General features: G+C 60.8%; 55 protein-coding genes (2 of these 55 only partly in view). 54 read left to right on the top strand and 1 reads right to left on the bottom strand.

Annotated elements, in window-relative coordinates:
- The 45 genes from CAF79_RS19155 to flhB form a co-directional block, all read left to right on the top strand.
- Nucleotides 1-1,456, top strand: the end of a protein-coding gene (locus tag CAF79_RS19155; protein ID WP_085699508.1) for a glycosyltransferase. Its footprint begins 2,138 nt before the window's first position; the window shows 1,456 of its 3,594 coding nt (coding positions 2,139-3,594); its start codon lies off the left edge, out of view; the stop codon is at nt 1,454-1,456.
- 220 nt (nt 1,457-1,676) lie between these two features.
- Complete coding sequence (locus CAF79_RS19150; protein WP_085699507.1) at nt 1,677-3,488, top strand: calcium-binding protein; 1,812 nt, start codon at nt 1,677-1,679, stop codon at nt 3,486-3,488.
- 244 nt (nt 3,489-3,732) lie between these two features.
- Entirely contained in the window at nt 3,733-4,506 is a 774-nt protein-coding gene (gene rfbF, locus CAF79_RS19145; protein ID WP_085699505.1) for a glucose-1-phosphate cytidylyltransferase, read from the top strand.
- Nucleotides 4,488-5,570 (top strand): CDP-glucose 4,6-dehydratase, encoded by a 1,083-nt coding sequence (gene rfbG / locus CAF79_RS19140; RefSeq protein WP_085699503.1) that lies wholly within the window; start codon nt 4,488-4,490, stop codon nt 5,568-5,570. The genes rfbF and rfbG overlap by 19 nt, the downstream gene beginning before the upstream one ends.
- Complete coding sequence (rfbC, locus tag CAF79_RS19135; RefSeq protein WP_085699501.1) at nt 5,567-6,127, top strand: dTDP-4-dehydrorhamnose 3,5-epimerase; 561 nt, start codon at nt 5,567-5,569, stop codon at nt 6,125-6,127. The genes rfbG and rfbC overlap by 4 nt, the downstream gene beginning before the upstream one ends.
- Nucleotides 6,124-7,350 (top strand): class I SAM-dependent methyltransferase, encoded by a 1,227-nt coding sequence (locus CAF79_RS19130; RefSeq protein WP_085699499.1) that lies wholly within the window; start codon nt 6,124-6,126, stop codon nt 7,348-7,350. The genes rfbC and CAF79_RS19130 overlap by 4 nt, the downstream gene beginning before the upstream one ends.
- The gene (locus CAF79_RS19125) at nt 7,347-8,198 is read left to right on the top strand and encodes an NAD(P)-dependent oxidoreductase (protein WP_085699497.1); all 852 of its coding nucleotides are present in this window, start codon (nt 7,347-7,349) and stop codon (nt 8,196-8,198) included. The genes CAF79_RS19130 and CAF79_RS19125 overlap by 4 nt, the downstream gene beginning before the upstream one ends.
- Entirely contained in the window at nt 8,195-9,268 is a 1,074-nt protein-coding gene (locus tag CAF79_RS19120; RefSeq protein ID WP_085699495.1) for a class I SAM-dependent methyltransferase, read from the top strand. The genes CAF79_RS19125 and CAF79_RS19120 overlap by 4 nt, the downstream gene beginning before the upstream one ends.
- 17 nt (nt 9,269-9,285) lie before the next feature.
- Nucleotides 9,286-10,023: a cephalosporin hydroxylase family protein gene (locus CAF79_RS19115; RefSeq protein ID WP_007958324.1), complete on the top strand. Its 738-nt coding sequence runs from the start codon at nt 9,286-9,288 to the stop codon at nt 10,021-10,023.
- 55 nt (nt 10,024-10,078) lie between these two features.
- Nucleotides 10,079-12,994 carry a TIGR00180 family glycosyltransferase gene (locus CAF79_RS19110; protein ID WP_085699493.1) on the top strand — a complete coding sequence of 972 codons (2,916 nt, stop codon included), beginning with the start codon at nt 10,079-10,081 and terminating at the stop codon, nt 12,992-12,994.
- A gap of 25 nt (nt 12,995-13,019) precedes the next feature.
- A complete protein-coding gene (pseB, locus tag CAF79_RS19105) occupies nt 13,020-14,021 on the top strand; it encodes a UDP-N-acetylglucosamine 4,6-dehydratase (inverting) (RefSeq protein ID WP_085699491.1) in 1,002 nt (333 codons plus the stop codon).
- Nucleotides 14,018-15,175 carry a UDP-4-amino-4,6-dideoxy-N-acetyl-beta-L-altrosamine transaminase gene (pseC, locus tag CAF79_RS19100; RefSeq protein WP_085699489.1) on the top strand — a complete coding sequence of 386 codons (1,158 nt, stop codon included), beginning with the start codon at nt 14,018-14,020 and terminating at the stop codon, nt 15,173-15,175. Before pseB ends, pseC begins: the two co-directional genes overlap by 4 nt.
- 31 nt (nt 15,176-15,206) lie before the next feature.
- Complete coding sequence (locus CAF79_RS19095; protein ID WP_085699487.1) at nt 15,207-15,827, top strand: pseudaminic acid biosynthesis-associated methylase; 621 nt, start codon at nt 15,207-15,209, stop codon at nt 15,825-15,827.
- Entirely contained in the window at nt 15,824-16,519 is a 696-nt protein-coding gene (pseF, locus tag CAF79_RS19090; RefSeq protein ID WP_085699485.1) for a pseudaminic acid cytidylyltransferase, read from the top strand. Before CAF79_RS19095 ends, pseF begins: the two co-directional genes overlap by 4 nt.
- Nucleotides 16,516-18,018, top strand: a complete 1,503-nt coding sequence (pseG, locus tag CAF79_RS19085; protein WP_085699483.1) for a UDP-2,4-diacetamido-2,4,6-trideoxy-beta-L-altropyranose hydrolase — start codon at nt 16,516-16,518, stop codon at nt 18,016-18,018. Before pseF ends, pseG begins: the two co-directional genes overlap by 4 nt.
- Nucleotides 18,015-19,067 carry a pseudaminic acid synthase gene (gene pseI, locus CAF79_RS19080; protein WP_085699481.1) on the top strand — a complete coding sequence of 351 codons (1,053 nt, stop codon included), beginning with the start codon at nt 18,015-18,017 and terminating at the stop codon, nt 19,065-19,067. Before pseG ends, pseI begins: the two co-directional genes overlap by 4 nt.
- 225 nt (nt 19,068-19,292) lie before the next feature.
- Entirely contained in the window at nt 19,293-20,219 is a 927-nt protein-coding gene (locus CAF79_RS19075) for a ketoacyl-ACP synthase III (protein ID WP_039765565.1), read from the top strand.
- 86 nt (nt 20,220-20,305) lie between these two features.
- A complete protein-coding gene (locus CAF79_RS19070) occupies nt 20,306-21,598 on the top strand; it encodes a motility associated factor glycosyltransferase family protein (RefSeq protein WP_085699479.1) in 1,293 nt (430 codons plus the stop codon).
- On the top strand, nt 21,595-21,861 hold the full coding sequence (locus CAF79_RS19065) for a hypothetical protein (protein WP_085699477.1): 267 nt from the start codon (nt 21,595-21,597) through the stop codon (nt 21,859-21,861). Before CAF79_RS19070 ends, CAF79_RS19065 begins: the two co-directional genes overlap by 4 nt.
- Nucleotides 21,862-22,104: 243 nt before the next feature.
- Nucleotides 22,105-22,965, top strand: a complete 861-nt coding sequence (locus tag CAF79_RS19060) for a flagellin domain-containing protein (RefSeq protein ID WP_085699475.1) — start codon at nt 22,105-22,107, stop codon at nt 22,963-22,965.
- 71 nt (nt 22,966-23,036) lie between these two features.
- Entirely contained in the window at nt 23,037-23,393 is a 357-nt protein-coding gene (locus tag CAF79_RS19055; protein ID WP_085683005.1) for a flagellar protein FlaG, read from the top strand.
- 81 nt (nt 23,394-23,474) lie between these two features.
- Nucleotides 23,475-24,938: a flagellar filament capping protein FliD gene (gene fliD, locus CAF79_RS19050; RefSeq protein WP_085699472.1), complete on the top strand. Its 1,464-nt coding sequence runs from the start codon at nt 23,475-23,477 to the stop codon at nt 24,936-24,938.
- A gap of 129 nt (nt 24,939-25,067) precedes the next feature.
- A complete protein-coding gene (gene fliS / locus CAF79_RS19045) occupies nt 25,068-25,466 on the top strand; it encodes a flagellar export chaperone FliS (protein ID WP_085699470.1) in 399 nt (132 codons plus the stop codon).
- A 10-nt stretch (nt 25,467-25,476) separates the two neighbouring features.
- On the top strand, nt 25,477-25,773 hold the full coding sequence (locus tag CAF79_RS19040; protein ID WP_085683003.1) for a flagellar protein FliT: 297 nt from the start codon (nt 25,477-25,479) through the stop codon (nt 25,771-25,773).
- A 172-nt stretch (nt 25,774-25,945) separates the two neighbouring features.
- Nucleotides 25,946-27,421, top strand: a complete 1,476-nt coding sequence (locus CAF79_RS19035; RefSeq protein ID WP_003222863.1) for a sigma-54 dependent transcriptional regulator — start codon at nt 25,946-25,948, stop codon at nt 27,419-27,421.
- A gap of 110 nt (nt 27,422-27,531) precedes the next feature.
- Nucleotides 27,532-28,743, top strand: a complete 1,212-nt coding sequence (locus CAF79_RS19030; RefSeq protein ID WP_085699468.1) for an ATP-binding protein — start codon at nt 27,532-27,534, stop codon at nt 28,741-28,743.
- A gap of 5 nt (nt 28,744-28,748) precedes the next feature.
- Entirely contained in the window at nt 28,749-30,140 is a 1,392-nt protein-coding gene (locus CAF79_RS19025) for a sigma-54 dependent transcriptional regulator (protein ID WP_085699466.1), read from the top strand.
- A gap of 128 nt (nt 30,141-30,268) precedes the next feature.
- Nucleotides 30,269-30,598 (top strand): flagellar hook-basal body complex protein FliE, encoded by a 330-nt coding sequence (gene fliE / locus CAF79_RS19020; protein ID WP_011333048.1) that lies wholly within the window; start codon nt 30,269-30,271, stop codon nt 30,596-30,598.
- Nucleotides 30,599-30,613: 15 nt separating this feature from the next.
- A complete protein-coding gene (gene fliF, locus CAF79_RS19015; RefSeq protein ID WP_085699463.1) occupies nt 30,614-32,401 on the top strand; it encodes a flagellar basal-body MS-ring/collar protein FliF in 1,788 nt (595 codons plus the stop codon).
- Nucleotides 32,394-33,413, top strand: coding sequence for a flagellar motor switch protein FliG (gene fliG / locus CAF79_RS19010; protein ID WP_007958288.1), 1,020 nt, complete (start codon nt 32,394-32,396; stop codon nt 33,411-33,413). The genes fliF and fliG overlap by 8 nt, the downstream gene beginning before the upstream one ends.
- A gap of 4 nt (nt 33,414-33,417) precedes the next feature.
- Nucleotides 33,418-34,224 carry a flagellar assembly protein FliH gene (gene fliH, locus CAF79_RS19005; RefSeq protein WP_085699461.1) on the top strand — a complete coding sequence of 269 codons (807 nt, stop codon included), beginning with the start codon at nt 33,418-33,420 and terminating at the stop codon, nt 34,222-34,224.
- The gene (gene fliI / locus CAF79_RS19000) at nt 34,214-35,572 is read left to right on the top strand and encodes a flagellar protein export ATPase FliI (protein ID WP_085699459.1); all 1,359 of its coding nucleotides are present in this window, start codon (nt 34,214-34,216) and stop codon (nt 35,570-35,572) included. The genes fliH and fliI overlap by 11 nt, the downstream gene beginning before the upstream one ends.
- Before the next feature lie 6 nt (nt 35,573-35,578).
- Entirely contained in the window at nt 35,579-36,028 is a 450-nt protein-coding gene (fliJ, locus tag CAF79_RS18995) for a flagellar export protein FliJ (RefSeq protein WP_085699457.1), read from the top strand.
- 101 nt (nt 36,029-36,129) lie between these two features.
- Nucleotides 36,130-36,429, top strand: a complete 300-nt coding sequence (locus tag CAF79_RS18990; protein WP_011333053.1) for an STAS domain-containing protein — start codon at nt 36,130-36,132, stop codon at nt 36,427-36,429.
- Between the two features lie 5 nt (nt 36,430-36,434).
- Nucleotides 36,435-38,138, top strand: coding sequence for a fused response regulator/phosphatase (locus CAF79_RS18985; RefSeq protein ID WP_085699455.1), 1,704 nt, complete (start codon nt 36,435-36,437; stop codon nt 38,136-38,138).
- A 30-nt stretch (nt 38,139-38,168) separates the two neighbouring features.
- Nucleotides 38,169-38,516, top strand: coding sequence for an Hpt domain-containing protein (locus CAF79_RS18980; protein ID WP_085699453.1), 348 nt, complete (start codon nt 38,169-38,171; stop codon nt 38,514-38,516).
- Nucleotides 38,517-38,621: 105 nt separating this feature from the next.
- Nucleotides 38,622-39,983 carry a flagellar hook-length control protein FliK gene (locus CAF79_RS18975; RefSeq protein ID WP_085699451.1) on the top strand — a complete coding sequence of 454 codons (1,362 nt, stop codon included), beginning with the start codon at nt 38,622-38,624 and terminating at the stop codon, nt 39,981-39,983.
- 212 nt (nt 39,984-40,195) lie between these two features.
- On the top strand, nt 40,196-40,699 hold the full coding sequence (fliL, locus tag CAF79_RS18970; RefSeq protein ID WP_085699449.1) for a flagellar basal body-associated protein FliL: 504 nt from the start codon (nt 40,196-40,198) through the stop codon (nt 40,697-40,699).
- Between the two features lie 9 nt (nt 40,700-40,708).
- Complete coding sequence (gene fliM / locus CAF79_RS18965) at nt 40,709-41,677, top strand: flagellar motor switch protein FliM (RefSeq protein WP_003222890.1); 969 nt, start codon at nt 40,709-40,711, stop codon at nt 41,675-41,677.
- A gap of 57 nt (nt 41,678-41,734) precedes the next feature.
- Nucleotides 41,735-42,193, top strand: a complete 459-nt coding sequence (gene fliN / locus CAF79_RS18960) for a flagellar motor switch protein FliN (protein ID WP_085699447.1) — start codon at nt 41,735-41,737, stop codon at nt 42,191-42,193.
- Entirely contained in the window at nt 42,194-42,658 is a 465-nt protein-coding gene (gene fliO, locus CAF79_RS18955) for a flagellar biosynthetic protein FliO (protein WP_085699445.1), read from the top strand.
- Nucleotides 42,658-43,416, top strand: a complete 759-nt coding sequence (gene fliP / locus CAF79_RS18950; protein ID WP_039765605.1) for a flagellar type III secretion system pore protein FliP — start codon at nt 42,658-42,660, stop codon at nt 43,414-43,416. Before fliO ends, fliP begins: the two co-directional genes overlap by 1 nt.
- Nucleotides 43,413-43,682 (top strand): flagellar biosynthesis protein FliQ, encoded by a 270-nt coding sequence (gene fliQ, locus CAF79_RS18945; RefSeq protein ID WP_007951951.1) that lies wholly within the window; start codon nt 43,413-43,415, stop codon nt 43,680-43,682. The genes fliP and fliQ overlap by 4 nt, the downstream gene beginning before the upstream one ends.
- Before the next feature lie 3 nt (nt 43,683-43,685).
- Complete coding sequence (gene fliR, locus CAF79_RS18940; protein ID WP_085699443.1) at nt 43,686-44,471, top strand: flagellar biosynthetic protein FliR; 786 nt, start codon at nt 43,686-43,688, stop codon at nt 44,469-44,471.
- Nucleotides 44,472-44,474: 3 nt separating this feature from the next.
- Nucleotides 44,475-45,614: a flagellar biosynthesis protein FlhB gene (gene flhB, locus CAF79_RS18935; RefSeq protein WP_085699441.1), complete on the top strand. Its 1,140-nt coding sequence runs from the start codon at nt 44,475-44,477 to the stop codon at nt 45,612-45,614.
- 223 nt (nt 45,615-45,837) lie between these two features.
- Here the strand turns inward: flhB and CAF79_RS18930 are convergent, their stop codons facing one another.
- Nucleotides 45,838-46,212: a DUF6124 family protein gene (locus CAF79_RS18930; protein ID WP_085699439.1), complete on the bottom strand. Its 375-nt coding sequence runs from the start codon at nt 46,210-46,212 to the stop codon at nt 45,838-45,840.
- A 553-nt stretch (nt 46,213-46,765) separates the two neighbouring features.
- Here CAF79_RS18930 and CAF79_RS18925 point away from each other — a divergent pair.
- The 9 genes from CAF79_RS18925 to CAF79_RS18885 all read left to right on the top strand — a co-directional run.
- Nucleotides 46,766-47,497 carry a hypothetical protein gene (locus tag CAF79_RS18925; RefSeq protein ID WP_227234845.1) on the top strand — a complete coding sequence of 244 codons (732 nt, stop codon included), beginning with the start codon at nt 46,766-46,768 and terminating at the stop codon, nt 47,495-47,497.
- Between the two features lie 197 nt (nt 47,498-47,694).
- Nucleotides 47,695-49,824 carry a flagellar biosynthesis protein FlhA gene (flhA, locus tag CAF79_RS18920; protein ID WP_085699437.1) on the top strand — a complete coding sequence of 710 codons (2,130 nt, stop codon included), beginning with the start codon at nt 47,695-47,697 and terminating at the stop codon, nt 49,822-49,824.
- Between the two features lie 11 nt (nt 49,825-49,835).
- The gene (gene flhF, locus CAF79_RS18915; protein WP_064594406.1) at nt 49,836-51,176 is read left to right on the top strand and encodes a flagellar biosynthesis protein FlhF; all 1,341 of its coding nucleotides are present in this window, start codon (nt 49,836-49,838) and stop codon (nt 51,174-51,176) included.
- Nucleotides 51,177-51,289: 113 nt separating this feature from the next.
- The gene (gene fleN / locus CAF79_RS18910) at nt 51,290-52,120 is read left to right on the top strand and encodes a flagellar synthesis regulator FleN (RefSeq protein ID WP_003222917.1); all 831 of its coding nucleotides are present in this window, start codon (nt 51,290-51,292) and stop codon (nt 52,118-52,120) included.
- Nucleotides 52,117-52,857, top strand: coding sequence for an RNA polymerase sigma factor FliA (gene fliA, locus CAF79_RS18905; protein WP_085682981.1), 741 nt, complete (start codon nt 52,117-52,119; stop codon nt 52,855-52,857). Before fleN ends, fliA begins: the two co-directional genes overlap by 4 nt.
- Nucleotides 52,858-53,024: 167 nt before the next feature.
- Entirely contained in the window at nt 53,025-53,396 is a 372-nt protein-coding gene (locus tag CAF79_RS18900; protein WP_003183998.1) for a chemotaxis response regulator CheY, read from the top strand.
- Between the two features lie 18 nt (nt 53,397-53,414).
- A complete protein-coding gene (locus CAF79_RS18895) occupies nt 53,415-54,203 on the top strand; it encodes a protein phosphatase CheZ (protein ID WP_007951961.1) in 789 nt (262 codons plus the stop codon).
- A 54-nt stretch (nt 54,204-54,257) separates the two neighbouring features.
- On the top strand, nt 54,258-56,537 hold the full coding sequence (locus tag CAF79_RS18890) for a chemotaxis protein CheA (protein ID WP_085699435.1): 2,280 nt from the start codon (nt 54,258-54,260) through the stop codon (nt 56,535-56,537).
- A 49-nt stretch (nt 56,538-56,586) separates the two neighbouring features.
- A protein-coding gene (locus tag CAF79_RS18885; RefSeq protein ID WP_085699432.1) for a chemotaxis response regulator protein-glutamate methylesterase crosses the window boundary here: on the top strand, nt 56,587-57,671 show its 5' portion. The gene runs 52 nt beyond the window's last position; only the first 1,085 of its 1,137 coding nucleotides appear in the window; it begins with the start codon at nt 56,587-56,589; its stop codon lies beyond the right edge, outside the window.

Below are 57,671 nucleotides of genomic sequence, written 5' to 3'. Positions count from 1 at the left end.
GGGCATGCAGGGTGCCGTGGGATTGCCCTTTTATGGTCAAACGTTGCAGGCAGACGGGTACATGTTCCGCTTGCAGGCGGTGCATGACCTGAGTGCTGTCGGCGGTGATTGCCTGATGATTCGCAAGGCCGTTTTCGAGGCTGCCGACGGGCTCGACGAGCAGGACCTGGCGCAGGCCCTCAATGTGGCGGATCTTTGTCTGCGTGTGGGGCGGGAAGGTTATCTGGTGGTCTGGACGCCTTACGCCAAGCTGGCGCTGGGTGCGCGGCCAACGATCGAGGCTACGGCAGAAGAGCAGCAACAGCAGTTTCAGGAGCACGAGACGTTCTACAAGCGCTGGTTGCCGCTCATCGCGCGCGATCCTGCGTTCAACGTCAATCTGGCGGTGCAAGGTGTTGGCGCTTCCAGCTTCAGTCTGGAGCCGGGCCTGCGTACCGGTTGGAGCCCGTTTTTGCGCACGCAGTTGCCAAACGTACTGGCGGTACCGATCAACGCTTCCGCCATCGGTCACTACCGCATCAGTCAGCCGATGATCGAGCTTGAGGCGGCCAATCGTGCCGAAGGACGGATCTGCTACGGCTTGCCTTCGATCATCGATATCGAGCGCCAGTCGCCCGACGTGATCGTATTGCAAGGGCGCTACTCGGAAGGTGCCATCGAGGAAATTCCACCGTTGAAAAACTTTTTCAACGCCCGGCGGATCTACGAGCTCGATGACTATGTCATCGATGTCCCTCATCGCAACGCGCATATCCGCAACATGCCGAACAAGCACGAAATGGAGCGGTTGGTGCGGCGGGCAATCGGTCTTTGCGATCGTGTGGTGGTGTCTACCCAGCCGCTGGCCAATGTCCTGTCGAACATGCACCACGACATCCGGGTCGTACCGAACATGTTGTCGCAGCATTTGTGGACCGACCTGCGCAGCCAGCGTCGCACCTCGAAAAAGCCGCGCGTTGGCTGGGGTGGCGGCACCAGTCACCACGGTGATCTGGCGGTCATTGCCGATGTGGTTCGCGAACTGGCGAACGAGGTCGACTGGGTGTTTTTCGGCATGTGTCCGGACGACTTGCGTCCGTACATGCACGAGTTCCACGGCGTGATCCCGCTGGATGTGTATCCGGCGAAACTGGCCAGCCTCAACCTTGACCTGGCCCTGGCACCGCTGGAGTTCCACATCTTCAACGACTGCAAGAGCAACCTGCGTCTGCTGGAGTACGGCGCATGCGGCTACCCGGTGGTCTGCACCGATACCGAGGCCTATCAGGGTTACCTGCCGTGCACCCGGGTCAAGACCAATTCCACCGAGGAGTGGCTGCAAGCGATCCGTATGCACCTGGCCGATCCGGATGCCAGTTACCGCATGGGGGATCAACTACGTGAAGTCGTACTGCGCGACTACGTGCTGCGCGGCGACAACCTGCGGTATTGGGAAAACGGCTGGCTGGCGGACTGACCGGCACTGCTGGAAAAGAGGCGACTATCGAGTCGCCTTTTTTGCGTCTTCAGCATTCCATTGGTATCGGTATCGATACTTTTTCACCGCAGAGCCTCAAGCACTGGGATTTCCCTGTCGATACTTCTCTATTCGCTGACCTCGGACGGTGGCTGCTGGCGTGATCGGCTTGTGCCCGCGAGGCAGGTTCCGGTTCAACAACAACGCAAGGAAGACGCAAATGTCAGTAGTGAATGGAACGAGTGATGCCGATGTCCTGTTGGGCACCGACGGTGATGACCAACTTCATGGACTGGAGTCGGATGATGTGTTGCTGGCAAGTGCCGGTAATGATCTGCTGGATGGCGGGGATGGATTTGATACGGCGAGCTATTACGCCTTGTCCTCGGGGGTGAGCGTCGAGTTCAACGATGCTTCGACGACAGTCGCTGCGGGTGAGCTGCGCACTCACCTCAACACCATGAAGATGGACCCGTTCATCGAGAAACTTACCTTCACCGGTACCGGCGATTTCAAGGGTTACGGCAATGCCGGTGACAACGAGATCATCGGCGGTGCCGGCAACGACTGGTTCTGGGGTGGCGCCGGCGCGGATCACTTCGTGGGTGGCGAAGGCTTCGATACTGTCAGCTATTCCGACAGCCTTGAAGGTGTGAGAGTCCAGGACTTCGAGAACTACGACGCATTGACCATCGCTGCTGGCGACACCTTTACCGGCATCGAGGCGATTCAGGGATCGAATTTCGATGACATGGTGTATCTGCTCGATAACGCGATGATCGTGGATGGCGCCGATGGCTACGACACCGTGAGCTACCGCCACTCCTTTGATGGCGTCAGTATCGGCATTGGTCAGCAAGCGGGTCCGGATGTCACGTTGCTGAACGTCGAGAAAGTCATCGGGACGTCGTTCACTGACCGATTCACCGCCAACGTCGCGGGCGTGACGCTGGAAGGTGGAAGGGGCGACGATGTGTACATCATCAACAGCGCCGGTGTGAGTATTGTCGAGACGGACCTCTTCGGTGGTACCGACCACGTGTACACCAGCCTGTCGTCGATGCACATGGATCCGTTCATTGAAAACATGACCTACACCGGCACGGCAGACTTCACTGGCTACGGCAATGACGGGGACAACGTCATCGTTTCGGGCGCCGGCAATGACGTCCTTCTGGGTGGCGCGGGCGGTGATCGCTTTGAAGGCGGGGCCGGTATCGACATCGTCAGCTATGACGACAGCAGCGAAGGGTTGAGTGCTTCTCTTGACTGGGGGCCGCAAAGCGGCATCGCGCTTTACGACACCTACATTGATATCGAAGGCCTGCGCGGCAGCAAGTACAACGATTCGCTGCAAGGCAATTCGGACGACAACATCCTTGAAGGCGGCACCGGCGATGACCAGCTTACCGGTGGCGAAGGCAACGATCACCTTTATGGCGGACTGAAGTCCGGTCTCGACGGCGATGTTGCGCAAGCCGACACGCTGTCTGGCGGTTCGGGTGATGACGTCATCGTCAGTGCCGTGAATGACCTGGGTACAGTGGCCCATGGAGACCAGGGCGATGACACCGTCACGGTCAACAGCGGCAGTGCCTTCGGTGATGACGGCAATGACGTGCTGACCGGCACAGGCAGCAATTATCTGTTGTCCGGTGGCAGCGGTAATGACGTGCTGGTTCTCAACCTGGCGGGTCAGTCCGGTACTGGCGGCGTCGCGCTCGGTGGTATGGGGGATGACACCTATATCGTGAACATCACCGGGCTGGTGACGATCCAGGACGAAGGCTGGGACCTCAATGACACGCTGATCCTGAACACCGTCGCCAATCTCGACCAGTTGAACGTCACTCGCATCGGTGATGACGCCTATCTGCACGGCGCCAACGACGGCAGCACCGGCGTTCCCGACAGCGGCGTGAAGCTGCAGGGCTGGTACGCCGGGTACAACAACATCGAGCATCTGCAGACCGCTGACGGCCAGGTCTACGACCTGCCGGCCACGATCGATGGATTCGCGATGTTTGGCTGATCCGTTCGATGCAGTGAAGTAGCTTGATGAGAGGGATGATTCCGGCAACGGACTCATCCCTTTTTCATGCCCGGATGTCCCGCCGTCGCAGGGCTGGCGGAGCTGGCGCGTTTCCTGCAAGTCCCCCTCAAATCGCCATAAAACGAGCGCTCGCGGTCATTGACCTGCGCCCGGACTGGCAAGGTTCAGCCGCAAAGGCCTGCAACAGCGAGGCCGAGCCCTGTGACGTAGAAGAGGGGAGACGATGAAGGCAGTTATTTTGGCGGGTGGCCTCGGCACGCGCATCAGTGAAGAGTCGCACCTCAAGCCCAAGCCAATGATCGAGATCGGCGGCAAGCCAATTCTCTGGCACATCATGAAGCAGTATTCCGCCCACGGAATCCACGACTTCGTGATCTGCCTCGGCTACAAGGGCTACGCGATCAAGGACTTCTTCGCCAATTACTTCCTGCACACCTCTGACGTCACGTTCGACATGCGCAACAACCGCATGGACGTTCACCAGAACTACAGCGAGCCGTGGAGCGTCACCCTGATCGACACCGGCGAGGAAACCATGACCGGTGGCCGTCTGCTGCGTGCCGGCCGTTACCTCAAGGACGAAGAAGCGTTCTGCTTCACCTATGGCGACGGCGTCTCCGACATCAACATTGCTCAACTGGTCGACTATCACAAGAACCACGGCCGTCTGGCGACCGTCACTGCCGTGCAGCCACCGGGCCGCTACGGCGCCCTTGAGAGGCAGGGCGATCAGGTACTCGGCTTCACCGAAAAACCGCGGGGCGACGGTGGCTGGATCAATGGCGGCTTCTTCGTGCTGTCGCCGAAAGTGCTGTCGTACATCGCCGGCGATGAAACCACCTGGGAAGCCGAACCGCTGGCGCAACTGGCCCAGGACGAACAACTGAAAGCCTTCGAGCACGAAGGTTTCTGGCATCCAATGGACACCCTGCGCGACAAGAACCATCTCGAAGCGCTGTGGCAGAGCGGGGAGGCCCCATGGAAGCAATGGGTCTGAGTCCGGAGTTCTGGCGCGGCAAGCGGGTTCTGGTCACCGGTCACACCGGTTTCAAGGGCAGCTGGCTGACCCTGTGGCTGCAAAGCCTCGGCGCGCAAGTCAGCGGTTTTTCCCTGGATCCTTCGACCGAACCGAGCCTGTTCGAACTGGCGCGCGTGAGCGAAGGCATCAACGATCAGCGCGGCGATCTGCGGGACCTCGGCGCCTTGCTCGAGATCATCGCCGACACCGAGCCGGAGATCGTCCTGCACCTGGCGGCCCAGCCGCTGGTGCGCGAAGGCTATCGCGATCCGCTCGGCACTTATTCCAGCAACGTCATGGGCACCCTGAACCTGCTCGAAGCGATTCGTCAGGTCGGTTGCGTGCGGGCCTGTGTGCTGGTGACCACCGACAAGGTCTACGCCAACAAGGAATGGCTGTGGCCGTATCGCGAAGACGAAGCCCTCGGTGGCCACGACCCTTACAGCAGCAGCAAGGCCTGCTGCGAGTTGCTGGCGCAGTCTTATGCGGCATCCTTTTTTCCGGCGGACAAGTACGCCGAACACGGCCTGGCGCTGGCCACCGCCCGCGCCGGCAACGTGCTGGGCGGCGGTGATTTCGCGCCGGAGCGTCTGATTCCCGATGTACTGAAAGCCTGGTCCGCAGATGAGCCGGTGACCCTGCGCTACCCGCAAGCCGTACGTCCCTGGCAACACGCGCTGGAGCCGCTGGCCGGCTACCTGCAACTGGCCGCCGGGCTCTACGAACAAGGCCCGGAATACGCCGGGGCGTGGAACTTCGGTCCGGGTGAAGCGGACATGTGCAGCGTCGGCGAAGTGGTCGAACTGCTCGCCCACCGCTGGCCTCAGGCCCGTGGCCTGCGTATCGAAAAGAGTGACTTGCACGAAGCCGGCCTGCTGCGTCTGGACAGCAGTCGCGCGCGTCAGGTGCTGGGCTGGCAAACGCGCTGGTCGTTGCAGCAATGCCTGACCCAGACCCTCGACTGGCATCTGGCGTGGCAGAACGGCGACGACATGCGCACCGTGACCCTCGGCCAATTGAACCTGTACCGGGGCGCGCTGTGAGCGAGTTTTCCTTGAAACAGTTACCGCTGGCCGGGTTATTCAGCGTCCGGCACAAACGCTTCGAAGATCAGCGCGGGCACTTCGCCCGGCTGTTCTGCGAGGGCAGTCTGAAGGCGTTCGGCAGTGAATTTCACATCCGCCAGATCAACCATTCCTGCACCCGCGAAAAGGGCAGCGTGCGCGGTCTGCATTACCAGAACGCCAACGCGCCGGAAGCCAAACTAATCACCTGCCTGCGCGGCGAAGTGTGGGATGTGGCGGTGGACCTGCGCCCGGATTCCGAGACCTTCCTGCACTGGCACGCCGAGCACCTGAAGGCCGGCGATGGTCGCAGCCTGTTGATCCCCGCCGGTTTCGCCCACGGTTTCCAGACCCTCACCGACGATGCCGAACTGCTTTACCTGCACAGCGCCGATTACGCGCCGGAGCACGAGGGCGGTCTGTCGGTGAATGATCCACGGCTGGCGATCGCCTGGCCGTTGCCTGTCAATAATTTGTCAGCGCGTGATTCCAGCCATCCCGCGCTCGATCAACACTTTGCTGGAGTGCGTCTATGAACTGCCGTGGGTGCGCCGCACCGCTGAGCCTGCCGCTGATCGACCTCGGCACCTCGCCACCGTCCAACGCCTACGTGCACGCCGATAGGCTGGAGCAGGCCGAACAATGGGTGCCGCTGAAGGTTGCCGTGTGCCAGCAATGCTGGGTGGTGCAGACTGAGGATTACACAAGCGCCGACAGCCTGTTCGACGCCGAGTACGCCTACTTCAGTTCGTTCTCCAGCACCTGGCTGGCTCACGCCGAGCGTTATGTGGTCGAGATGGTCGAGCGCTTTGGCCTGACCGCCGACAGCCGCGTGGTGGAAGTCGCGGCCAACGACGGCTACCTGCTGCAATACGTGGCCGGTCGCGGCATTCAGTGCCTGGGCGTCGAGCCGACTCGCAGCACCGCGCAGGCGGCACGGGAAAAAGGCCTGGAGATTCGTGAACTGTTCTTCGGTCGCGACACTGCCGCCCAGCTGAAAAGCGAAGGCTGGGGCGCCGACCTGATGGCCGCCAACAACGTGCTGGCCCACGTGCCGGACATCAACGATTTCCTCGGTGGTTTCGCCACGCTGCTCAAGCCGACCGGCGTCGCCACCTTCGAATTCCCGCAACTGCTGACGCTGATGGCCGGCGCGCAGTTCGACACGCTGTACCACGAACACTATTCCTACCTGTCCCTGACTGCTGTGCAGACGTTGTGCGAGCGCAATGGCCTGGAAGTGTTCGATGTCAGTCAGTTGAGCACCCACGGCGGCTCGCTGCGGGTGTTCGTCCAGCGCAAGGACGGCCAACGCCGCGCCGTGCAGCCGGCCGTGCAACAGCAGTTGCAGGCCGAACTCGACGCCGGGGTGAAAACTGCCGAGTACTACGCAACGCTGGCGCCGGCTGCCGAGCGCATCAAGCATGACCTGTTGCGCTTCCTGTTGCAGGCCAAGGCAGATGGCAAGCGAGTGGTCGGCTACGGCGCCGCCGCCAAGGGCAATACCTTGCTCAATTTCGCCGGGGTCAAACCGGATCTGCTGGCCTGGGTCGCCGACGCCAATCCGCACAAACAGAGCAAGTTTTTGCCGGGCAGCCGCATTCCGATCGTGGCGCCGGCGCAGATCGATATCGAAAAACCGGATTACGTGCTGGTGCTGCCGTGGAACCTGCTGCATGAAGTCAGCCAGCAACTGGCCCAGGTGCGTCAGTGGGACGGCCACTTCGTGATCGCCGTGCCTGAGTTGAGCGTGCTGTGAAAGTCCTGGTCACCGGAGCCACGGGCTTCGTCGGTCGTCACCTGGTCGCGGCATTGCTGGCCCGTGGTTGCACGGTGCGGGCGGTTGCGCGTGATGCACAAAAAGCCGCGGACATGCCATGGATCAATGACGTCGAGTTCGTGAGCGCGGATATTCACGCGGCGGATCTGGATGCGCGCGCGCTGACCGAGGGCGTCGATGCACTCGCGCACCTGGCCTGGCCGGGGTTGCCGAACTACCGGGCGCTGTTCCATTTCGAGCACAACCTGATGGCCGACTACCGCTTCATCAAAGGCGCGGTAGAGGCGGGGGTGAAGCAGGTGCTGGTGACCGGCACCTGTTTCGAGTACGGCATGCAGAGCGGCCCGCTGAGCGAGCAGAACGACGCACAGCCGGCCAATCCGTACGGGCTGGCCAAGCACACGCTGCACCTGTTTCTGCAAAATTTGCAGCAGGAGCATCCGTTCACCCTGCAATGGGCACGGCTGTTCTATCTGCACGGCGCCGGGCAGAACCCCAACAGTCTGTTGGCGGCGCTGGACCGGGCAATCGATGCCGGCGATGCGACGTTCAACATGTCGGCCGGTGAACAGCTGCGGGACTTCCTGGCAATTGAAACGGCCACCGCGTACCTCGCCGCGATCCTGCACAAACGCGATTTCGACGGCACGCTCAACTGCGCCAGCGGCCAGCCGGTTTCCGTGCGGGCGCTGGTTGAACAGCGCGTGCGTGAGCGCGGCGCGACCATCGCCCTGAACCTCGGCCACTACCCGTATCCCACCCACGAACCGCTGGCGTTCTGGGCGGTGACCGAGCGCTTGCAACAGTTATTGGGAGAGCCGCAATGAGGCACGAGTTGTATCGGGTTACCGACCTGCCGGTGTTGCAGAACCGCACCTTTGCCGATCCCGAATCGGCGAAGGCATCGGCCAGCGCCGACATGCTGCTGGTGCAGGATGAACGCAGCGGGCTGATCTTCAATGCAGCGTTCGATGCCGACAAACTCAGCTACGACGCCGACTACCAGAACGAGCAGGCCCATTCCGGCCAGTTCCAGAAACACCTGAGCGATGTCGAAGGCATCATTGCCCGGCACTTCAAGGGTCAGGAGCTGATCGAAGTCGGCTGCGGCAAAGGTTATTTCCTTGAGCTGCTCAAAGGCCTGGGCTACCGCATCACCGGCATCGACCCGGCCTACGAAGGCGAGAACGCCGACGTGATCAAGGCCCCGTTCACCCGTGGTCTGGGCCTGGAAGCGGACGCCATCGTGCTGCGTCACGTGCTGGAACACATCCAGGATCCGCTGAGCTTTCTGGCGGTGATCGCCGAAGCCAATCAGGGCGGTGGGCAGATCTACATCGAAGTGCCGTGCTTCGACTGGATCCTCGAACACCGCGCCTGGTTCGACCTGTTCTACGAGCACGTCAATTACTTCCGCCTCGACGACCTGCGCCGGATGTTCGGCACCGTGCACGAGGCCGGTCACCTGTTCGGTGGCCAATACCTGTACATCGTCGCTGACCTTGCCACGCTGCGCCTGACCCCCGAACAACCGGTGCCGCGCCTGGCATTGCCGGACGATTTCACTGCCAGCCTCGAGCGCGCGGTGCAGATCATCCAGGGCGCGCCCGAGCAGGGTTCGGCGATCTGGGGCGCCTCGTCCAAAGGCGTGATCTATTCGCTGTTCCTGCAACGCGCCGGCGTGGCGGTGGACCGGGTGGTCGACATCAACCCGGCCAAGCAGGGGCGTTACCTGCCCCTGAGCGGCGCCCGGGTGTCCTCGCCGCAAGAGGCGATGGATGCCTTGCCCGAGGGCGCCAACCTGTTTGTGATGAATTCCAATTACCTCGAAGAGATCAAGCGGATGACCGGTGGACGTTACGTCTATCACGCCGTCGACAGCGCTTCGTTCCAGTGACCCTTGAGATTTTGAAAATGACCGACAACAGCATCAACAAAGCTTTCGAAGCCGAATGCCGCGAGCAGATCGCCCAACAGGGTGACGACCAGAAACTCACCGGCCTGGCCCGCGACTTTTTCAACGAATCGGCCAAGCACAAGTACAGCTACCACTTCTCGTGGATGGGCCGTCCGATCATCCAGCTGCCACAAGACATGATGGCCATGCAGGAAATCATCTGGCAGGTGAAGCCGGATCTGGTTATCGAGTGCGGCATCGCCCACGGCGGTTCGATCATCTACTACGCCTCGTTGCTGGAGCTGCAGGGTCACGGCGAAGTGCTGGGCATTGACCTGGACATCCGCCCGCACAACCGCGAAGCCATTGAGAGCCATCCGATGAGCAAGCGCATCAAGATGATCGAAGGTTCGAGCATCGACCCGGCCATCGCTGCCCAGGTACGCGCGGCAGCCGAAGGCAAGAAAGTCATTCTGGTACTCGATTCCAACCACACCCACGACCACGTGCTCGAAGAGCTGCGCCTCTACGCGCCACTGGTTTCGGTCGACAGCTACTGCGTGGTGATGGACACCGTGGTTGAAGACATGCCGGCCGACTTCTTCCCGGATCGTCCATGGGGCCCGGGCGACAACCCGAAGACCGCCGTGTGGAAATACCTGGAAGAAAACAAGGATTTCGAGATCGATGTTCAGTTGCAGAACAAGCTGCTGATCACCGTGGCGCCGGACGGCTATCTGCGTCGCGTTCGTTAATTCGCAACATCACAAAAGCGTTGTCTCGGCGAGTCGCCGGTTGTGGAGAGAAGTTATGCAAGGCAAGTTCGGTTCTGAATTGACGCTACCGCTCAACGAGCTGTTGACCGTGGTGCTGATTACGCACAATCGTCCGGCGTTCCTGCGTCGGGCGGTCAAGTACTACAGCAGCCTGCCCTGCAGAATCATGGTGCTGGACTCCACCGCCGAGCGGCCTGAAGGCGACTTTTCTTCGGTCGATTACCACCACGTGCCGCAATTCGCCTATTGGGGCATGCAGGCCAAACTGGCCTATGGCGTGGAGCAACTGACCACGCCATACATGGTGCTGGCAGCCGATGACGACTTCATCCTGCACGATTCGCTCGCCGAGTCGGTGGGCTTCCTGGAGGCGAATCGCGACTACGACATGTGCCACGGCTACTGCCTGATGTACCTGACACTGGCCGGTGGCGTGAGCTACTACCGTCGCGACAAGAAAGTGCAGGAGGACTATGCCTCCGAGCGGGCGCAGGATCGGGTCCTGGACTACATGAGTCAGTACATCCCGCCGTTCTATGCGGTGACCCGTACCGACCTGATGAAAACCTGGCATTCGGCATTGCCGCCGGGCACCAGTTTCCAGTGGCAGGAAATCGGCCATGTTTACTTCCTGCTGGCCAGTGCCAAGGCACGGATCCTGCCGATACCGTATGTGGTGCGGGAGATCAACTATGGCAACTCCGAGCACAGCACCGAGGTGTACCACTCGCTGACTTACATCGATCCTAAATCGGTGGCCGAGCGCGAAGCCTTCGCCGAGTTTCTGGCGCGATTGCCGACAGGTATCAAGGATCTGAATGCAGAGCAGGGCAAGGCCTTTGCCCTTAAAAGTTTCGAGGCGATGGTCGACAGCCTTCAAACCAATCGGGCCCTGACGGCAGAGCTGATTATCCAGTCCACCTGGAACCAGGAACTCAAGCGTCCGGATCGCCGTTTCGGACCTCTGCAGTACGTCGAAATGCCGTTCTACAACCAGGCGTTCTTTGATCGCCTCGCGCAGTTTGAATTCATGCTGCACGCGATGCCGGCCGGCCGCATTCAACTGGAAGGTCTTGAAGGGGTGTGGACCCGTCAGGCGCATCTGATCGAGGCGCGCAACAACGATACCCCTGAAAGTGTGCTCGACCGTCTGTGGCAGGCCCACGACCTCAACGCGTTCAACCGCACCGTCGCCAAACGCCTGGCGGTGCAACTGGAACTGTCTGGCGAGGATGACGAAGCGCAGACGATGCGTGACTGGATCGCCCGCATGGAAGCGTTGACCGTCGCCGACCATCATCAGGTGTTCGACAAGATGCAGTCCGGGCGTCTGCTCAAGTGGCTGGCGTCGCGTCAGGCGGATGCCGGGCAGATCGCGTCGATTACCGAACACCTGGCCGCCAACGGTGGTGGCCCGCAGTTCGGCATCTTCCTGGTGGACATGGATAACGATATCGACAAGTTGCAGGTCAGCCTCGACAGCCTGCTCGAAGGTCAATCCAAGGCGTTCCGCATTGTCGTGTTCACCACTGGTGACGCCCCGGCAGCGACCACTGCGCAGAACACCCTGCACTTTGTCCGTGTTACGCCGGACAATCTTGTCGACAAGCTTAACCAGAGCGCTCGTCAGTCGCCTTGCGACTGGTTGCTTCTGGCCGAAGCGGGGGATGAGTTCACCGCCGGCGGCCTCTTGCGCGCCAGCCTGGAGTTGATGAATGCCGACGGCATCAATGCCGTTTCCACGGACGAGATCCAGCGACGGGAAAACGGTGCGCTGATGGACGTGTTCCGTCCGGGCTTCAATCTCGACCTGTTGCTGAGCCTGCCGGGCCTGATGGCGCGGCACTGGCTGGTCCGGCGTGAAGTGCTGCTGGAAGTCGACGGCTACCGCGCCGATTTCAGCAAGGCGCTGGAGTTCGACCTGCTACTGCGCATCATTGAGCAAGGTGGCCTGAACTGCCTGGCGCACCTCGATGAACCGCTGCTTATCACTCAGGCACCGCAGCTGGAAGAGAACGCCCATGAGCGTCTGGCATTGCTGCGTCATCTAGGCAACCGCGGTTACAAAGCCAAGGTCACGTCGGCGCTGCCGGGTGTTTACCAGATCGATTATCACCACAGCGATCGTCCTCTGGTGTCGATCGTTATAGCGGCCGGGGACGATCTGCCTGCTCTGCAACGTTGCCTGGAAGGTGTGCTGTTGCGCACCCGTTATCACAAGTACGAAATCCTGATTGCAACCAAGGCTTCTCAATCGGCCGAGGTCAATGACTGGCTCGGGACTTATCAGCATCCGAAAGTCAGTGTGCTGCGTGCCGATCAATCGCTCAGCACGCCCGCACTGTGCAACGCGGCCAGCCAGCAAGCTCAGGGCGAGTTCCTGGTGCTGTTGGCGGCGGACGCCGAAGTGGTCAACCCGAACTGGCTCGACTCGCTGCTCAACCATGCTCTGCGTCCGGAAGTCGGCGTAGTTGGCCCGAAACTGGTCGACCGCGACGGCAAGGTCAGCCAGGCCGGCCTGATCCTGGGCATGAACGGTGGCGTCGGTTCGGCATTCGTCGGCGAGAAACACGATGCCGAAGGCTATCTGTACCGGTTGTCCGTGGATCAGAACTACTCGGCGGTTTCGAGCGTATGCCTGATGGTGCGCAAAGAATTGTTCGAGGCTCTGGGCGGTCTGGACGACAGCACGTTCGCTGCCGGCTTCAGCGATGTCGACCTGTGCCTGAAGGCCGGCCAGGCCGGTTACCTGACCGTCTGGACGCCATCGGTCCAGGTCATCCATCAGGGCGAGATCGATCAGGCAAGCCAGGCACTGGCTGCATTGCAGGAAAAATGGGCGGCGACTTTCGCCGGGGATCAGGCCTACAACGCCAACCTGAGCCTGATCGGCAAAGGCTTTGTTCTGAACGACAGTGCTTCGCTGAACTGGGCACAGTTGATCGCCTAGGTCGACAGGGAACGGGACTCAAGACATGTTCAACGGAAAATCGATTTTCATCTCCGGCGGCACCGGCTCGTTCGGGCGCAAGTTCATTGCGCGCCTGCTCGAGCAATACCAGCCCAAGCGCGTGGTGGTGTTCTCCCGGGATGAACTCAAGCAATACGAAATGCAGCAGACGTTCAATGCGCCGTGCATGCGTTACTTCCTCGGTGACGTGCGCGACGCCGATCGTCTGCGTCAGGCCATGCGCGGCATTGATTACGTGGTGCATGCTGCGGCGTTGAAGCAGGTGCCGGCGGCGGAGTACAACCCGACCGAATGCATCCGCACCAACGTCAACGGCGCGGAAAACATCATCGCTGCCGCCATCGACAACGGCGTGAAGAAAGTCGTCGCACTGTCCACCGACAAGGCCGCGAGCCCGATCAACCTGTACGGCGCCACCAAGTTGCTGTCGGACAAGTTGTTCGTTGCCGCCAACAACATCGCCGGCGAACAGCAGACGCGTTTCGCCGTGGTGCGCTACGGCAACGTCGCCGGTTCGCGCGGCTCGGTGGTGCCGTTCTTCAGCAAGCTGATCGCCGACGGCGCAAAAGAACTGCCGATCACTGACGAGCGCATGACCCGCTTCTGGATCACCCTCGATCACGGCGTGCAATTCGTGCTCGACAGCTTTGCGCGCATGCACGGCGGTGAAGTGTTCGTGCCGAAGATCCCGTCGATCCGCGTGGTCGATCTCGCGCGGGGAATGGCCGAGCACCTGCCGCACAAGAACGTCGGCATCCGTCCGGGCGAGAAACTGCACGAGCTGATGGTGCCGCTGGACGATGCGCGGATGACCCTGGAATTTGCCGATCACTACACGATCCAGCCGTCGATTCGTTTTACCAGCGTCGACGTGGATTTTGCCGAGGACAAACTCGGTGAACGTGGCGTGCCGGTCGGCGAAGATTTCGAGTACCGCTCCGACACCAACCCGCACTTCCTCTCGGTGGGGCAGATCGCCGACCTGCACGCGAAGCTGTCGGTATGATTCCCTACGGTCGGCAAAGTCTCGATCAGACGGATATCGACGCGGTTGTCGAGGTGTTGCAGTCCGACTGGCTCACTCAAGGCCCGACCATCGAACGCTTCGAGCAGGCGGTGGCCGAGCGTTGTCAGGCCGATTTCGCCGTGGCGGTGTGCAATGCCACCGCGGCGTTGCACATTGCCTGCGTGGCGGCGGGGCTGGGCCCGGGTGATCGTTTGTGGACCACGCCGAACACCTTTCTCGCGTCGGCCAACTGCGGCCGTTATTGCGGTGCCGACGTGGATTTCGTGGACATCGATCCGCTGACCTTGAACCTCGATGCCGAAGTTCTGGCGAACAAACTCGATGCTGCCGAACGCGACGGTACGCTGCCCAAAGTGCTGGTGGCGGTGGCGTTCTCCGGGCAGAGCTGCGACATGCGACGAATCGCCGAACTGGCCGAGCGCTACAACTTTACCGTGATCGAAGATGCGTCCCACGCGGTCGGCGCAAGCTATGCCGGACGCCCGGTGGGTTGCGGTGAATTTGCCGCGATGACCGTGTTCAGCTTCCACCCGGTGAAGATCATCACCAGCGGCGAGGGCGGCATGGTGCTGACCAATCGCCCGGAACTGGCCGAGCGCCTGCAACGCCTGCGCAGCCACGGCATGACCCGCGATCCGCAGCAGATGACCGAGCCCAGCCACGGTCCTTGGTACTACCAGCAGGTCGAGCTGGGCTTCAATTACCGGATCACCGATCTGCAAGCCGCGCTGGGCCTGTCGCAGCTGAGAAAACTGGATGAGTTCATTGCACGCCGTCGGGAACTGGCCGCGCGTTACGACCGTCTGCTGGCGTACCTGCCGGTCACCGTGTCGAGCATCCAGCCGGACGCCGAATCGGCCTGGCATCTTTATGTGGTGCGTTTGCAGACCGAGCGCATCAGCCTCAGTCACCGTCAGGTGTTCGAAGGCTTGCGCGCCGCCGGTATCGGCGTGAACCTGCACTACATTCCGCTGCATTTGCAGCCGTACTATCGTGACCTGGGTTTTGCCGAGGGCGACTTTCCCGAAGCCGAGCGTTATTACGCCGAAGCGATCAGTCTGCCGCTGTTTCCGTTGCTGAGCGATCAGCAGCAGGACTACGTGGTCGAGCAATTGCGTCGGTTGACTGAATGATTGCCGCCGCGGCGGTGGATGGAAAACGGTAATGCGTGATCTGAGCGAGCAGGAACAATTCTGGCAGGGCGAGTTCGGCAACCAGTACGTTGACCGCAACGTCGGCCAGCCACTGGTGGCGGCCAATCTGGCGTTGTTCGCCAAGGCGCTGACCCGGGCCGGGCGGATCGACAGCCTGCTGGAACTGGGCACCAATGCCGGCAACAACTTGCAGGCATTGCGTCAGCTGTTGCCGCGCTGCGAACTGTTCGGAGTCGAAATCAACGCCAGCGCCTGTGCCCAGGCCCGGGCGCTGGAGATTGCGAACATCTGGCACGGCTCGCTGTTCGACTTTCCCCGTGAGCGCCAATACGATCTGACCCTGAGCAAAGGCGTGCTGATCCATCTGGCGCCGGAGCTGTTGGCGACGGCCTATGCGCAACTGTATGAGTTGAGTTCGCGCTACATCCTGATCGCCGAGTACTACAATCCGTCGCCGGTGGAAGTGTCCTATCGCGGCAACAGCGGCAAGCTGTTCAAGCGCGACTTCGCCGGGGAAATGCTCGATCGCTATCCTGATCTGCAACTGCTGGATTACGGCTTCGGTTATCACCGCGATCCGCAATTTCCGGTGGACGACATCACTTGGTTCCTGCTGGAAAAACGTCCTTGAACAACGTCGCAATCATCCCGGCCCGCGGGGGCAGTAAACGCATCCCGCGCAAGAATCTCAAACCGTTCGACGGTGTGCCGATGATTGTCCGCTCGATTCGCACCGCCCTTGATTCAGGGTTGTTCGAGCAGGTGGTGGTCAGCACCGACGATGCAGAGATCGCCGACGTGGCGCGGGCCAACGGTGCTGACGTGCCGTTCATGCGTCCGGCGCAGTTGGCCGATGATTTCACCGGCACCGCAGCGGTGATCGTGCATGCCTTGGAGCAACTGCCGGCCTTCGATTACGCCTGCTGTGTGTACGCCACCGCGCCGTTGTTGCAGGCGCGGTTTCTGCGACAGGGCCTGGAGTTGCTGGCGCAGCATCCGGACAAGTCCTTTGCTTTTTCAGTCACCGATTTCGGCTTTCCGGTGCAGCGCGCCTTGACCCTCGACGGACAGGGTGCGTTGACGGCGTTGTACCCCGAATTTCGCAATACCCGTTCACAGGATCTGCCGGCTGCCTTTCAGGATGCCGGCCAGTTCTATTGGGGGCGCAGCGAAGCGTGGCTGGGGGGCGAGGTGCTGTATTCGTCGGCCAGCCTGCCGGTGATCCTGCCCCGGTATCTGGTGCAGGACATCGATACCGTCGAAGACTGGAAACGCGCTGAATACCTTTACGCCGCCCTCAAGGCTGGTGGAGAGCTGCAATGAGAGTGCTGATCCGCGCTGACGCCTCGCCGACCATCGGCAGCGGCCATATCGCCCGGTGCCTGACGCTGGCGCGAGTACTGCGCACGCAAGGCAGCCATGTCGCGTTCGCCTGCCGTCGGTTGCCCGGCCATCGGCTCGATGCGTTGCAGAGCGAAGGCTTCGAGACCTTCGCGTTGCCGGATCGCTATGCCGGTGAAGACCCGGAGCAGGCCATCGAATCGATGCTGCCGTGGCAGGCGGATATCGATGCGCTGGCAATGCAACTGGAAGGGCAGCCTGAGTTTGACTGGGTGATCGCCGACCATTACGGCCTCGATCATCACTGGCAGACCGCTGCCCGTCGTTTTGCCCCAAGGATCGCCGCCGTCGACGATCTGGCGACCCGTCGCTACAGCGTGGATCTGCTGCTCAATCAGAATCTGTCGGGGCTCAGCGAAAACTATCAGCCGCTGCTGCCCGCCGGGTGCCGGACGCTGCTCGGCCCGCGCTTTGCCATGCTGCGTGAAGAATTCAGCGGCCCGGCCATCGAGATCAAACCGGTGGCGCGCCGGGTGCTGGTGAATTTCGGCGGCTTCGATGCGGCGCGCCAGACCCATCACGCGATGCTGGCGCTGGCGGATTTTTCGGCGCTTGAAGTGGATTTCGTCGCCGGCGCCGACAACCCGGCCTGGGCAGAGATGCAGGCGCTGGCCGAATCGCGGCCGCACTGGCGTCTGCACAGCTTCGTCAGCGATTTTCATCGGCGTATGACCGAGGCCGACCTGTTCATCGGTGCCGGCGGCGGCACCAGTTGGGAGCGTGCAGCTCTGGGCCTGCCGACGATCTGCATTGCGGTATCGAACAACCAGCAGGCCAACGGCGAGGTGATGGCGGCGGCCGGAGCGCATGTGTTTATGGGCGCGCGGGAGCAGGTGAGTGTCGAGCAACTGCGTGATGCCATCGGTTTTGTCGTCGACAATTTTTATCTGCGTCAGAGCCTGGCCGAGCGTTCACGACAACTGGTCGACGGGCGCGGTGCGTTGCGGGTAGCGGCGGCACTGGCCGGTGCGGTGCTCAAGTTGCGCCTGGCGACGCCGGATGACGCGCAATTGCTGTTCGACGGGCGCAATGCCGAGGCAGTGCGCCGCTGGTCACTGGACAGCGGCGTGATCGATTGGTCGCAACATCTGAACTGGCTGGGTGCGAGCCTGCGCAATCCTCAGCGGTTGTTGCTGGTCGCCGAAGCAGATGACGGCCCGGTCGGCGTCCTGCGCTACGATTTGCGCGGCCTGGAGGCAGAGGTTTCGCTGTATCTGCTCGAGGGGCGTTTCGGTCTGGGTTGGGGCAGGGCGTTGCTGGCGCAGGGTGAGGCTTTTGTGTCTGCGCATTGGCCGCAGATGACCGCCATCACCGCCCAGGTGCTGCCGGCCAATCGGCCCTCGATGAATGTTTTTCGTGACGCCGGGTTCACTCAGAGTGCCTGTGCGTTCACCAAGGTTTTGAAGGAATCCCGTCAATGAGCAGTTTCAAGATCGGCAACCGTCAGATCGGTGCCGATGCGCCGCCGTTCATCATCGCCGAAATGAGCGGCAACCATAACCAGTCGCTGGACGTCGCCTTGCAGATTGTCGAGGCGGCGGCAAAGGCCGGTGCCCATGCCTTGAAGCTGCAAACCTACACCGCTGAAACCATGACCCTGGATCTGGCTGAAGGCGAATTCTTCATCAAGGATCCGAACAGTCTGTGGGCCGGTACCTCGCTCTACGATCTGTATGAAAAGGCTCACACACCCTGGGAATGGCATGCGCCGATCTTCGCCCGGGCCAGGGAACTGGGCATGCTCGCGTTTTCGACGCCGTTCGACGACAGCGCCGTGGATTTCCTCGAAAGCCTCGATGTGCCGGCTTACAAGATCGCCAGTTTCGAGAACACCGATCTGCCGTTGATTCGCCGTGTCGCGGCGACCGGCAAACCGCTGATCATTTCCACCGGCATGGCCAGCATCGCCGAGCTAGACGAAACCGTACGCGCTGCCCGCGAGGCCGGGTGCAAGGATCTGGTACTGCTCAAATGCACCAGCACTTACCCGGCGACGCCGATCAACAGCAACGTGCGCACGATCCCGCATTTGCGTGAGCTGTTTGGCTGTGAGGTCGGGCTGTCCGATCATTCGATGGGTGTCGGCGTATCGGTGGCGGCGGTGGCCCTCGGCGCCACGGTGGTGGAAAAACACTTTACCCTCGACCGTTCAGCCGGTGGCGTGGACGCCAGTTTCTCACTGGAACCGGCGGAACTGGCCAGCCTGGTGGTGGAGACCGAACGCGCCTGGCAGGCCATGGGCCAGGTGCATTACGGCGTGACCGAGGCTGAGCAGAAGTCGCTGGTTTACCGTCGGTCGCTGTACGTCACGGCCGATATGGCGGCCGGTGAACCCTTTACGGCGGCCAATGTGCGCGCCATTCGTCCCGGTCTCGGTCTGCCGCCCAAGCACACCGATGCCGTCCTCGGCCGCCGCGCGCACGCGCCGATCAAACGCGGCACGCCACTGGACTGGTCGCTGGTCGAATAACCCGATCTGCACCGATTCGGCAAAATAGCGTGACCTGCGAGTCATAACGCGCATCTTCACTGTATTGTAATGACCGGGGAGATGGCGCCTGGCCCGTTTTCGGTTCCAGTGATAGCCCTTTGCGCTCCCCGTGGCTGCCCGTTGTGGCGGCCGTTTTCTGTTTGTCGGCGCCCCTCGAATCCTTGCGAGCGGTGGTATTGGGCTGTTTATTATTGGGAAGCCGTAATGATTGGCATAAAAAGCATTGCGAGCTACGTTCCTGTAGCCGGCGTGGACAATTACGCACAAGGTGCAAAATTCGAGAAGGATGAAGAATTCATCCTCGGCAAGATCGGTTCGGCCTTCCTGCCACGTAAAGACGCAGAACAGGAAACGTCCGATCTGTGCGTTGAAGCGGCCAATGCGCTGTTTGCCAACAACCCTGAGCTGAAACGTGAATCCATCGATGCGCTGATCGTCGTGACCCAGAACGGTGACGAAGAAGGCTTGCCGCATACTGCTGCAATCGTGCAGGACAAGCTTGGCCTGCCGACCCATGTCGCGGCGTTCGATATTTCCCTGGGCTGCTCCGGTTACGTCTACGGCATCTACGCGATCAAGGGCTTCATGGAAGCCGCCGGCCTGAAGAACGGCCTGCTGATCACCGCTGACCCGTATTCGAAGATCGTCGATCCGGAAGACCGCAACACCACCATGCTGTTCGGCGACGCCGCCACCGCCACCTGGATGGGCGAAGACCCGGTCTGGGCGTTGGGCAAGGCCAAGTTCGGCACCGACGGTTCCGGCGCACCGCACCTGAAGGTGACCGATGGCGTGTTCTTCATGAACGGCCGTCAGGTGTTCAACTTCGCGCTGCTCAAAGTCCCGGCGCACCTGCACGAACTGCTCGACGATTCCGGTCTCAAGGCCGATGACATCGATGCCTTCTGCATTCACCAGGGCAGTGCGGCGATTGTCGATGCCGTGGCGCGGCGCTTCGAAGGCGAACCGGAGAAGTTCATCAAGGACATGGTCGAGACCGGTAACACCGTGTCGTCCAGTGTGCCGCTGCTGCTGGAAAAGCACGTGATGGATTCTGACTGGAATCGCATTGCGATCAGTGGTTTCGGTGTCGGTCTGTCGTGGGGTTCGGCGATTATCTATCGTCCTTGAATCCACCAAAAACGACGGATACAAAAAGAGCGTTCAAGGGGTAACCTTGAACGCTATTTTTTTGCCTGAAGGGAGCGCGAGGCACCATGAGCGAGTTTTTCCAGGCCAACGCTGAAGTCATCGAACGACGCTGGCCGGCGCTGTTCGCACGATTGCTGAACGAAGACAGTTCGGCGATCGAGGCCGAACTGACGCAAGGGCTGGGCTCGACGCTGAGCATCGGCGGCATTCAGCTCACCAGTCGTCATGATCGTGTCCGGGAGGCGCAGATTCAGGCCGCCAGCCTGCCGACGGACAAGCCGCAGCTGCACGTCTACGGCACCGGCCTGGGTGATCTGCCCACGGTGCTGCTGGAGCGCGCCGGGCTTGAGCGACTTTACGTACACATCCTCAATGGCGCGCTGTTTGCTCTGGTGCTGCAACTGCTCGATCAGCGTGAGTGGCTGCAGGATTCGCGGGTTGAATTGCTCTTCGCCGGCGACCTGCCCGACATCTGCACGCCGTTCTTCGCATTGCCTGCCGAAATGCTGCTGGCCGATGACTTCAACGCGAAGATTCGTGATCGACTGGTCAGTGAAGTGCACCTGAGCTTCAACAACCGTGAATTCGATCCGCAGTCACCGTTCATTCAACAGCGTCTGCAGGATTGCTTGCCGGTATTGCTCGCTGACGATGATGTGGCGACGTTGTTCGGTACCTGTGCCGGTCGGGAGATTTATGTGATCGGCACCGGACCGACCCTTGAGCAGCATTTCGAGCGACTGGCCGCGATTCGCGAGCGGGCCGGGCGTCCATTGTTCATCTGTGTCGATACCGCTTACCGCCCGCTGCGTGAGCACGGGATCGTGCCCGACTACGTGGTGAGCATCGACCAGCGCATCAGCTTCCGGCATTTGCCCTTTGAAGAGTCCGACGGCATCCCGCTGGTGTATTTGCCGATGAGCGACCCTGAGGTGTTGAGGGCATGGAAGGGCAAGCGCTACGGCGGTTATTCGCTGAGTCCGGTCTATGCGGCGTTGCGTGAGCAGCACCCAAGAGCGCTGCTGCATGTGGGCGGCAGTGTGATTCATCCGGCGGTGGATCTGGCGGTGAAGATGGGCGCGGCGCGGATCACGCTGTTCGGCGCCGATTTTGCCTTCCCGATGAACAAGACCCACGCCGGCTGGAGTGACGGTGACCTGGGCCCCTCGGTGAATCAGGCGCGACACTGGGTGCGTGACGGCTTCGGCGAGCGTGTCAGTACGCAGCTCAATTTTCGCGGTTATCTGTGTGTGCTGGAGCGATACATCGCCAGTCAGCCGCACGTCGAGTTTTTCAACAGTAGCCGCGCAGGTGCGTTGATTGCCGGGACGCGTTTCAATCAGGAGTTCGTGCAATGAGTGCGCTGCAAGGCTGTATCGACGAATGCCGGCGGTGCGCCGGCCTGTTTCGCCTGGGGCGCGATGTCGAAGCGGCGCTGGAGATGGTGGATGTATTCGAAGGTGCACAGCAATTGCTGGTGTCCGCTTCGCCGGATATCCAGCAGTCGTGGGCGCAAGTGCTCACGCGAATGCTCGAATGTCAGGAGTGCCAGGACTGGCTCGGGCTCGCCGATTTCATGGAGTACGAATTGATCGGGTTGCTGGAAAATTCTGCGGCTTGAGAAAAGCCGACAGCACTGGCCCGCAGGTTTGCGCCACGGACGGTTTTATGACGTCATTTTTTCGAAGGTAAAGTGCTGCTAAGTCTTTGTTTTCTTGGGGGTGGCAGGTTGATGGCAAATTTTTTCAAAAAAGCCCTCAAGCAACCTGCAAACCCGACGATAACTATTACGAAGGTTCTCTAGGCCATACCCGGCGGTTGCCAGGGCCGGAAGCCGCAGTACCCAACCAACGAGGAATTCGTCATGGCTTTAACAGTAAACACCAACACCACGTCGTTGAACGTTCAGAAAAACCTGAACCGCGCTTCCGACGCTCTGTCGACTTCGATGCAGCGCCTGTCTTCCGGCCTGAAAATCAACAGCGCTAAAGACGACGCCGCTGGCCTGCAGATCTCCAACCGTATGTCTTCCCAGATCCGCGGTAACACCCAGGCAATCCAGAACGCCAACGACGGTATCTCCGTTGCCCAGACCGCTGAAGGCGCTCTGCAAGCTTCGACCGACATTCTGCAGCGTATGCGTGAACTGGCTGTTAAAGCACGTAACGGTACCAACGGTACTGCTGACCAGACCGCTACCAACGCTGAATTCGCTCAGATGTCTGACGAAATCACCCGTATCTCGGCCGCTACCAACCTGAACGGCAAAAACCTGCTGGATGGTTCGGCTGGTACTGTGACTCTGCAAGTGGGTGCAAACACCGGTTCGGCTAACCACATCGACCTGGTACTGAGCTCCAAGTTCGACGCCGTCAGCCTGTCCGTAGGTAGCGGTACTGTAGTTCTGACCGGTACTTCGGGTACTGGTGCTGGTTCTGCTGCGCAGAACATCGACAACGCGATCACTGCAATCGACGCCGCTATCGCTGCAATCGGTGCAACTCGTGCCAGCCTGGGTGCTTCGCAAAACCGTCTGACCAGCACCATCCAGAACTTGCAGAACATCACCGAGAACACCACTGCTGCACAAGGTCGCGTACAAGATACCGACTTCGCCGCAGAGACTGCTAACCTGACCAAGCAGCAAACCCTGCAACAGGCTTCGACCTCTGTTCTGGCCCAAGCCAACCAACTGCCTTCCGCTGTACTGAAGCTGCTTCAGTAATTTCGGAATGAGTTTTAGCGGGGGAGTGCGCTTGCGTGCTCTCTCGCTTTTTACGTTATGAGGTGATGAGCATGGACATGAGCGTCAAGCTTAACGTGTCTTATCCGGCTCCCAAGCCAGCCAATACCGTTGCTGACAAGCCGGTGGAAACGAAGCCTCAGACCGTTGAAGCGGTTCCTGCCTCGAAAAAGAGCCAGGAAGCCGATGAAAACAAGCTGAAGCTGGCGGTGCAGGAGATCGAGAAGTTCGTTCAGTCGATCAAGCGCAATCTGGAGTTCTCGATCGATGAGCATTCCGGGAAGGTCATCGTCAAGGTGATCGCAAGCGAGACGGGCGAGGTCGTACGACAGATCCCTTCCGCAGAAGCCCTGAAGCTGGCAGACAGCCTCGCCAACGCAAGTCACGTGTTGTTCGACGCCAAAGTCTGATAACTGGCATGAATAGTGTTTGAAGTTCTTTAGGCGCCGGCAAGGGTCAAAAGACTGGCAACAACCCCAAGGGAGATGCACATGGCAAGTCCAATTTTACCGGGTTCGGGCCTGGGCTCCGGCCTGGACATCGGTGCAATCGTTACTGCGCTGGTCAATGCCGACAAGTCGCCGAAGCAGACGCAGATCGATAATGCGACTAAAACCAACACGCTGAAGATTTCCGGTATCGGCACGTTGAAGAGTGCGCTGACCGCATTCCAGACCGCGATGACCAATCTGGGCAGCAAGACCAATCCAGCGTTTGCCGGTTACACGGCAACTTCGGGCACTCCGGCCGTTCTGGGGGTTTCTGCGGATAACACCGCCGTCTCGGGTACTTACAGTGTTGTTGTGAATAATCTGGCTACCGGCTCGAAAATAGCCAGTGCATCCTTTGCCGGCGGTGCTGCCAGTGCCATTCCGAGTGGTACCCTGAAAATCACTCAGAATGGCACTGATTACAATGTCACGATCCCGGCCAATGCCACCTTGCAGAGTACCCGGGATGCGATTAACTCGGCTCAGGCCGTCAACGGTATTTCCGCCAACATTGTGACCGACAGCTCGGGTGCTTCGCGCCTGGTGATCAGTTCGAGCAAGACTGGCGCCGGCTCCGACATGAAAGTCAGCGGCATTGCCGGCCTGGAAATCGACGGTACCCAGTCGATGGGCTCCAACCCGGCCGCCGGTGACTCCGGCGCGGTCAATGGCCTCGCCAAGGATGCGTCGCTGACCATTGATGGTCTGGCGGTGACCAGCAAGAGCAACACGGTTACCGGTGCTATCAGCGGTCTGACGATGAACCTGGTAACGGCCAGCCCGGGTACGCCACCGACACCTGTCACGGTGACTGTCGACGGTAATACCAAAGGTTTGCAGACGTCGGTTCAGGCGTTCGTCGATGCCTACAACACCTTGAAAAACACCATCGACACCTTGTCCAAGGCGACCCCGGACGAAGATGGCAAGCTGACCGTTCAGGCGGCGTTCACCGGTGACTCCCTGGCGCGCTCGCTGGTTGCCGATATCCGTGGGCAAATTACCGCCCCGAGTGCAACCGCTGGCAGCCCGATAGCCTATCTGTCGCAGTTGGGGGTCATGACCGACCGCAATACCGGTAACCTGACGTTCGACACGACTGCATTCAACAAGGCCATGGCTACGCCGGGCATGAGCGGCAAGGTCCAGGAGATGTTCACTGGCACCAACGACACCAATGGTCTGTTGGCGCGCATGAGCAAGGCCGTGGATCCTTACCTCAAGGCTTCGGCCGATGGCAAGACCACCACCGGCCTGCTGGATCAGCGCCTGACTATCCTGAACAACAACACACGTAACCTCACTTCCCAGCAACTGGCGCTGGATCTGCGTGTGGCCAACCTGACCAAGACGTTGACTGCCAAGTACAACGCCATGGACTTGCTGGTAGGGCAAATGAAGGCTACGGCGAGCAACATCACGTCGTTCTTCAGCTCGCTGAATGCTCAGCAATCCGCGAAGTAATATGCAAGAGCGACAAAAACCCGGCTACGCTTTCGAGCGTGCGCCGGGTTTTTGTCTTATGGTCTAAAGTTTTTCGACTCGCTGGCGATACACTGTTCATACGAGTCATTGTGGCAAATGAGGTAGAATATGAATCCGATGTTAGCCCTTCGGCAATACCAGAAAGTAGGTGCGCAGGCTCAGACGTCCGAAGCCAGCCCTCATCGCCTGGTGCAAATGCTGATGGAAGGCGGCCTGGACCGTATCGCCCAGGCCAAGGGTGCGATCGAGCGCAAGGATATTCCTGCCAAGTGCACGTCGATCAGCAAGGCCATTGGCATCGTCAGCGGTCTGCGTGAAGGCCTGGATCTGGAAAATTGCGCGGATACGCTGGCAGATCTGGATGGTCTTTACATCTACATGATGAAGCGTCTCGCCGAGGCGAACATCAGCAGCGACCCGCGTATTCTGGACGAGGTTGCCGGCTTGTTGAGCACGGTAAAAGAAGGCTGGGACGCCATTGCTCCTACGCCTGCTCCTCAGTTTTAAGGAGATCATCATGAGTCTTGTATTGCAGCGAATCGAAGAAACCCGAGTGGCGTTGGTCGGTGCCCTGGCCGAGCGCAACTGGGAGGCGATCGGTCAACTGGATCTCGATTGCCGTTCCTGCATGGAAGATGTCATGAGTGAGGCGTCTCTTGATGAGGTAGCGCTGCGGGACAATCTTGAGGAGTTGCTGCACGTGTACAAGCAGCTGCTTGAAGTCGCCATGGGTGAGCGTCAGGCGATAGTCGACGAGATGTCGCAGATCACCCAAGCGCAGAATGCGGCAAAGGTTTACCATCTGTTTGGTTAATTAACCCTCAGTTAATCCAGACATGTGCGCCATAAATTTGACTGTGCACGGTTTTTTGACTTAACTAGTGGCTGTTTTCAGATTTCAGGCGTCTACAGGCACAAGGTGTCCTGCAAGCGTCTCGCTTGCCCCTCATTTTGGGCATTGAGTTGACTAGGGAAGTTGCTATTGCATGTGGCGTGAAACCAAAATTCTGCTGATCGATGACGATAGCGTCCGCCGCCGCGACCTGGCGGTGATCTTGAATTTTCTTGGCGAAGAAAATTTACCCTGCGGAAGCCATGACTGGCAGCAGGCAGTCGGCTCTTTGTCGTCTAGTCGTGAGGTCATTTGCGTACTGATCGGGACGGTCAATGCTCCTGGTGCGCTTTTGGGCCTGTTAAAGACACTCTCAACCTGGGATGAGTTCCTTCCGGTTTTGCTGATGGGCGATAATTCTTCGGTTGACTTGCCCGAAGACCAGCGCCGCCGGGTACTTTCGACCCTCGAAATGCCGCCGAGCTACAGCAAACTGCTGGACTCCCTGCACCGCGCCCAGGTCTATCGCGAGATGTACGACCAGGCCCGCGAGCGCGGCCGTCATCGTGAGCCCAACCTGTTCCGTAGTCTCGTCGGCACCAGCCGCGCGATCCAGCATGTGCGTCAGATGATGCAGCAAGTGGCCGACACCGACGCCAGCGTACTGATCCTCGGCGAGTCCGGCACCGGCAAGGAAGTGGTTGCGCGCAACCTGCATTACCATTCCAAGCGCCGCGACGCGCCGTTCGTGCCGGTCAACTGTGGCGCAATCCCGGCCGAGTTGCTGGAAAGCGAGCTGTTCGGTCACGAGAAGGGTGCCTTCACCGGCGCGATCACCAGCCGTGCCGGTCGTTTCGAGCTGGCCAACGGCGGTACGCTGTTCCTCGATGAAATCGGCGACATGCCGCTGCCGATGCAGGTCAAGCTATTGCGTGTGCTGCAGGAGCGCACCTTCGAGCGCGTGGGCAGCAACAAGACCCAGAGCGTCGACGTGCGCATCATCGCGGCGACCCACAAGAATCTCGAAAGCATGATCGAGATCGGCACCTTCCGCGAAGACCTCTACTATCGCCTGAACGTGTTCCCGATCGAGATGGCGCCGCTGCGTGAGCGCGTCGAAGACATTCCGTTGCTGATGAACGAGCTGATCTCGCGCATGGAGCACGAGAAGCGCGGTTCGATCCGCTTCAACTCTGCTGCGATCATGTCTCTGTGCCGCCACGGCTGGCCGGGCAACGTCCGCGAGCTGGCCAACCTGGTGGAGCGCATGGCGATCATGCATCCGTACGGGGTGATCGGCGTGGTCGAGCTGCCGAAGAAATTCCGCTACGTCGACGACGAAGACGAGCAAATGGTCGACAGCCTGCGCAGCGATCTGGAAGAGCGTGTGGCGATCAACGGCCATACGCCGGACTTCACCGCCAACGCCATGCTGCCGCCGGAAGGTCTTGACCTGAAGGACTACCTCGGTGGTCTGGAGCAGGGCTTGATCCAGCAGGCGCTGGACGACGCCAACGGCATCGTGGCCCGCGCCGCCGAACGCCTGCGCATTCGCCGCACCACGCTGGTGGAGAAGATGCGCAAGTACGGCATGAGCCGTCGTGAAGGAGATGAACAGGCGGATGATTGACGCCTGTTTTTCAACTGCTTCATTTATAAGCGGTTTTTTTTAGGCACGGGTATTGCTACATCCCTCGCAACGTTCCGTTTAACTGACGGTCAGCCAAGCGAGAGAGCACAATGCCCCAAGCCTCCCAGATGTCTTCTGTCCCCGAGTCCTCGGGGCAACTGCCGTCCGTAGAGCAGGCGAGCCGCCAAGGGCTTGAGCAGGCATTCGCCCTGTTCAATCAAATGTCCAGCCAGCTGACCGACTCCTACAGCATGCTCGAAGCCCGGGTTACCGAGCTCAAGGGTGAGCTGGCCGTAGTCAGCGCCCAGCGCATGCAGGAACTGGCGGAAAAAGAACGGCTGGCCAACCGTCTGCAAAACCTTCTCGATCTGTTGCCCGGTGGCGTCATCGTCATCGACGGTCACGGCATCGTGTGCGAGGCCAATCCCGCCGCCATCGAATTGCTTGGCCTGCCGCTGGAAGGTGAGTTGTGGCGCCATGTCATCGCCCGTTGCTTCGCGCCCCGTGAAGATGACGGCCACGAAATTTCCTTGAAAAACGGTCGACGCCTGTCGATTGCCACCCGCTCGCTGGATGCCGAGCCGGGGCAGTTGGTGCTGCTCAACGACCTGACTGAAACCCGTCACTTGCAGGATCAGTTGGCCCGCCACGAGCGACTGTCGTCCCTGGGGCGGATGGTCGCGTCGCTGGCTCATCAGATTCGCACGCCGTTGTCCGCCGCATTGTTATACGCCAGTCACTTGACCGAGCAGCAATTGCCGTTCGCCACCCAGCAGCGTTTCGCCGGGCGCCTCAAGGAGCGCTTGCACGAGCTGGAGCATCAGGTGCGCGACATGTTGGTGTTCGCTCGCGGTGAGCTGCCGCTGACCGACCGCGTCACGCCCGGCGCCTTGATGCAGTCGTTACAGGCTGCGGCGCTGACCCATGTGCAGGATCTGCCGATTCGCTGGCAGTGCGACAGCCACGCCGGCGAGTTGCTGTGCAACCGCGACACGCTGGTCGGGGCGTTACTCAATCTGATTGAAAACGCGATTCAGGCGAGTGCCGGCGAGGTGCGTCTGAAGGTGCATTGCTATACCCGCGACAACACCTTGCGCCTGTGTGTCAGTGACAGCGGCAGCGGTATCGATGCGGCAGTGCTGGCGCGGTTGGGCGAGCCCTTTTTCACCACCAAAGTCACCGGCACCGGCCTGGGCCTGACCGTGGTCAAGGCCGTGGCGCGTGCGCATCAGGGAGAATTGCAGCTGCGTTCGCGGGTCGGGCGCGGTACGTGCGCGCAGGTCATCCTGCCGTTGTTTTCTGCTGTACAGGGAGCTGAGTGAAGGTCATGGGCATCAAGGTTCTGCTGGTCGAGGATGACCGCTCGTTGCGCGAGGCGCTGGCCGATACGCTGTTGCTGGCCGGCCACGACTACCACGCAGTGGGTTCGGCCGAAGAGGCGCTGAAGGCCGTCGAGCGCGAAGCGTTCAGTCTGGTGGTCAGCGACGTCAACATGCCGGGCATGGACGGCCATCAATTGCTCGGCTTGCTGCGCGCGCGGCAGCCGCAATTGCCGGTGCTGCTGATGACTGCCCATGGCGCAGTCGAGCGCGCGGTCGATGCGATGCGCCAGGGGGCGGCGGATTATCTGGTCAAACCGTTCGAGCCCAAGGCCCTGCTGGATCTGGTAGCGCGTCACGCCCTGGGCAGTCTCGGTATCAGCGACGCTGAAGGGCCGGTCGCGGTCGAGCCCGCCAGTGCTCAATTGCTGGATCTGGCGGCGCGGGTCGCACGCAGCGATTCCACCGTGCTGATCTCCGGCGAGTCCGGTACCGGCAAGGAAGTGCTGGCGCGCTACATTCACCAGCAGTCTCATCGCGCCAGTCAGCCGTTCATTGCGATCAACTGTGCGGCGATCCCGGACAACATGCTCGAAGCGACCCTGTTCGGTCACGAAAAAGGCTCGTTCACCGGCGCCATCGCAGCCCAGGCCGGCAAGTTCGAACAGGCGGACGGCGGCACCATTCTGCTCGATGAAATTTCCGAAATGCCCCTGGGCTTGCAAGCCAAGTTGCTGCGGGTGTTGCAGGAGCGGGAAGTGGAGCGGGTCGGTGCACGCAAGCCGATCACCCTCGATATTCGCGTGGTGGCGACCACCAACCGGGATCTGGCCGGCGAAGTCGCGGCGGGGCGGTTTCGTGAAGACCTTTACTATCGTCTGTCGGTATTTCCCCTGGCCTGGCGTCCGTTGCGCGAGCGCACCGCCGATATCCTGCCGCTGGCCGAGCGTCTGTTGGCCAAACACGTCAATAAAATGAAGCATGCGATGGCGAAGTTTTCGCCCGAGGCGCAAGCGTGCCTGATTGGTTATCCGTGGCCGGGCAACGTGCGCGAGCTGGATAACGCGGTCCAGCGGGCCTTGATTCTCCAGCAGGGCGGGTTGATCCAGCCGCAGGATTTCTGTCTCTCCGGGCCTGCGCTGTTCGCTCCATTGCCGGCGGTTGCGCCGGTTGTACCGGTCATTCGTGAAGTCGAGATCGAGGCGGACTCGGCCGGTGCGCTGGGCGATGACCTGCGTCGCCGCGAGTTCCAGATGATCATCGACACCCTGCGCACCGAGCGCGGTCGGCGCAAGGAAGCGGCGGAAAAACTCGGCATCAGCCCGCGCACCCTGCGTTACAAACTGGCGCAAATGCGCGATGCGGGCATGGATGTCGAAGGCTACCTGTTCGCGACCTGACCAGTGGCGCAAACGTTTGAAACGGCTTTTCTGAAAGCGGTGCCCATGAGCTGGCACCGTTGTTGCTAACACCTGAGTACCCGCCGAGTGAGTGTCAAAAAATTGCGGGCCGCCCAAGAGAGTAGACCATGAGCCAAGGTATTGAATTTAATCGGTTGATGATGGACATGAAGGCCATGCAAATGGACGCCATGTCGAAGCCGAAATCGACTTCCGCTGTCCCGGAAGTGGCAGGCAGCAACTTTTCCGACATGCTCGGTCAGGCCATCAACAAAGTGAACGATACCCAACAGGCTTCGAGTCAATTGGCCAACGCGTTCGAAATCGGCAAGAGCGGCGTCGATCTGACGGACGTGATGATTGCCTCGCAAAAAGCCAGCGTGTCGTTCCAGGCCCTGACCCAGGTGCGCAACAAGCTGGTTCAGGCTTATCAAGACATCATGCAGATGCCGGTTTAAGGACGAGATTGAGTCATGGCAGAAGCAGTCGCCGATAACGTTCCGGCCAAGGCCACCCCGATAGACGGCAAACCGCCGCTGTTCGGCCTGTCCTTCCTGGAAAACCTCTCCGAGATGACCGTGCTGCGTCAGGTGGGCCTGTTGGTCGGCCTGGCCGCGAGCGTGGCGATTGGCTTTGCCGTGGTGCTGTGGTCGCAGCAACCGGACTACCGGCCTCTGTACGGCAGCCTTGCCGGCATGGACGCCAAGCAGGTCATGGACACTCTGGCCTCCGCCGACATTCCCTACACCGTCGAACCGAACTCCGGCGCCTTGCTGGTCAAGGCCGATGACCTGTCCCGTGCGCGACTGAAACTTGCGGCCGCTGGTGTCACTCCCAGCGACGGCAACATCGGTTTTGAAATCCTCGACAAGGAACAGGGGCTGGGCACCAGCCAGTTCATGGAAGCGACCCGTTACCGTCGCGGCCTCGAAGGTGAGCTGGCCCGCACCATTTCCAGCCTGAACAACGTCAAGGGCGCGCGCGTTCACCTGGCGATCCCGAAAAGTTCGGTGTTCGTGCGTGACGAACGCAAGCCAAGCGCTTCGGTACTGGTCGAGTTGTACTCCGGTCGTTCGCTGGAGCCTGGCCAGGTGGTTGCCATCATCAACCTCGTGGCAACCTCCGTTCCCGAGCTGAGCAAATCGCAGATCACCGTCGTCGACCAGAAGGGCAACCTGCTGTCGGATCAGGCGGAAAACGCCGAAATGACCATGGCCGGCAAGCAGTTCGATTACAGCCGCCGCATGGAAAGCATGCTGACCCAGCGTGTGCACAACATTCTGCAACCGGTACTGGGCAACGATCGCTACAAGGCTGAAGTCTCGGCCGACATTGATTTCAGTGCCGTCGAATCGACCGCCGAGCAGTTCAACCCGGATCAACCGGCCCTGCGCAGCGAGCAGTCGGTCAACGAACAACGCACCGCCAGCAATGGCCCGCAAGGCGTGCCGGGTGCCCTGAGCAACCAGCCGCCGTCGCCGGCTTCGGCACCGCAAACCACCGGTGGCGCAGCGGCCCCGGCGAGCATGGTGCAACCTGGCCAGCCACTGGTTGATGCCAACGGTCAGCAGATCATGGACCCGGCCACCGGCCAGCCAATGCTCGCGCCGTACCCGGCGGACAAGCGTCAACAATCCACCAAGAACTTCGAGCTCGACCGTTCCATCAGCCACACCAAACAACAGCAGGGTCGCCTGAATCGCCTGTCGGTGTCGGTCGTGGTGGACGATCAGGTCAAGATCAACCCGGCCAACGGCGAAACCACCCGTGCGCCGTGGAGCGCCGACGAATTGGCGCGCTTCACCCGTCTGGTGCAGGACGCCGTCGGCTTCGATGCCAGTCGTGGCGACAGCGTCAGCGTGATCAACATGCCGTTCTCCGCCGAGCGCGGCGAAGTGATCGCCGACATTCCGTTCTACTCCCAGCCATGGTTCTGGGACATCGTCAAACAAGTGCTGGGCGTGTTGTTCATCCTGGTGCTGGTGTTCGGCGTGCTGCGTCCGGTGCTCAACAACATCACCGGTGGCGGCAAAAGCAAGGAGCTGGCCGGTCTGGGCGGCGACATGGAACTCGGTGGCATGGGCGGTCTGGATGGTGAACTGTCCAACGATCGCGTCAGCCTCGGCGGCCCGACCAGCATCCTGCTGCCGAGCCCGAGCGAGGGTTATGACGCTCAGTTGAACGCAATCAAGAGTCTGGTGGCAGAAGATCCGGGTCGTGTGGCCCAGGTCGTGAAAGAGTGGATTAACGCAGATGAGTGATAACCGAGCCGCCGTCGCCAAACTGTCCCGGGTCGATAAAGCCGCGATCCTGCTGCTGTCCCTGGGTTCGACCGATGCCGCACAAGTGCTGCGCCACATGGGCCCCAAAGAGGTCCAGCGCGTGGGTGTGGCCATGGCCCAGATGGGCAACGTCCACCGTGAGCAGGTCGAGCAGGTCATGAGCGAGTTCGTCGACATCGTCGGCGACCAGACCAGCCTGGGCGTCGGCTCCGACGACTACGTGCGCAAAATGCTCACCCAGGCCCTGGGTGAAGACAAGGCCAACGGCCTGATCGACCGCATTCTGCTGGGCGGCAACACCAGTGGCCTCGACAGCCTGAAATGGATGGAGCCGCGCGCCGTTGCCGACGTGATCCGTTACGAGCACCCGCAGATCCAGGCGATCGTGGTCGCGTACCTCGATCCGGATCAGGCCGGTGAAGTGCTGGGCAACTTCGACCACAAGGTGCGTCTGGACATCATCCTGCGCGTCTCGTCGTTGAACACCGTACAGCCGGCCGCGCTGAAAGAATTGAACCAGATCCTCGAGAAGCAGTTCTCCGGCAACTCGAACGCCTCGCGCACCACCCTGGGTGGCATCAAGCGGGCGGCGGACATCATGAACTTCCTCGACAGCTCGATCGAAGGTCAGCTCATGGACTCGATCCGCGAAGTCGACGAAGACCTGTCCGGTCAGATCGAAGACCTCATGTTCGTGTTCAACAACCTGGCCGATGTCGACGACCGCGGAATCCAGGCGCTGTTGCGCGAAGTGTCTTCCGATGTGCTGGTGCTGGCCCTCAAGGGTTCGGACGAAGGCGTCAAGGAGAAGATCTTCAAGAACATGTCCAAGCGTGCCGCCGAACTGCTGCGCGACGACCTCGAGGCCAAGGGCCCGGTGCGCGTCAGCGACGTGGAGACCGCGCAGAAGGAAATCCTCACCATCGCCCGCCGTATGGCCGAAGCCGGAGAAATCGTGCTCGGTGGCAAGGGCGGCGAGGAAATGATCTAAGCCCATGGACAAGCATGACGACGATGTGACGGACCTGATCCGTGCCCGGGACGTCCGCGGCTTCGATACCTGGGCCTTGCCCAGCTTCGACCCGCCGAAACCGGAGCCCGAGCCGGAACCGGAGCCTGAACCGCCGGAAATGGAAGAAGTGCCGCTGGAAGAGGTCCAGCCACTGACTCTGGAAGAACTCGAAAGCATCCGTCAGGAAGCCTACAACGAGGGCTTCGCCATCGGCGAAAAGGAAGGCTTTCACAGCGCCACCCTCAAGGTGCGTCAGGAAGCCGAAGTGGTCCTGACGGCCAAGGTCAACAGCCTTGAGCAACTGATGGGCCACCTCTTCGAACCCATCGCCGAGCAAGACACCCAGATTGAAAAGTCGCTGGTCGACCTCGTGCAGCACATCGCCCGTCAGGTGATCCAGCGCGAACTGGCCATCGACTCGACGCAGATCGAACACGTCATGCGCGACGCCCTCAAGCTGTTGCCGCTGGGCGTGGGCAATGTGCGGCTGTACGTCAATCCGCAGGATTTCGAACAGGTCAAAGCCTTGCGCGAACGTCATGAGGAAACCTGGCGCATCGTTGAGGATGAATCGCTGCTGCCGGGCGGTTGCCGGGTCGAGACCGATCACAGCCGGATCGACGCCAGCATCGAAACCCGCGTCAGCCAGGTCATGGCCAAGCTGTTCGACCAGTTGCACGAACAGGCCCTGCACCCGGCTGCGCCGGACCTGAGCCTGGACCTGCCGGAGTCGCCAAAACCGGCACCGGTCGCAGAAGAGCCGCTCGCGGACGCCCCTGATGCGCCTTGAACGCACCAGTTTCGCCAAGCGCCTGAGCACTTACGCCGAGGCCACCGAAATCGCCGGCGCGCCGATCCTCGAAGGGCGCCTGCTGCGCATGGTCGGCCTGACGCTCGAAGCCGAAGGCCTGCGCGCCGCCATGGGCACCCGCTGCATGGTGATCAACGACGACACCTATCACCCGTCCCAGGTTGAAGCCGAAGTCATGGGCTTTTCCGGCAGCAAGGTGTTCCTGATGCCGGTCGGCAGCGTGGCCGGCATTGCGCCGGGCGCCCGTGTGGTGCCGCTGGCTGACACCGGTCGCCTGCCGATGGGCATGAGCATGCTCGGTCGCGTGCTGGACGGCGCCGGACGTGCGCTGGACGGCAAGGGCGGCATGAAGGCCGAAGACTGGGTGCCGATGGACGGCCCGACCATCAACCCGCTCAACCGTGACCCGATCAGCGTGCCGCTGGATGTCGGCATCCGTTGCATCAACGGTTTGTTGACGGTCGGTCGTGGTCAGCGTCTGGGCCTGTTCGCCGGTACCGGTGTCGGTAAATCGGTGCTGCTGGGCATGATGACCCGCTTCACCGAAGCCGACATCATCGTCGTCGGCTTGATCGGTGAGCGGGGTCGTGAGGTTAAGGAATTCATCGAGCACATCCTCGGTGAAGAAGGCCTCAAGCGTTCCGTGGTGGTGGCGTCGCCGGCGGACGATGCGCCACTGATGCGTCTGCGCGCGGCGATGTATTGCACGCGGATCGCCGAGTATTTCCGTGACAAGGGCAAGAACGTCCTGTTGCTGATGGATTCCCTGACCCGTTTCGCCCAGGCCCAGCGGGAAATCGCCCTGGCCATCGGCGAGCCGCCGGCGACCAAGGGTTATCCGCCGTCGGTATTCGCCAAACTGCCGAAACTGGTGGAGCGCGCCGGTAACGCGGAGAAGGGCGGTGGGTCGATCACCGCGTTCTACACCGTATTGTCCGAAGGCGATGACCAGCAGGACCCGATCGCCGACTCCGCGCGGGGTGTACTCGACGGGCACATCGTGCTGTCGCGGCGGCTGGCCGAGGAAGGTCATTACCCGGCCATCGATATCGAAGCCTCGATCAGTCGGGTGATGCCGGCGGTGGTGTCGCCGGAACACATGACTCGCGCGCAATACTTCAAGCAGCTGTGGTCGCGCTATCAACAGAGTCGCGACCTGATCAGCGTCGGCGCCTATGTCGCGGGCGGCGACCGCGAAACCGACACGGCCATTTCCCTTCAACCGCAGCTGGTCAGGTATCTGCGTCAGGGTCTCAACGACAACATCAGTCTGGGTGAAAGCGAGGCGTACCTCAGCACGATTTTCGCCCCGGCGGCCGGCGGGTAATCCGTCATGGCCCTGAGTCGAGCCGCGCGCCTGGCGCCGGTGGTGGACATGGCCGAGAAGGCCGAGAAAACCGCCGTGCAGCGCCTGGGTTATTTTCAGGGGCAGGTGAAAGTGGCCGAGAGCAAACTCGCCGACTTGCATGCCTTCCGTCTGGATTACTCCGAACAATGGATCGTGCGTGGCAGCACCGGCGTGTCCGGGCAATGGCTGCTCGGTTTTCAGGGCTTTCTCGCGCAACTCGACACCGCTGTCGATCAGCAGCGCCAGAGCCTGCAATGGCACCAGAACAACCTGGACAAGGCTCGTGATGCCTGGCAGCAGGCATTCGCCCGGGTGGAAGGTCTGCGCAAGCTTGTACAACGCTATATGGAAGAAGCGCAGCGCGCCGAAGACAAGCGCGAACAGAAGCTGCTGGACGAATTGTCCCAGCGTTTGCCTCGCCACGAGGCGTTTTGACGGGCAGATCTCGCACAAATCCCGACGCCATCGCGCCTTGCCCATGGCCCCTCCAAGTGCTAAACCTTGTACACGTTCGTCAATGACAAGGAAGCCAGTACATGTCAGTCGTTACAGAAGTTTCTGCGGACAAGAAAAAACTGACGATTTCGGTCAAGGGGCGATTCGATTTCGCCAAGCATCAGGAATTTCGCCAATCCTACGAAAAAGAGCAGCCCGAGTCGGTGATTGTCGACCTCAAGGAGGCGACTTATCTCGACAGTTCGGCACTCGGCATGCTGCTTCTGTTGCGTGATCACGTCGGTGGCGACGACTCGGAAATTCGCGTGGTCAACAGCAGTTCCGACGTGAAGAAAATCCTCGCCATCTCCAACTTCGACAAACTGTTCGACATCAGTTGACGGCCATGCAGCCGCAAGAGCCGCTGACAATCCTGATCGCCGAAGACAGTGCCGCCGACCGGCTGCTGTTGTCGACCATCGTCCGTCGTCAGGGGCATGAAGTGCTGACGGCCACCCACGGTGCGGAGGCGGTCGAGGCGTTTATCCGGCAAAAGCCGCATCTGGTGCTGATGGACGCCATGATGCCGGTGATGGACGGGTTCGAAGCCGCGCGGCAGATCAAGAAGCTGGCGGGTGAGAGCCTGGTGCCGATCATCTTCCTCACCTCGCTGACCGAGAGTGAAGCCTTGGCCCGTTGCCTTGAGGCCGGCGGTGACGACTTTCTGGCGAAGCCTTACAACCAGGTGATCCTCGCCGCCAAAATCAAGGCGATGGATCGCTTGCGGCGTTTGCAGGCCACGGTTCTTCAGCAACGCGACCTGATCGCCAGGCATCACGACTATCTGCTCAACGAGCAACGGGTCGCCAAGGCCGTATTCGACAAGGTCGCGCATTCCGGTTGCCTGAGCGCACCGAACATTCGTTACCTGCAATCGCCCTATGCGCTGTTCAACGGCGATCTGTTGTTGGCCGCGTACACCCCGTCCGGCGACATGCATGTGTTGCTCGGTGACTTCACCGGTCATGGATTGCCCGCGGCCGTCGGCGCGATGCCGCTGGCCGAAGTGTTCTATGGCATGACCGCCAAAGGTTACGGTCTGGCCGAGACGCTGCGGGAAATGAACGCCAAGCTCAAGCGCATCCTGCCGGTGGACATGTTCTGTTGCGCCACGCTGTTGTGCCTGAGTTTTCAGCGACGTTCGGTGGAGGTCTGGAACGGCGGCATGCCTGACGGTTATCTGCATTGCCTCGCCACCGGGGAGCGTACGCCGCTGGCGGCACGCCACTTGCCGTTGGGGGTGCTCAGCCCGCAGACCTTCGATGACCGCACCGAGGTTCACCCGATGGCGGTGGGTGACCGGGTATTCCTGCTCTCGGACGGCGTCATCGACACCTGCGATGCCAACGATCAGTTATTCGGTGTCGAGCGCTTGCACAAGGTGTTCGCCGCCAATCGCCAGCCGGATCGGCTGTTCGAGGAAATCGAGCAGGCGTTGCAGGACTTTCGCGGCCAGGCCCGGGACGATGTGAGCATGGTCGAGGTCAGCCTGCTGGAAATGGCGCAGGTCAATCCAACGGCGCCAGTGTATTCCGACAGTGGCCAGTCCTGTCCGCTGGACTGGTCGGTGAGCTTCGAATTTCGCGGTGCCACGCTCAAACGCTTCAATCCGCTGCCTTACCTGTTGCAGTTGCTGCTTGAGGTGCATGGCTTGCGGGCGCAGAGTGGCGCACTGTACAGCGTGCTGGCCGAGCTTTATTCCAATGCGCTGGAACATGGCGTGCTGGGTCTGGATTCGAGCCTCAAGCGCGATGCCTCAGGTTTCGCCCGTTATTACGAGCAGCGCAATGCGCGCCTCGAGGCCTTGCAGGACGGTTACGTGCGCGTGCATTTGCAGGTGCGGCCGGAAGGCGAGGGCGGTTGTCTGGTGGTGCGGGTCGAGGACAGCGGCCAGGGATTCGATGTCTCGCGCGTGATGGAACAGCCGCTCGACGATGTCCGTCTGTCGGGACGCGGTGTCAGTCTGATCCGGCAGTTGAGCAAAAACCCGAGCTGGTCGGACGATGGTCGCAGTGCTCGCGTGGAGTTTTTCTGGGAGGCTCTGGCATAATCCGCGCATTCTTGATCAAGGAGTGAACAAGTGGCTGATACACATGTGGACCACGAGGCGCTAAGCGCGCTGCGGGAAGTGATGGAAGACAGCTATCCGGAACTGCTGGATACCTTTCTTGCCGATTCCGAAAATCGCTTGCGGGAGTTGCAGCAGACTGCCGATGCCGATGCATTGTCATCCGTTGCGCACAGCTTCAAGGGCAGCAGCAGCAACATGGGCGCGATTCGTCTTGCGGTGTTGTGCCAGGAGCTGGAACAGCATGCCAAAGACAAAAGCCCTTCTGAAATCATCAAGCTGGTCGCCGATATCCATAGCGAATTCGCCGATGTGCGGCCCGTTTATGTCGCCGAGCGGCAGCGCTCGCTGACCCACTGAACCTGCCGTCGGGCGGTTTTGTCGCAATTCTGACGAAACTGGCCCGGCACTTGCAGTCATCTATCCCAACTGTACCTACGATCCCAGTGCAGCGGAGACCGTGCCATGCCTGCAAGCCCCAACATTCTTCTTCAGACCGCCGCCCAGGGCAAGGCGCAAGCTGCCTCGGCCAAATCATCGGCAGTGGCCGCAGAGCCCGGGGACAAGGCCTCCAGCTTCGCTCAGGTGTTCGCCGATCAAGGCCCGAACAAACCCTCGGTGAGCGTCGACAATTCGGCCAAACCTGCCCGTGACAAGGTTGCTGACAACAGCGGCAAGAAAGACCTGGGTAAGGATCAGTCTGCCGCCCCGGCGCCGGCGGTTGCCGATAGCGGCAAAGCCTTGCCCGCCGACAAACCGGCGACGGCGGCAACGGACGACAAGACTGCTGCTGATGATGAGACTGCCGATACCGCAACGACTCCTGTTGTCGACACAGCACCGGTGGATCCGGCACTGGTGGCAGCGGTAGAGCCCGTCGTTACCGCACCGGTAGCCGCCACCCCTGTCGTCGATACCGCCGCAAAACCGGAAACCGACAAATCAGCCGTGGCGGCATTGCCGGGTATGGTCAAGGATCCGGCACCGGCCACTGACCCGGCTTTCGACCCCGAGGCGGATCCGCTGGATTCGCTGCCTGCCGTGCGCATGGCCATGGAGCAGAGTGGGCACATTTCCGCGTCCAGTCAGTCTCAACCCAAGGCCACCCCGGCCCAGGCTCAGGCTGACGGTGAATTGACCTCGGCGCAGAACTTCGCTGCCGGCATGGCCAGCATGCTCGATGTGCAGGCGGACAAGGACAGCACCAGCCAGGGCGGCGAAAAGGCATTCAGCGGTCTGATCGATGACGGCCTGAAGGACCTGAAGACTGCCACCAGCGACACCCGCGTGGATGATTTCGCCAACCGTCTGGCGGCGCTGACTCAGGCTGCCACGCCGAAAACCGCCAACGCGGTGCCGGTAAACCAGCCGATTGCCATGCACCAGAACGGCTGGACCGAAGAAGTGGTCAACCGCGTCATGTACCTGTCGAGCAACAACCTGAAGGCGGCTGACATCCAGTTGCAGCCGGCCGAGCTGGGACGGCTGGATATTCGGGTGAACATGGTGCCGGACCAGCAGACCCAGGTGACCTTCATGAGTGCGCATCCGAGCGTGCGTGAAGCCCTCGACGGTCAGATGCACCGCCTGCGCGAGATGTTCACCCAGCAAGGCATGGGGCAGGTCGACGTCAACGTTTCCGACCAGAACCGTGGCTGGCAGGGTCAGGGTCAGGAGCAGGCGCAACAAGGCCAGACGGGGCGCACCCGTGCTGCTGGTGGTCGCCTGGACTCTTCGGAAGAAGAGTTGACGTCTGCGACCGTGGCTGAAGCGGCTGCTACGGCCACACACGTGATCGGCTCCAGCGCCGTCGACTACTACGCCTGATATTCAAGGCAAATTAACTGTGGGAGCGAGCTTGCTCGCGAAGGCTTTTTGACGAACAACACCTGTGTTGAATGTTAAACCGCTTTCGCGAGCAAGCTCGCTCCCACAGTTGTTTGCGCTGCCCCTGTCTACCCCTCCAACACTTCTGGCATAACACTTGCTCTTGCCTTGCCGTGCGACTGTGAAAACCCGATTAGTGACGGATTATTGGCATGGCGAAGAGCGAAGCTGCAGCAGTAAAAGACCCCGCAACCAAAGGCAAACTCAAGCTGATCATCATGATCGTGCTGGGTCTGTTGCTGGCGATCGGTACGTCCGTGGGGGCGACCTGGTTCTTCATGCACAGTGCCCAGAGCAAGCCCCAGGCGGCGGCCGAAGCGGCACCGGTCGGCAAGCAACCGGCGATTTTCGAGCCGATGGCGCCGGCCTTCGTGGCCAACTACAACCAGAACGGCCGTCAGCGCTACATGCAGGTGAGCATCACCATGCTGGCGCGCAATCAGGCGGATCTGGAAGCGCTCAAAGTGCACATGCCGGTAATCCGCAACAACCTGGTGATGCTCTTCTCCGGTCAGGATTTCGCCACGCTGGCGACCCCGGTCGGTCAAGAGATGCTGCGCCAGAAGGCTACAGCCAGCGTCCAGGAAGTGGCGCAGAAAGAGCTGGGCAAAGTGGTGATCGAACAGTTGCTTTTCACTAATTTCGTACTGCAGTAGGAACACGACATGGCCGTGCAGGATCTGCTGTCCCAGGATGAAATCGACGCGCTGTTGCATGGCGTCGACGATGGTCTGGTACAGACCGATAACGCTGCCGAACCCGGCAGTGTCAAAAGCTACGACCTGACCAGCCAGGATCGCATCGTCCGTGGACGCATGCCGACCCTGGAAATGATCAACGAGCGTTTTGCCCGCTACACCCGTATCAGCATGTTCAACATGCTGCGCCGCTCGGCGGACGTTGCCGTCGGTGGCGTACAGGTGATGAAGTTCGGCGAATACGTGCACTCGCTGTACGTGCCGACCAGCCTCAATCTGGTCAAGATCAAACCCCTGCGCGGCACCGCGCTGTTCATCCTCGACGCCAAACTGGTGTTCAAGCTGGTGGACAACTTCTTCGGCGGCGACGGCCGTCACGCCAAGATCGAAGGGCGTGAATTCACCCCGACCGAACTGCGCGTGGTGCGCATGGTGCTGGAGCAGGCGTTCGTCGATTTGAAAGAAGCCTGGCAGGCGATCATGGAAGTCAACTTCGAGTACATCAACTCGGAAGTGAACCCGGCCATGGCCAACATCGTCGGCCCGAGCGAAGCGATCGTGGTTTCCACGTTCCACATCGAACTCGACGGCGGTGGCGGCGACCTGCACGTGACCATGCCGTACTCGATGATCGAGCCGGTGCGTGAAATGCTCGACGCCGGTTTCCAGTCGGACCTCGACGACCAGGACGAACGCTGGGTCAACGCCCTGCGCCAGGACGTGCTCGACGTCGACGTGCCGATCGGTGCCACCGTGGCTCGCCGCCAGTTGAAACTGCGCGACATCCTGCACATGCAGCCGGGTGATGTGATTCCGGTCGAAATGCCGGAAGACATGATCATGCGCGCCAACGGCGTGCCGGCCTTCAAGGTCAAGATGGGCTCGCACAAAGGCAACCTCGCGTTGCAAGTCATCGAGCCGATCGAGCGCCGCTGAAGCGGCGCCCTCATTCCCTGATTCTTTTACCGGTTTTTTGCCCGCCGAGGACAAATGATGAACGACGATATGAACACCCAGGACGATCAGGCACTGGCCGATGAATGGGCTGCCGCCCTGGAAGAAACCGGTGAAGCCGGACAGGCCGACATCGACGCGCTGCTGGCCGCCGACGCCAGCGCTTCGGGCTCCAACCGTCTGCCGATGGAAGAGTTCGGCAGCGTGCCGAAAAGCAACGAGCCGGTGTCGCTGGACGGCCCGAATCTGGATGTGATTCTCGACATCCCGGTGTCGATCTCGATGGAAGTGGGCAGCACCGACATCAACATCCGCAACCTGCTGCAACTCAACCAGGGTTCGGTGATCGAGCTTGATCGTCTGGCCGGTGAGCCGCTGGACGTGCTGGTCAACGGCACCCTGATCGCCCACGGCGAAGTGGTGGTGGTCAACGAAAAGTTCGGCATCCGTCTGACTGACGTGATCAGCCCGAGCGAACGCATCAAGAAGCTGCGCTGAGTGAAAAAGGTTCTGGGGGCTTTGTTCGGTCTGGCGCTGGCGTTGCCGTTGCCGTTCAGCGTGCTGGCGGCCGAGCCGGTGGCGACCACCGCAGCGGCGGCTGCCCCGGCCGTCAACAGCGGCGTGGCGGGTCAACTGACGCAACTGGTGCTGGGGCTGTTGCTGGTGCTGGGGTTGATCTTCTTCCTCGCCTGGTTGTTGCGCCGGGTGCAGCAGGCAGGTCCCGCCGGCAAGGGCCAGGTGATCGAGTTGATCGGATCCCGCGCGCTCGGGCCGCGTGACCGTCTGATGCTGGTGCAGGTGGGCAACGAGCAGATTCTGCTCGGCCTCAGCCCCGGAACCATCACTGCGCTGCACGTGCTCAAAGAGCCGGTCGAGGTGCCGAGCACCGCCGACAAAGCGACTCCGGAATTTGCCCAGCATCTGTTGAAGATCCTCGGCAAGGATCAGAAGGATAAGAAGTAATGGGTGCGTTGCGCATCGTCTTGACCCTGGCCCTGATGTTGGCCGCGCCGCTGGCGTTTGCCGCCGATCCGTTGTCGATCCCGGCGATCACGCTGGGCACCAACGCCGAGGGCGCGCAGGAGTACTCGGTAAGCCTGCAGATCCTGCTGATCATGACGGCGCTGAGCTTCATTCCGGCCGCCGTCATCCTGATGACCAGCTTCACCCGGATCATCATCGTCTTCTCGATCCTGCGTCAGGCCCTGGGTTTGCAGCAGACGCCGTCGAACCAGATCCTCACCGGCATGGCCCTGTTTCTGACGCTGTTCATCATGGCGCCGGTGTTCGACCGGGTGAACAACGATGCCTTGCAGCCGTACCTCGCGGAAAAGCTGACCGCCCAGCAGGCAGTGGAAAAGGCCCAGGTGCCGATCAAGGACTTCATGCTCGCCCAGACCCGCTCCAGCGATCTGGAGCTGTTCATGCGCCTGTCCAAACGTACCGACATCGCCACTCCGGATGCTGCGCCGCTGACGATTCTGGTGCCGGCGTTCGTGACGTCTGAGCTGAAAACCGCGTTCCAGATCGGCTTCATGATCTTCATTCCGTTCCTGATCATCGACCTGGTGGTCGCGAGCGTGCTGATGGCGATGGGTATGATGATGCTCTCGCCGCTGATCATTTCCCTGCCGTTCAAAATCATGCTGTTCGTGCTGGTGGATGGCTGGGCGCTGATCATCGGCACCCTGGCCAGCAGTTTCGGAGGTGTATCGCCATGACGCCGGAAGTAGCGGTCGACATCTTTCGCGAAGCCCTGTGGCTGACCACCATGATGGTGGCGATCCTGGTGGTCCCGAGTCTGCTGGTGGGCCTGCTGGTGTCGATGTTCCAGGCCGCCACCCAGATCAACGAACAGACCCTGAGCTTCCTGCCGCGTCTGCTGGTGATGCTGGTAACGCTGATCGTCGCCGGCCCGTGGCTGGTGCAGACGTTCATGGAATACATCACGCAGTTGTACAAAAACATTCCGATGGTCATCGGCTAAGCCATGCAATCGCTGCTTCAGCTGACCGACACCCAGATCAGTACCTGGGTGGCGACGTTCATGCTGCCGCTGTTTCGCGTCGCCTCGATGTTGATGGTGATGCCGGTCTTCGGAACCACGCTGGTGCCCCGGCGTATCCGTCTGTACTTCGCTTTCGCGATCACCGTGGTGATCACGCCCAACCTGCCGCCGATGCCGGCGGTCAGCCCGCTGGATCTCAGCGGTCTGCTGATGATTGCCGAGCAGATCCTCGTGGGTGCGGTGCTGGGCTTCTCCTTGCAATTGTTCTTTCAGGCCTTCGTGGTGGCGGGGCAGATCGTCGCGATCCAGATGGGCATGGGCTTCGCGTCGATGATCGACCCCACCAACGGCGTGTCGGTGGCGGTGATCGGGCAGTTCTTCACGATGCTGGTGACCTTGCTGTTCCTGTCGATGAACGGGCATCTGGTGGTCTTCGAAGTGCTCACCGAAAGCTTCACCACGCTGCCGGTCGGCGGCGGGCTGATGACCACGCATTACTGGGAGCTGGCCGGCAAACTCGGTTGGGTGCTGGGCGCCGCGTTATTGCTGGTGCTGCCGGCGGTCACTGCGCTGCTGGTGGTCAACATCGCTTTTGGCGTAATGACCCGCGCTGCGCCCCAGCTGAACATTTTCTCCATCGGCTTTCCGCTGACCCTGGTGCTCGGCCTGTTCATTGTCTGGGTCGGGCTGGCGGACATTCTCAATCAGTATCAACCGCTGGCCACCGAGGCCTTGCAGTTTTTACGCGAACTGGCAAAGGCGCGCTGAGTCATGGCTGAGAGCGAAAGCGGTCAGGACAAAACAGAAGACCCCACCGAGAAGCGCAAAAAGGACTCCCGGGAAAAGGGTGAGATTGCGCGTTCCAAGGAACTCAACACCCTGGCGGTCATGCTGGCCGGTGCGGGTGCGCTGCTGGTTTTTGGCGGAATGCTGGCGCAGGAGTTGATGGATCTGATGCGCCAGAACTTCACGCTGTCGCGGGAAGTGATCATGGATGAGCGTTCCATGGCGACCTTCCTGATGAACTCCGGGTTACAGGCATTGCTGGCCATCCAGCCGATCATGATTACCCTGTTGCTGGCCGCTTTCCTCGGGCCGATCGCGTTGGGTGGCTGGTTGTTCGCCGCCGGTTCGCTGGCACCCAAGTTCAGCCGGATGAACCCGGCGGCGGGCCTCAAGCGGATGTTCTCGATGAAGGCCGTGATCGAGCTGCTCAAGGCGCTGGCCAAGTTTCTCATCACGTTGGGCGTGGCGCTGGTGGTGCTCAACTCGGACATCGACGACCTGTTGCGCATCGCCCATGAGCCGCTGGACCGGGCGATCATCCACAGCCTGCAACTGGTGGGCTGGAGCTCGCTGTGGCTGGCGTGCGGCTTGATCATCATCGCGGCTGTCGATGTGCCCGTGCAGATCTGGGAGAGCATCAAAAAACTCAAGATGACCAAGCAGGAAGTGCGCGACGAGCACAAGGACCAGGAAGGTCGGCCGGAGGTCAAACAGCGGATTCGCCAGGTCCAGCGCGAGATGTCGCAACGGCGGATGATGGCCGCGATACCGGATGCCGACGTGGTCATCACCAACCCGACCCACTACGCCGTGGCGCTCAAGTACGACGCCGAGAAGGGTGGAGCGCCAATGCTGCTGGCCAAGGGCAGCGACTTCCTGGCGCTGAAGATCCGCGAAATCGCCGTGGCCAACAACGTCATGCTTCTCGAGTCGCCGGCGTTGGCGCGTTCGATCTATTACTCCACGGAACTGGAAGAAGAAATTCCCAGTGGCCTGTATCTGGCAGTCGCCCAGGTACTGGCCTATGTCTACCAGATCCGCCAGCATCAGGCCGGCAAGGGCAAGCGCCCGGAACCGCTCAAGGACGACCTGCCGATTCCGCCGGATCTGCGGCGCGATTCCTGATTGTGATGACGCAAAAAAACCGCCTCCGGTTCAACCCGGTGGCGGTTTTTTAATTCCCGATGATCTGTGGTGCTTGTGAGGCCGCGTTCGCGGGCAAGTCGAATCGTCGCACCGCCGCTCCCACAGGTTTAGCGTCGCTCTGAAAATATGAGCACACCACAAATCACTGTGGGAGCGAGCTTGCTCGCGATGACGTCAGCAACCACGGCACATCACTCAACCGTTACACAGGATTCGGCGACGTCGGTAGTTCCAGATTGTCCAGCACCCGATTTACTGCCAGCTCCCCGAGCATGATCAGTTGCGCAACCCCCACCAGCGTCCTGCGCTGCGAGGCGGGCATGAGATGGGTGAAGTCATTGACGATGGTTCTGGCGGAAGCCAGGGTTTCGCAGGCATCGACCAGCAGCTCTTCGTTTTTGAAGTCGGCGGTGACGGCGTACATTCTGCGGGTTTTGCGCGGCGGTGGTGTGGTGCCGGGCGGGCAGAGATAGTGATCGAGGGCGCGGTCGGCGGCTTCGTGAAGCTTCCTGGAATCGAGGGATTCGTAGGGCGAAGCAGGATCGGTTTCGGGTGGGTTGGGTGTTGGTTTGATCATGGTGAAGCTCCTTTGGGGTGGAGCCGCCAGATCCAGTCGCTAAACAGGAAGGTGGCGGCTGTACGCAGGTTAGCGAACCGGTCAAAGGCACCCGGCAGACCGCAAGGTCTCCCGCATACAGCCACCATAACGAAATTGCAGACATACAGATCCACAACCAAGTCTGGAACGCTGATGCACCTTTAATTCGAACCGAGTCGCTAAACCCGATCGCTGATTCGTCAGCGACCGACTCACAATAGAACCCGACCCCAAGGCGCACAAGCCGGCGGATTCTGGCGTAGCTGTAGGCAATGGCGCAAGAATTCGTAGCCTCCAAGGCGTGTCTGAAGGTGTCTTTTAAACATCCGAATTTAAAAGACACTCCGTGCTGCTTTCTCGGGCCCCTTCGCGAGCGTGCGGCATTGCGGTCAGCAGAAAATCACGCTCAAAACCTCCTTTTCCCTACCCAAGCGAGCTGTGCCTTTTATCTGAAATAGTTCAACACCTGTCAGATCTGACAGTAGACAACCATTACTCTTTGGCGCCCCATAAACCCGGCACTCTTGCCATCATGAGCTCGCGCACCGTGAGTGTGATGGCTGACGATTCTTTCTTTGGAAGTCGGGGATTCATCATGGCGACGCGCGTTTACCGAAAACTGTCGGGCATGGAGCTGGAGTTTGTTTCAGGGAGGCTGGAAAGGGACGCAGGAGAGCGGGCCATCTTCTATGAGGTGACGTTCGACCTGAAGCTGGACTTTCTCAATTTCATGGTCATGGCCAATCAGTACATCCCGAATTATCTTGATTGGCCGATCAATGCGATCCGGCCTGAAATGGGTGGGTTCGCCTATCACTATGCCTACAATTACTTCTTCGATGCGGCAGGTAATATCCGCGATAACCAAGCGTTGTTTGCCCTGTTTACCCACTCCAGCTTTTACATGGATCAATGGTCGAGTGGGGGTGAACCGCTGGAGCGTCGGTATGAAAAACCCTCGTTCGTTGTCGTCAACAATTGGCTTCGTGTGACAGCCAGGCAGTACTTTCGCCTGAGTGCGGGCTATCCACTGATCGAGATCAGCGACCTGCCGCGCATATTCTTCGAATGGGCCCTGAATCTGATGGAGAGTGATGATCTGTTCTCTGGCGCCGCACCTGAAACCAGAGTGGTGCTTATGCAGGCTGACGAGGAGGTTGTTGATGTCGGCGGGGAAAGTGTGTTCAAGGGAACGCACTACCTCGATAGCGCAGCGCTGTCTTTCGGTCCTATTACGAAAGCCCATGTTTTGGTTGCCGGTTGACCGGCGAGATTTCAAATCTTCGCATTGCTCTGTCGCTGGGGCAGGCTTGCGCCGGACTCGGTGCACTTGCCCCCTCTCATTCAGGTCCGTTGCCCCTCTATTTCAATCCCCCGCAAAAGTTGGAAGGCTTCTTGCAGTAGCCGCCGTGCGCCTGCTTCGGGCGTCAAAAGTTTGCTTTAAAGGAACGGGGAAAACCGGTGGATCGCTCTCAGTTAATCAACAGTGCTCGCTCGAACATTGCCGACCTCAGCCGGGGCAATCTGGGTGTGCCGCTGTTGCTGCTGGTCATGCTGGCGATGATGATGTTGCCGGTGCCGCCGTTCCTGCTCGACGTGTTCTTCACCTTCAACATTGCCCTGTCCATCGTCGTGCTGCTGGTCTGCGTGTACGCCTTGCGGCCGCTGGATTTCGCGGTGTTCCCGACGATCCTGCTGGTGGCGACGCTGTTGCGACTGGCGCTGAACGTGGCCTCGACCCGTGTGGTGATGCTCCACGGTCAGGACGGCCACGCCGCTGCCGGTAAGGTGATCCAGGCCTTCGGTGAGGTGGTGATCGGCGGTAACTACGTGGTCGGTATCGTGGTTTTCGCGATCTTGATGATCATCAACTTCGTCGTGGTGACCAAGGGTGCCGGACGGATTTCCGAGGTGAGCGCGCGTTTCACCCTCGATGCGATGCCCGGCAAACAAATGGCGATCGACGCCGACCTTAACGCCGGTCTGATCGATCAGGCCCAGGCCAAGGCCCGTCGTCAGGAAGTGGCTCAGGAGGCAGAGTTCTACGGTTCGATGGACGGTGCCAGCAAATTCGTGCGTGGTGATGCCATCGCTGGCTTGCTGATTCTGTTCATCAACCTGATCGGCGGCATGGCCGTCGGTATCTTCCAGCACAACATGAGCTTCGCCGATGCGGGCAAGGTTTACGCCTTGCTGACTATCGGTGACGGTTTAGTGGCGCAATTGCCATCACTGTTGTTATCTACAGCAGCCGCGATCATGGTGACCCGTGCTTCCGGCTCGGAAGACATGGGCAAGCAGATCAACCGCCAGATGTTCGCCTCGCCCAAAGCGCTGGCGGTGGCTGCCGGTCTGATGGCGGTCATGGGCCTGGTGCCGGGCATGCCGCACTTCTCGTTCCTGAGCATGGCTGCTCTGGCTGCCGGTGGCGCTTACCTGTTCTGGAAGAAGCAGAACGTGGCCAGGGTCGTCGCGCTGGAAGAGGTCAAGCGCCAGCAGGAACTGCTGCCGTCGCCGGCCCGCGCCATGGAAACCAAGGAGTTGGGCTGGGACGACGTGACCCCGATCGACATGATCGGCCTGGAAGTCGGCTACCGCTTGATTCCGCTGGTGGACCGCAACCAGGGCGGCCAGTTGCTGGCGCGGATCAAGGGCGTGCGCAAGAAGCTTTCGCAGGATCTGGGCTTCCTGATGCCGACCGTGCACATCCGCGACAACCTCGACCTGGCGCCGAGCGCCTATCGCCTGACGCTGATGGGCGTGATCCTGGCCGAGGCCGAGATCTACCCGGATCGCGAACTGGCGATCAACCCGGGGCAGGTCTACGGCACGCTCAACGGGATTACCGCCAAAGATCCGGCTTTCGGCCTGGAGGCGGTGTGGATCGAGGTCAGCCAGCGCGCGCAGGCGCAATCGCTCGGTTACACCGTGGTCGATGCCAGCACCGTGGTTGCGACCCACTTGAACCAGATTCTGTACAAGCACTCCAGCGAGCTGATCGGCCACGAAGAAGTACAGCAACTGATGCAATTGCTGGCCAAGAGCTCGCCGAAGCTGGCCGAAGAGCTGGTGCCGGGCGTGGTCACGCTGTCGCAGCTGCTCAAAGTATTGCAGGCGTTGCTGGCCGAGCACGTGCCGGTGCGCGATATCCGCAGCATTGCCGAAGCCATCGCCAACAATGCCGCCAAGAGTCAAGATACCGCCGCTTTGGTGGCCGCTGTGCGGGTCGGTGTTTCCCGCGCCATCGTCCAAAGCATTGTAGGGACTGAGTCGGAGCTGCCAGTTATCACGCTGGAGCCAAGGTTGGAACAAATATTGCTCAATAGTCTGCAGAAGGCAGGACAAGGCTCGGAAGAGGGCGTTCTGCTGGAGCCGAGCATGGCCGAGAAGCTGCAGCGTTCGCTGATCGAAGCGGCGCAGCGCCAGGAAATGCAAGGTCAGCCGGTGATCCTGTTGGTAGCAGGCCCGGTTCGCGCGATGCTCTCGCGCTTTGGTCGCCTGGCAGTTCCCGGACTGCATGTGCTGGCCTATCAGGAAATTCCGGACAACAAGCAAGTGACCATCGTTGCGACAGTAGGGCCCAACGGCTGAGGTAGTGGTTTATGCAAGTTAAGCGTTTTTTCGCCGCCGATATGCGTCAGGCCATGAAGCTGGTTCGTGATGAGCTGGGCGCTGATGCCGCCATTATTGGCAACCGCCGCATCGCCGGCGGCGTCGAGCTGACGGCGGCGCTCGATTACAAACTGTCGGCGCTGGCCCCGCGTGTTCCGAACATGGAACTCGAGGATGAGCTGCGCAAGACTCAGTCGCGCATCGTCACCGCCCAGGCCGAGCTGAGCCTGCGTGGCGAAGCCGACGGCAACACCAATCGCCAGCTGTTCGCCGGGTTGCCGTTGACGGCCGGCCTGCCGCTGACCGCTGCCGAACCGCTGACCGAACCGACCTACGAGGCTCCGGCCCGTCCAGCCCCGGCGCCTGCGCCGGCCGCCGCTGGCGTCGACCCGCGTGCGCTGGACTCGATGCGTTTCGAACTCAACAGCCTGCGCGAGCTGATGGAAGTGCAACTCGGCACCCTGGCCTGGAACCAGTTGCAAGGCAGTCGTCCGGCCCAGGCCAATCTGTACCGTCGTCTGCAACGCATCGGTTTGTCCGGCCCGCTGTCCCGCGATCTGTTGTCGATGATCACCGAGATCGACGAGCCTCGTCAGGCCTGGCGCATGCTGCTGGCGCATCTGGCACGAATGATTGCCGTGCCGGAAGTCGAGCCGCTGGAAGAGGGCGGGGTCATTGCCATGGTCGGTCCTGCCGGCATGGGCAAGACCACCACCCTGGCCAAACTGGCCGCCCGCTACGTGCTCAAGTACGGCGCGCAGAACATCGCGCTGGTGAGCATGGACAGTTTCCGCATCGGCGCGCAGGAGCAGCTCAAGACGCTGGGCCGCATCCTCAATGTGTCGGTGACCCACGTCGATCCGGGCCAGTCCCTGGTGCAGGCGCTGGATCCTCTGCTGCGCAAGCGCGTGGTGCTGATCGACACCGCCGGCCTGCAGGCCAGCGATCCGGCCCTGCGCATGCAGCTGGAAAGTCTGGCCGGTCGTGGCATTCGGTCAAAAAATTATCTGGTGCTGGCAACCACCAGCCAGAAACAGGTTCTAACCGCCGCTTATCACAGTTACAAGCGTTGCGGGCTGGCCGGGTGCATCCTGACTAAACTGGATGAGACGGCAAGCCTTGGCGAAGTGTTGAGCCTGGCGATCAGTCACGAACTGCCGGTTGCCTACCTGACCGATGGGCCGCGTATTCCGGATGATCTGCATCTGCCGCGCCGTCATCAACTGGTCAGCCGCGCCGTCAGTGTGCAAATGCAGGAAGAACCCAGCGAAGAAGCCATGGCTGACATGTTCGCTGATATCTACCACAGCCCGACCAAGCAGGTTGGCTGAGGTAATGAACCGTTTTTGTACCTACATCGATGGTCTGCCATGCATTGTTCCGGTTGTGAACGCGCAGCCAGTAATGTGGCCTCCGTCTATGCAAGACAAGGTAAAGAAATAACATGGGCAGCATGCATCCCGTACAGGTGATCGCGGTGACCGGCGGCAAAGGTGGCGTCGGCAAGACTAATGTGTCAGTGAACTTGTCCCTGGCCCTGGCAGAGCTTGGCCGTCGGGTCATGCTGCTGGACGCCGACCTGGGGCTGGCGAACGTCGACGTTCTGCTGGGCCTCACCCCCAAACGTACCCTGGCCGATGTGATCGAAGGCCGCTGCGAGCTGCGCGACGTGCTGTTGCAGGGCCCCGGCGGGATCCGCATCGTGCCGGCCGCTTCCGGCACCCAGAGCATGGTTCACTTGAGCCCGGCCCAGCATGCCGGCCTGATCCAGGCCTTCAGCGACATCGGCGACAACCTCGACGTGCTGGTGATCGACACCGCTGCAGGTATTGGTGACTCGGTAGTCAGTTTCGTTCGCGCAGCGCAGGAAGTGTTGCTGGTGGTCTGCGACGAGCCGACCTCGATCACCGACGCCTACGCGCTGATCAAGCTGCTGAACCGCGATTACGGCATGAACCGCTTCCGCGTCCTGGCCAACATGGCCCAGAGCCCGCAGGAAGGTCGCAATCTGTTCGCCAAGTTGACCAAGGTCACGGATCGCTTCCTCGACGTCGCCCTACAATACGTCGGCGCGGTGCCCTACGACGAAAGCGTGCGCAAAGCGGTGCAGAAGCAGCGTGCGGTCTATGAAGCCTTCCCGCGTTCCAAGTGCGCACTGGCGTTCAAGGCGATCGCACAGAAGGTCGACACCTGGCCGCTGCCCGCCAACCCGCGCGGCCACCTCGAATTTTTCGTCGAGCGCCTCGTGCAGCAAACGGCAGGACCTGTGCTATGACCGCCAGCGGTATGAACCTTTACAAAAAGTCGGCGCGTGATGCGCAGTACGAGCTGATCGAGCGTTACGCGCCGCTGGTCAAGCGCATCGCCTACCACTTGCTGGCGCGATTGCCGGCCAGTGTGCAGGTCGAAGACCTGATCCAGGCCGGGATGATCGGCCTGCTTGAAGTCTCGACCAAATACGACGCGAGCAAAGGCGCCAGTTTTGAAACGTACGCGGGCATCCGGATCCGCGGTGCGATGCTCGATGAAGTCCGTAAGGGGGACTGGGCACCGCGCTCGGTTCACCGCAATACGCGCATGGTCAGCGACGCGATTCGAGCAATTGAAGCTAAAACCGGCCGTGACGCTAAAGATCACGAAGTTGCGGCCGAACTCCAATTGAGTCTCGACGATTACTACGGGATTTTGAACGACACCCTGGGCAGCCGGCTGTTCAGTTTCGACGACCTGTTGCAGGACGGCGAACACGAAGGGCTGCACGAGGATGGCGCCAGTGCTCATCTGGAGCCGTCGCGCGATCTGGAGGACGAACGTTTCCAGGCCGCGCTGGCGGACGCGATTGCCAATTTGCCGGAGCGTGAGCGACTGGTGTTGGCGCTGTACTACGACGAAGAGCTGAACCTCAAGGAGATCGGTGAAGTCCTTGGCGTCAGTGAATCGCGGGTCAGCCAGTTACACAGCCAGTGCGCGGCCCGCTTGCGGGGGCGTTTGGGGGAGTGGCGAGCGCGCTGAAGGCAGTGTGGGGACACTGCGAACGAGGCTGGTGCGGTGGTGAACGGCACCGGTCTCGATCTGTTGTGCTCCAGACAGTCATCGAGTGTTTTGCCGGATTGATTGAAATGGCGCGTCCAGGTGCTGGGCGCGTTTAAGACTGCTTGGAGGTCGAATTGAACAAAGACATGAAAATCCTCATCGTTGATGACTTCTCAACGATGCGGCGGATCATCAAGAACCTGTTGCGTGATCTGGGGTTCACCAACACCGTTGAAGCCGACGATGGCACCACCGCCATTCCGGTGCTCAACAGCGGCAGCATCGACTTTCTGGTGACCGACTGGAACATGCCCGGCATGACCGGTATCGACCTGCTGCGCCACGTGCGCGCCGATGAAAAACTCAAGCACCTGCCGGTGCTGATGGTGACCGCTGAAGCCAAGCGCGAGCAGATCATCGAAGCGGCCCAGGCCGGCGTGAACGGCTATGTGGTCAAACCTTTCACGGCCCAGGCGTTGAAAGAAAAAATCGAGAAGATTTTCGAACGCATCGGCTGATGAACGCGCGGGGGAGCTATGGAGCATAAAGAATCTTCACAGGGCGACTTCGAGTCGACCCTGAAAAAACACGCGGTCGAACTGGTCGAAAGCCTTGAAAAGGGCAGGTTCGGCGACGCGGTGCAACTGATCCATGAGCTCAATCAGACCCGTGACCGTGGCCTGTACCAGGAAGTGGGCAAGCTCACGCGTGAACTGCACAGTGCGATCGTCAATTTCCAGATCGATCCGCACATGCCACAGGCTGAGGAAGTGTCGCAAATCACCGACGCTACCGAGCGCCTGGGCTACGTGGTCAAACTGACCGAAGCTGCCGCCAACCGCACCATGGATCTGGTGGAGAGCGCGACCCCTGTGGTCAATGGCCTGGCTGACGAAGCCCAGGCCTTGAGCGCCGACTGGGGCCGCTTCATGCGCCGTGAGGTCGGGGCTGAAGAGTTCCGTGAACTGGCGCGCCGGGTCGACGGTTTTCTGGCACGTAGCAGCGCGGACAACCGCGCGGTGTCGAGCAATCTGAACGACATTCTGCTCGCCCAGGATTACCAGGACCTCACCGGTCAAGTGATCAAGCGTGTGACCCAATTGGTCACCGAAGTCGAAAGCAACCTGCTCAAGCTCGTGCTCATGGCCAGCCAGGTGGACCGCTTTGCGGGCATCGAACATGACCGTGCGGCGATGCTTGCTGAAAAAGATCCACAAAAACATCTCTCGCAGGGTGAAGGTCCGCAGATTCATGCCGATAAACGAGAAGACGTTGTGTCCGGTCAGGACGATGTGGACGATTTGTTATCCAGCCTTGGATTCTAGAGTTTTGGAATTATAGGTTTTTTGGGTTTTTAGACCTGTAGGAGCACCCCATTAATGAGCTTCGGCGCCGATGAAGAGATCCTTCAGGATTTCCTGGTTGAGGCCGGCGAGATTCTTGAGCAACTGTCCGAACAACTGGTCGAGCTGGAAAGCCGCCCGGATGACGCAGATCTGCTCAACGCAATTTTTCGCGGTTTCCACACTGTAAAAGGGGGCGCCGGCTTCCTTCAGCTCAACGAGCTGGTGGAGTGCTGTCACATCGCCGAAAACGTGTTCGACATCCTGCGCAAGGGTGAGCGACGCGTCGATGCAGAACTGATGGACGTGGTGCTCGAAGCGCTGGACGCGGTGAACAGCATGTTCGGCGAAGTCCGTGATCGCAGCCCGATCACCGCCGCCACCCCGGAACTGCTGGCCGCTCTGGCGCGCCTGGCCGAGCCGCAATCGGCGGATGAAGCCCCGGCTTCGCCCGTTGCCGAGATGATCGAAGAGCTGGTCGTTGAAAACGAAACCGGCGACTCCGGCGACATCACCGATAACGAATTTGAACAGTTGCTGGACTCGCTGAGCGCCGTCAAGGCTGAAGCCGAGGCCCCGGCGGCTGCCGCCGCGCCTGCTTCCGACGAGGCGGCCAGCGATGAAATCACCGACGCCGAGTTCGAGTCGCTGCTCGACCAGTTGCATGGCAAGGGCCAGTTCGCGGCCGACGCCGTGGCCCCGGCGGCCGCTGCCCCGGCGGCTCCGGCGGCGGGCGACAGCTCGGACATCACCGACGACGAATTCGAAGCCTTGCTCGATCAGTTGCACGGCAAGGGCAACTTTGCCGTCGATGCGCTGGAGTCGGCGATTGCTTCGGTTCCTGCGACGACTGCTCCGGCAGCGGCTGCGGCCGGTAGCGATCTGATCACCGACCACGAGTTCGAAGCGCTGCTCGACGATCTGCATGGCAAAGGCAAGTTCACTGATGTCGCCACCGGCGCCGTCGTGACCGCCGGCAATGCTGCAGCTGTTGCAGCGCCTGCTGCCAAGGCCCCGGCCGCTGCGGCAAAACCCGCCGCGAAAGCGCCTGAGCCGAAAGCCGAACCGGCGAAACCGGCTGCCGCTGCGGCACCGGCTCCGGCCCGTGCACCGGCGACTCCGCCACCGGAAAAACCGGCGAGCGAAGCCGAGACCACCGTTCGCGTTGACACCGCGCGTCTCGACGAAATCATGAACATGGTCGGTGAGCTGGTGCTGGTGCGTAACCGTCTGGTACGTCTGGGCCTGAACAGCGGCGACGAGTCGATGCAGAAGGCCGTGTCGAACCTGGACGTAGTCACCGCCGACTTGCAGACCGCCGTCATGAAGACCCGGATGCAGCCGATCAAGAAAGTCTTCGGCCGCTTCCCGCGTCTGGTTCGCGACCTGGCGCGTCAGCTCAAGAAAGAGATCAACCTGGAACTGGTGGGTGAAGAGACCGACCTCGACAAGAACCTCGTCGAGGCGCTGGCCGACCCGCTGGTCCACTTGGTGCGCAACGCGGTCGACCACGGCATCGAGTCGCCGGAAGAACGTGAAGCCTCGGGCAAGGCCCGTGGCGGCAAGGTGATCCTGGCTGCCGAGCAGGAAGGCGACCACATCCTGCTGTCGATCTCCGACGACGGCAAAGGCATGGACCCGAACGTCCTGCGTGCCATCGCCGTGAAACGCGGAGTGATGGACAAGGATGCCGCCGATCGCCTGAGCGACACCGAGTGCTACAACCTGATTTTCGCCCCGGGTTTCTCAACCAAGACCGAGATCTCCGACGTGTCCGGCCGTGGTGTCGGCATGGACGTGGTGAAGACCAAGATTTCCCAGCTCAACGGCTCGATCAACATCTACTCGACCAAGGGCCAGGGCTCGAAGATCGTCATCAAGGTACCGCTGACGCTGGCGATCATGCCGACCCTGATGGTGATGCTCGGCAACCAGGCGTTCGCGTTCCCGCTGGTGAACGTCAACGAAATCTTCCACCTCGACCTGTCGACCACCAACGTGGTGGACGGCCAGGAAGTGGTGATCGTGCGGGACAAGGCGCTGCCGTTGTTCTACCTCAAGCGCTGGCTGGTCAGCTCCGCCGCTCACGAAGAGCAGCGCGAAGGCCATGTGGTGATCCTTTCGGTGGGCACCCAGCGGATCGGCTTCGTCGTCGATCAACTGGTCGGCCAGGAAGAAGTGGTCATCAAGCCATTGGGCAAGATGCTGCAGGGAACCCCGGGCATGTCCGGCGCCACCATCACCGGTGACGGCCGCATTGCACTGATTCTCGATGTTCCGAGCATGCTCAAGCGTTACGCCGCACGGCGTATTTGAATCCGGGGCGGCGGGGCGACAACGTCCCGCCGCACCTAATGGAGTGTTTATGGCAGTCAAAGTCCTGGTGGTGGACGATTCGGGTTTTTTCCGCCGCCGCGTCTCGGAAATTCTTTCAGCGGATCCGAGCATCCAGGTTGTCGGCACGGCAACCAACGGTAAAGAGGCGATCGATCAGGCCCAGGCCCTCAAGCCGGATGTGATCACCATGGACTACGAGATGCCGATGATGGATGGCATCACGGCCGTGCGGCACATCATGCAGCGCTGCCCGACGCCGGTGTTGATGTTCTCCTCGCTGACCCACGAAGGCGCCCGGGTCACCCTGGATGCGCTGGATGCCGGTGCGGTGGATTTCCTGCCGAAGAATTTCGAAGACATCTCCCGCAATCCGGAGAAGGTCAAGCAACTGCTGTGCGAGAAGGTACACAGCATCTCGCGCAGCAACCGTCGTTTCAGTGCCTACAGTGCGCCGGCGCCTGCCGCTGCACCTGCAGCTGCGCCGACTCCTGCGCCGGCGACTTCGAGCTTTGGCAGCCACAGTGCTCCGGCCCGTCCGGCACCTGCGCCTGCACCGACTCGCGCGCCAGCGGCCAGCGCTTCGTCGCCAGCCCCGAAACGCAAAAACTACAAGCTCGTCGCCATTGGTACATCGACTGGCGGCCCGGTAGCGCTGCAACGGGTTCTGACCCAGTTGCCGGCCAGTTTCCCGGCACCGATCGTGCTGATCCAGCACATGCCGGCAGCCTTCACCAAGGCTTTCGCTGAACGTCTGGACAAGCTGTGCCGCATCAGCGTCAAGGAAGCCGAGGATGGCGACATCCTGCGTCCGGGCCTGGCGCTGCTGGCACCGGGTGGCAAGCAGATGATGATCGACGGCCGTGGCGCGGTGAAAATCCTGCCGGGCGACGAGCGTCTGAACTACAAGCCGTGCGTGGACATCACCTTCGGCTCTGCGGCCAAATCCTACAGCGACAAAGTTCTGGCGGTCGTACTGACCGGCATGGGCGCCGATGGTCGTGAAGGTGCACGCCTGCTCAAGCAGGGCGGCAGCACGATCTGGGCGCAGGACGAAGCCAGTTGCGTGATCTACGGCATGCCGATGGCCATCGTCAAAGCTGACCTCGCCGACGC

The sequence above is a fragment of the Pseudomonas sp. B26(2017) genome (assembly GCF_002113045.1).
Taxonomy (GTDB): Bacteria; Pseudomonadota; Gammaproteobacteria; order Pseudomonadales; family Pseudomonadaceae; genus Aquipseudomonas.
This window is presented reverse-complemented; position numbering and strand designations above follow the sequence as displayed.

What these genes read in the sequence shown, in the direction of transcription:
- CAF79_RS19150 (WP_085699507.1), top strand. Translation starts at nt 1,677, where the DNA reads ATGTCAGTAGTGAATGGAACGAGTGATGCCGATGTCCTGTTGGGCACC.
- rfbF (WP_085699505.1), top strand. Translation starts at nt 3,733, where the DNA reads ATGAAGGCAGTTATTTTGGCGGGTGGCCTCGGCACGCGCATCAGTGAA.
- rfbG (WP_085699503.1), top strand. Translation starts at nt 4,488, where the DNA reads ATGGAAGCAATGGGTCTGAGTCCGGAGTTCTGGCGCGGCAAGCGGGTT.
- CAF79_RS19130 (WP_085699499.1), top strand. Translation starts at nt 6,124, where the DNA reads ATGAACTGCCGTGGGTGCGCCGCACCGCTGAGCCTGCCGCTGATCGAC.
- CAF79_RS19120 (WP_085699495.1), top strand. Translation starts at nt 8,195, where the DNA reads ATGAGGCACGAGTTGTATCGGGTTACCGACCTGCCGGTGTTGCAGAAC.
- CAF79_RS19115 (WP_007958324.1), top strand. Translation starts at nt 9,286, where the DNA reads ATGACCGACAACAGCATCAACAAAGCTTTCGAAGCCGAATGCCGCGAG.
- CAF79_RS19110 (WP_085699493.1), top strand. Translation starts at nt 10,079, where the DNA reads ATGCAAGGCAAGTTCGGTTCTGAATTGACGCTACCGCTCAACGAGCTG.
- pseB (WP_085699491.1), top strand. Translation starts at nt 13,020, where the DNA reads ATGTTCAACGGAAAATCGATTTTCATCTCCGGCGGCACCGGCTCGTTC.
- pseC (WP_085699489.1), top strand. Translation starts at nt 14,018, where the DNA reads ATGATTCCCTACGGTCGGCAAAGTCTCGATCAGACGGATATCGACGCG.
- CAF79_RS19095 (WP_085699487.1), top strand. Translation starts at nt 15,207, where the DNA reads ATGCGTGATCTGAGCGAGCAGGAACAATTCTGGCAGGGCGAGTTCGGC.
- pseG (WP_085699483.1), top strand. Translation starts at nt 16,516, where the DNA reads ATGAGAGTGCTGATCCGCGCTGACGCCTCGCCGACCATCGGCAGCGGC.
- pseI (WP_085699481.1), top strand. Translation starts at nt 18,015, where the DNA reads ATGAGCAGTTTCAAGATCGGCAACCGTCAGATCGGTGCCGATGCGCCG.
- CAF79_RS19075 (WP_039765565.1), top strand. Translation starts at nt 19,293, where the DNA reads ATGATTGGCATAAAAAGCATTGCGAGCTACGTTCCTGTAGCCGGCGTG.
- CAF79_RS19070 (WP_085699479.1), top strand. Translation starts at nt 20,306, where the DNA reads ATGAGCGAGTTTTTCCAGGCCAACGCTGAAGTCATCGAACGACGCTGG.
- CAF79_RS19065 (WP_085699477.1), top strand. Translation starts at nt 21,595, where the DNA reads ATGAGTGCGCTGCAAGGCTGTATCGACGAATGCCGGCGGTGCGCCGGC.
- CAF79_RS19060 (WP_085699475.1), top strand. Translation starts at nt 22,105, where the DNA reads ATGGCTTTAACAGTAAACACCAACACCACGTCGTTGAACGTTCAGAAA.
- CAF79_RS19055 (WP_085683005.1), top strand. Translation starts at nt 23,037, where the DNA reads ATGGACATGAGCGTCAAGCTTAACGTGTCTTATCCGGCTCCCAAGCCA.
- fliD (WP_085699472.1), top strand. Translation starts at nt 23,475, where the DNA reads ATGGCAAGTCCAATTTTACCGGGTTCGGGCCTGGGCTCCGGCCTGGAC.
- fliS (WP_085699470.1), top strand. Translation starts at nt 25,068, where the DNA reads ATGAATCCGATGTTAGCCCTTCGGCAATACCAGAAAGTAGGTGCGCAG.
- CAF79_RS19040 (WP_085683003.1), top strand. Translation starts at nt 25,477, where the DNA reads ATGAGTCTTGTATTGCAGCGAATCGAAGAAACCCGAGTGGCGTTGGTC.
- CAF79_RS19035 (WP_003222863.1), top strand. Translation starts at nt 25,946, where the DNA reads ATGTGGCGTGAAACCAAAATTCTGCTGATCGATGACGATAGCGTCCGC.
- CAF79_RS19030 (WP_085699468.1), top strand. Translation starts at nt 27,532, where the DNA reads ATGCCCCAAGCCTCCCAGATGTCTTCTGTCCCCGAGTCCTCGGGGCAA.
- CAF79_RS19025 (WP_085699466.1), top strand. Translation starts at nt 28,749, where the DNA reads ATGGGCATCAAGGTTCTGCTGGTCGAGGATGACCGCTCGTTGCGCGAG.
- fliE (WP_011333048.1), top strand. Translation starts at nt 30,269, where the DNA reads ATGAGCCAAGGTATTGAATTTAATCGGTTGATGATGGACATGAAGGCC.
- fliF (WP_085699463.1), top strand. Translation starts at nt 30,614, where the DNA reads ATGGCAGAAGCAGTCGCCGATAACGTTCCGGCCAAGGCCACCCCGATA.
- fliG (WP_007958288.1), top strand. Translation starts at nt 32,394, where the DNA reads ATGAGTGATAACCGAGCCGCCGTCGCCAAACTGTCCCGGGTCGATAAA.
- fliH (WP_085699461.1), top strand. Translation starts at nt 33,418, where the DNA reads ATGGACAAGCATGACGACGATGTGACGGACCTGATCCGTGCCCGGGAC.
- fliI (WP_085699459.1), top strand. Translation starts at nt 34,214, where the DNA reads ATGCGCCTTGAACGCACCAGTTTCGCCAAGCGCCTGAGCACTTACGCC.
- fliJ (WP_085699457.1), top strand. Translation starts at nt 35,579, where the DNA reads ATGGCCCTGAGTCGAGCCGCGCGCCTGGCGCCGGTGGTGGACATGGCC.
- CAF79_RS18990 (WP_011333053.1), top strand. Translation starts at nt 36,130, where the DNA reads ATGTCAGTCGTTACAGAAGTTTCTGCGGACAAGAAAAAACTGACGATT.
- CAF79_RS18985 (WP_085699455.1), top strand. Translation starts at nt 36,435, where the DNA reads ATGCAGCCGCAAGAGCCGCTGACAATCCTGATCGCCGAAGACAGTGCC.
- CAF79_RS18975 (WP_085699451.1), top strand. Translation starts at nt 38,622, where the DNA reads ATGCCTGCAAGCCCCAACATTCTTCTTCAGACCGCCGCCCAGGGCAAG.
- fliL (WP_085699449.1), top strand. Translation starts at nt 40,196, where the DNA reads ATGGCGAAGAGCGAAGCTGCAGCAGTAAAAGACCCCGCAACCAAAGGC.
- fliM (WP_003222890.1), top strand. Translation starts at nt 40,709, where the DNA reads ATGGCCGTGCAGGATCTGCTGTCCCAGGATGAAATCGACGCGCTGTTG.
- fliN (WP_085699447.1), top strand. Translation starts at nt 41,735, where the DNA reads ATGAACGACGATATGAACACCCAGGACGATCAGGCACTGGCCGATGAA.
- fliP (WP_039765605.1), top strand. Translation starts at nt 42,658, where the DNA reads ATGGGTGCGTTGCGCATCGTCTTGACCCTGGCCCTGATGTTGGCCGCG.
- fliQ (WP_007951951.1), top strand. Translation starts at nt 43,413, where the DNA reads ATGACGCCGGAAGTAGCGGTCGACATCTTTCGCGAAGCCCTGTGGCTG.
- fliR (WP_085699443.1), top strand. Translation starts at nt 43,686, where the DNA reads ATGCAATCGCTGCTTCAGCTGACCGACACCCAGATCAGTACCTGGGTG.
- flhB (WP_085699441.1), top strand. Translation starts at nt 44,475, where the DNA reads ATGGCTGAGAGCGAAAGCGGTCAGGACAAAACAGAAGACCCCACCGAG.
- CAF79_RS18930 (WP_085699439.1), bottom strand. Translation starts at nt 46,212, where the DNA reads ATGATCAAACCAACACCCAACCCACCCGAAACCGATCCTGCTTCGCCC.
- CAF79_RS18925 (WP_227234845.1), top strand. Translation starts at nt 46,766, where the DNA reads ATGAGCTCGCGCACCGTGAGTGTGATGGCTGACGATTCTTTCTTTGGA.
- flhF (WP_064594406.1), top strand. Translation starts at nt 49,836, where the DNA reads ATGCAAGTTAAGCGTTTTTTCGCCGCCGATATGCGTCAGGCCATGAAG.
- fleN (WP_003222917.1), top strand. Translation starts at nt 51,290, where the DNA reads ATGGGCAGCATGCATCCCGTACAGGTGATCGCGGTGACCGGCGGCAAA.
- fliA (WP_085682981.1), top strand. Translation starts at nt 52,117, where the DNA reads ATGACCGCCAGCGGTATGAACCTTTACAAAAAGTCGGCGCGTGATGCG.
- CAF79_RS18900 (WP_003183998.1), top strand. Translation starts at nt 53,025, where the DNA reads ATGAAAATCCTCATCGTTGATGACTTCTCAACGATGCGGCGGATCATC.
- CAF79_RS18895 (WP_007951961.1), top strand. Translation starts at nt 53,415, where the DNA reads ATGGAGCATAAAGAATCTTCACAGGGCGACTTCGAGTCGACCCTGAAA.
- CAF79_RS18890 (WP_085699435.1), top strand. Translation starts at nt 54,258, where the DNA reads ATGAGCTTCGGCGCCGATGAAGAGATCCTTCAGGATTTCCTGGTTGAG.